Origin of the sequence: [Clostridium] clostridioforme AGR2157 (assembly GCF_000424325.1) — a bacterium.
Classification (GTDB): Bacteria; Bacillota; Clostridia; order Lachnospirales; family Lachnospiraceae; genus Enterocloster; species Enterocloster clostridioformis_A.
On sequence record NZ_AUJR01000035.1, the window covers coordinates 1 to 57,671 of the forward strand.

Sequence of the window (57,671 nt, forward strand, 5' to 3'; positions counted from 1 at the left end):
ATATAGTAGCAAGAGTAGTTGAGAACTATGGGCGCAACAGCCTGATTAAAAGGCTACAAGCGAACAAATGCGAGTGGTGCGGCGCAGAGAATGTACCGCTCGAAATACACCATGTACGAAAACTCAAAGATTTAAGTGGCAGAAAACAATGGGAAATCGCCATGATTGGGCGCAGGCGCAAGACAATGGCACTCTGTATTGACTGTCACGATAAGTTACACGCAGGGAAATTAGACTGACATCTGGAGAGCCGGATACATCGAGAGGTGTAAGTCCGGTTCGGAGGGGAGTTCTCGGAAACCTGCCATAGCGATATGGCAAGGCGCTGGGTTCTTACCCTACTTGTGACCTCGGTGGCCCCCATCCCTATGGCCACCATGATGGGCAAGGAATGGGGCGGCATGGGCCAGAACTATCTGCGCTCGTTGATTGCCCTGGGCTTCCAGGCATTTCTCATCATCGTCTGTGTGGCGATCTACGCCGTGCTGGTGCAGAGTATCGCCACCGAATCCGACATCATCATGGCCATCTGGAGCTGCGTGGGTTATACGGTCCTGTTGTGCTTTACCCTCTTTAAGACCGGCAGCCTCGCAAAGTCTGTGTTCAATGCACACTAAGGAGGGTCTGTATGGGGAAATATCAAATCATTTATGCAGATCCTCCCTGGAGCTACCGGAGCGGCAAAGTAAGCGGGGCAGCCCAAAACCATTACCCAACCATGCCGGATGAACAGCTGTACCAGCTTCCGGTATCTACGCTGGCAGCCGATACAAGTGTTTTGTTTCTGTGGTGTACCTTTCCCAAACTGCCCGAAGCGCTGAAACTCATTACGGCGTGGGGATTCACTTTCAAAACCGTTGCGTTTGTCTGGCTCAAGCAGAATAAATCCGGCAGCGGTTTCTTCTTGGGCCTTGGCTGGTGGACGCGAAGCAACGCTGAGATTTGTCTGCTGGCTGTGAAAGGAAAACCCAAGAGAAAGAGCGCCAGCGTCCGGCAGCTGGTTTTTGCACCTGTTGAGCAGCACAGCAAGAAACCCGACATTGTTAGGGATCGGATTGTGGAACTCATGGGTGATTTGCCGCGCATTGAGCTGTTTGCCCGTCAAACCGCACCAGGATGGGATGCGTGGGGCAACGAAGTAGACAGCTCGATTTCATTTCCATAAAGAAGGAGGTAATCCCAATGGCTTATGTACCCGTACCCAAGGATCTTACAAAAGTCAAAACCAAGGTCGCATTCAACTTGACCAAGAGGCAGCTGGTCTGCTTCGGCGGCGGGGCGCTCATCGGCGTACCGCTTTTCTTTTTGCTCCGGGGGCCTGTGGGAAACAGCGTGGCAGCCATGTGTATGATGCTGGTCATGCTACCCTTCTTCATGCTGGCGATGTATGAAAAGCACGGCCAGCCCCTGGAAAAGATCGTGGGCAACATCATCAAGGTGGCCGTTATCCGACCCAAGGAGCGCCCGTATAGGACCAACAACTTTTATGCCGTTCTGGAACGGCAGGCAAAACTCGACAAGGAGGTGTATGACATTGTTCACCGCAAAGAAAAACCGGCAGGCCGATAAGGATGGCAAACAGCCGCCGGTTTCCAAAAAGAAACGATTGTCCCGTGCCGACAGAAGGCAGATCGAGGCCGCCATCGCCCGTGCCAACCGCACGGATCGGAAAGAAAAGTCGGCCCAGGACAGCATCCCTTATGAGCGGATGTGGCCGGACGGCATCTGCCGTGTGGCAGGCAGCCGCTACACAAAGACCATCCAATTCCAGGACATCAACTATCAGCTCTCGCAGAACGAGGACAAGACGGCGATCTTCGAGGGCTGGTGCGATTTCCTCAACTACTTCGACAGCTCCATTCAGTTCCAGCTGTCCTTTTTGAACCTCGCAGCCTCCGAGGAAACTTTTGCCCGCGCCATCAACATTCCTCTCCAGGGGGATGATTTTGACAGCATCCGGGTGGAGTACACCACCATGCTGCAAAACCAGTTGGCAAGAGGCAACAACGGTCTTATCAAGACCAAGTACCTGACCTTCGGCATCGACGCCGACAGCCTCAAGGCCGCCAAGCCTCGCCTGGAGCGCATTGAGACCGACATTCTCAATAACTTCAAGCGTCTGGGCGTGGCCGCCGAGACCCTGGACGGCAAGGCGCGACTGGCACAGCTCCACGGTATCTTCCACATGGATGAACAGGTGCCGTTCCGCTTTGAATGGGATTGGCTGGCTCCGTCTGGTCTGTCCACCAAGGACTTCATCGCCCCGTCCGGCTTCGAGTTCCGTACCGGCAAGCAGTTCCGTATGGGTAAGAAATACGGGGCTGTTTCTTTTTTGCAGATTCTCGCGCCGGAGCTGAATGACCGAATGCTGGCGGATTTCCTGGACATGGAATCCAGCCTGATTGTCAGCCTGCATATCCAGTCCGTGGACCAGATCAAGGCCATCAAGACGGTCAAGCGGAAAATCACCGACCTGGACCGTAGCAAGATTGAGGAACAGAAAAAGGCTGTCCGTGCCGGGTATGACATGGACATCATTCCCTCCGACCTTGCCACCTACGGTGCCGAGGCCAAGAAGCTCTTGCAGGACTTGCAGAGCCGGAACGAGCGAATGTTCCTTGTCACCTTCCTGGTGCTGAACACGGCGGACAATCCCCGGCAGCTGGACAACAATGTATTCCAGGCCAGCTCCATCGCACAGAAGTACAACTGCCAGCTGACAAGGCTTGACTTCCAGCAGGAAGAAGGGCTGATGTCCGCGCTGCCCCTGGGTCTCAATCAGATCGAGATTCAGCGAGGGCTGACCACCAGTTCCACAGCTATCTTTGTTCCGTTCACCACCCAGGAGCTTTTCCAGAACGGCAAAGAGGCGCTGTACTACGGGATCAACGCCCTGTCCAACAACCTCATCATGGTGGACCGCAAGCTGCTGAAAAATCCCAACGGACTGATTCTCGGTACGCCGGGTTCCGGCAAGTCCTTCAGCGCCAAGCGCGAGATCGCGAACTGTTTCCTGCTCACCAATGATGACATCATCATCTGTGACCCGGAGGCCGAGTACGCGCCCTTGGTGGAGCGCCTGCATGGGCAGGTCATTAAGATTTCGCCCACCTCCACCAACTACATCAACCCGATGGACCTGAACCTGGACTATTCGGACGATGAAAGTCCGTTGTCCCTCAAGTCTGACTTCATCCTGTCTTTGTGTGAGCTGATCGTGGGCGGCAAGGAGGGCTTGCAGCCGGTACAGAAAACCATCATTGACCGCTGTGTGCGGCTGGTCTATCAGACCTATCTCAATGACCCCCGCCCGGAGAATATGCCCATCTTGGAGGACCTTTACAACCTGCTGCGGACGCAGGAGGAAAAAGAGGCACAGTACATTGCCACGGCGCTGGAAATCTATGTAACCGGCTCCCTCAATGTGTTCAACCACCAGAGTAATGTGGACATCAACAACCGCATTGTCTGCTATGACATCAAGGAGCTGGGCAAGCAGCTGAAAAAGATCGGTATGCTGGTGGTCCAGGACCAGGTGTGGAACCGCGTCACCATCAACCGTGCCGCCCACAAGTCCACCCGTTACTACATCGACGAGATGCATCTGCTGCTGAAAGAAGAACAGACCGCCGCCTACACGGTGGAGATTTGGAAGCGATTCAGAAAGTGGGGCGGCATCCCCACCGGCATCACGCAGAATGTCAAGGACCTGCTTTCTTCCCGCGAGGTGGAGAACATCTTTGAGAACTCCGACTTCGTGTATATGCTCAACCAGGCGGGTGGAGACCGGCAGATTCTCGCCAAGCAGCTGGGCATTTCCCCGCACCAGCTTTCCTATGTGACCCACTCCAGCGAGGGCGAGGGCCTGCTGTTCTATGGCTCCACGATCTTGCCTTTCGTGGATCACTTCCCGAAGAATACCGAGCTGTACCGCATTATGACCACCAAACCCCAGGAACTGAAAAAGGAGGATGAATGACCATGAAACCCAATACTGAACTGAACACCATGATGTTTTTTGACGATGCCCTAGAGAGTGAGCGCACCTGTCTGCTCACCGAGCTGGCCGATGCCGTCAGCGAGACCCGCACGGCGGCGGATCAGGCGGCGGAGCTGAACGAGGATGGCGAGGCGGGTCTGCTGCGCCTGACGGAAATCTGGTGCGCCATGAACGGTGTTCCCGCCATCGTCATCTTCGAGGGCAGCCAGTCTGAGCTGCTGGCCAATGTGGTGGCGCAGATCTACGCCCATCTGCTTCAGCACCCCTTCCATGACCCTGTGGGGCTGGCCGTCTGTGTGGAGCTGCGCTACATGATGGACGCCCTCATGCTGGGTGAATGGGTTGAATAAGGAACCGCGCCTGCGCTTTACAGACGAGGAACGCTCTGACCCGGCGCTGGAGAAGCCCATTCGTAAGGCGGACAAGGCCGCCGCCAAAGCGGATAAGGCGCAGGCTAAAATTCCCAAAAAGCAGGTCCGGCAAAAGACGGTAGACCCGGAGACCGGTAAAGTGACCACCAAGCTGGTGCTGGAGGACAAGAAGAAGCCGCCCTCCAAGCTGTCCCATGCGGTGCGGGATACCCCCGCCAATGCCGCCCTGGGGAAAGTTCACAAGGAAATCCGGGAGACCGAACAGGACAATGTGGGCGTGGAGAGCGCCCACAAGTCCGAGGAGGCTGCTGAGACCGGCGCACGGTTGGTTCGGGAGGGCTACCGCAGCCACAAGTTGAAGCCCTACCGCAAGGCAGCCCAGGCCGAGCAGAAGCTGGAGAAGGCCAATGTGAACGCCCTGTATCAGAAGTCCCTGCGGGAAAATCCTCAGTTTGCCAGCAACCCCATTTCCCGCTGGCAGCAGAAACAGGCCATCAAAAAGGAATACGCTGCCGCCAAGCGCGCCGGTCAAACTGCCGGGAATACCGCAAGCGCAGCCCAAAAGACCGGCAAGGCCGCCAAGACGGTCAAGGAAAAGGCACAGGAGGCCGGGGCATTCGTCATGCGCCACAAAAAGGGCTTTCTGATTGCTGGCGCGATCTTCCTGCTGGTCTGTATGCTGCTCAACACCATGTCCTCTTGCTCCATGATGGCGCAGAGCATCGGTTCTGTGGTGTCCGGCACCACCTACCCGTCGGATGACCCGGAGCTGGTGGCGGTGGAGGCGGACTACGCTGCCAAGGAAGCGGCGCTGCAAGTCGAGATCGACAACATCGAAAGCAGCCATCCGGGGTATGACGAGTACCGCTACGACCTCGACATGATCGGGCATGACCCCCATGAGCTGGCGGCCTACCTGTCCGCTGTCTTGCAGGGCTACACCCGGCAGAGCGCCCAGGCAGAGCTGGAGCGTGTATTTGATGCCCAGTATCAGCTGACGCTCACCGAGGAAGTTGAAGTACGCTATCGGACGGAAACCCGGACTGACAGCGAGGGCAATAGCTACACCGTTCAGGTTCCTTACAACTACTACATTCTGAATGTGAAGCTCACCAGCAAGCCCATTTCGTCTGTTGCCTCGGAGCTGTTGACCCCGGAACAGCTGGAGATGTACCAGGTGTACCGGCAGACGCTGGGCAACAAGCCGCTGATTTTCGGCGGTGGTTCCTCCGACACCAGCGATTCCGAGAGTTTAGCTGGTGTTGAGTTCGTCAACGGCACCCGCCCCGGCAATCAGGCCGTGGTGGATATAGCCAAAAGCCAGGTGGGCAATGTGGGCGGTCAGCCCTACTGGAGCTGGTACGGCTTTAACAGTCGCGTGGAGTGGTGCGCCTGCTTTGTATCCTGGTGCTACGGCCAGATGGGGCTGTCCGAGCCGCGCTTTGCCGCCTGCCAGTCCCAGGGCATCCCGTGGTTCCAGTCTCACGGACAATGGGGCGGGCGTGATTACGCCAATATTGCCCCCGGCGACGCCATCTTCTTCGATTGGGACCTGGATGGCAGCGCCGACCATGTGGGCCTTGTGGTCGGCACGGACGGCAGCCGGGTCTACACCGTGGAGGGCAATTCCGGCGACGCCTGCAAGATCAAGAGTTATTCCCTGACCTACGAGTGCATCAAGGGTTACGGCCTGATGAACTGGTAAGGCCGATTTATGAGAAAAGGAGTGATTGAAATGGCTAAGAACAAAATCCAGCGCATTGACCAGGAGATTGCCAAGGTCCGCGAGAAGATCGCGGAGTACCAGGATAAGCTGAAAGCCCTGGAGGCGCAGAAAACCGAGGCGGAGAACCTGGAGATCGTCCAGATGGTGCGCGCTCTGCGGCTGACCCCGGAGCAGCTGAACGCCATGCTCTCCGGCGGTACGGTCCCTGGCATGGCCGCTGCCTCCGCCAACTACAACGAACAGGAGGACACCGACCATGAAGAATAAGAGAATTTTCAAAACCCTTTCGGCTCTCTGCGCCGCCCTGGTGCTGATGATGGGCCTTTCCGTGACCGCCTTTGCCCAGGGGACGGACCAGCCCCCGGCGGAGGACGCCACAAACGACGCCAATGTGGTGGTGGAGGAAACCGAGGACAGTCCGGCTCTGACCCCGGATGGCAACGCCGCCCTGGTGGATGATTTCGGCGGCAACAAGCAGCTCATCACCGTCACCACCAAGGCGGGCAACTATTTCTACATCCTCATTGACCGGGCCAACGAGGACAAGGAAACCGCTGTCCACTTCTTGAACCAGGTGGACGAGGCGGACCTGATGGCGCTGATGGAGGACGGTCAGACCACCCAGGAGCAGCCCGCCACCTGTACCTGTACGGAGAAATGTGTAGCCGGTGCGGTCAATACCGCCTGCCCGGTGTGTGCCACCAATATGAGCAGCTGCACGGGCAAGGAGCCGGAACCGGAGACCCCGGAAGAAACCCCGGAGCTGGAAGAACCGGCGCAGAAACCCGCAGGACTGAATCCGGCCATTCTTTTGGCGGTGCTGGCTCTGATGGGTGGCGGCGGTGCTTTTGCCTACTTTAAGCTGGTGAAAAACAAACCCAAGACCAAGGGAAACGACAATTTGGACGATTATGACTACGGCGAGGATGATACCGACCAGGAGGACGAGGACTCCTGGGAGACCGAGGAATCTGACGAGCTGGACGCTGACGGGGGCGGCGACGAGGAAAGCGAGGACAAGACGGTTTGACCCGCTTCACCGACAGCCCCTATGAACGCATGATGACACGCAGGCCGGAGGGCGGGATGGAAACTTCCCGTCCTCCTTCTTTATCTCCCGGCCACCCCTGTTATGGCTGCGGAAATTACCGTGACGGTCAGCCCTGCGTGGGATTCTGCCACCGGCAGCTGACCGCATGGCTGCGGGAAAGGAGGAAGAAAAACAATGAAGCTGGTGATCGCTGAGAAACCGTCCGTTGCCCAAAGTCTGGCCGCCGTGATCGGGGCCACCGCCCGCAAGGACGGCTATCTGGAGGGCAGCGGCTGGCGAGTGAGCTGGTGTGTGGGCCATCTGGCTGGTCTGGCCGACGCCGACGCTTATAACCCGGACTACGCCAAGTGGCGCTATGACGATCTGCCCATTCTGCCGGAACCCTGGCAGATGGTGGTGAGCAAGGACAAGAAGAAACAGTTTGATGTGCTGAAACAGCTGATGAACGCCCCGGATGTGACCGAGGTGGTGAACGCCTGCGATGCCGGACGCGAGGGGGAGCTGATTTTCCGCGCCGTCTACGAGCTGGCGGGCTGCCAGAAGCCCATGAAGCGGCTCTGGATTTCCTCGATGGAGGATTCCGCCATCCGGGAGGGCTTTGCGAACCTGCGCCCCGGCGCGGACTATGACGGCCTGCGGGATGCGGCACTCTGCCGCGCCAAGGCGGATTGGCTGGTGGGTATCAATGCCACCCGGCTGTTTTCCGTGCTGTACCACCGGACCCTCAACATCGGGCGCGTCATGTCCCCAACACTGGCCCTCATTGTCCAGAGGGAGGCCGAGATCGACACCTTTAAGCCGGTGCCGTTTTACACGGTGACGCTGGAGCTGCCCGGTTTCTCTGTTTCAGGGGAACGCATGGCGGACAAGGTCGCCGCCCAGCAGCTGAAAACGGCCTGCCAGGGTGCGGCTGCTACGGTGAAAAAGGTGGAGCGCAAGGACAAATCCGAGAAGCCGCCCGCCCTCTATGACCTGACCACCCTCCAGCGGGACGCCAACCGGTTGCTGGGGTTCACAGCCCAGCAAACCCTGGACTATTTGCAGAACCTCTATGAAAAGAAGCTCTGTACCTACCCCCGGACGGACAGCCGTTACCTGACTTCGGATATGGCAGCGAGTCTGCCGGAGCTGGTACGGCTCACTGCTGGGGCGCTGCCCTTTGCCGCTGGTATGGAGCTTGCCTGCAATGCGGCCCAGGTCATCAACGACAAGAAAGTGACCGACCACCATGCGGTGATCCCTACACGCAACCTCCAGGGCGCGGACCTGACCGGCCTGCCGATGGGTGAAAAGGCGGTACTGGAGCTGGTAGCCCTGCGGCTGCTGTGCGCTGTGGCCCAGCCCTATACCTTTGCGGAAACCGCCGTTGTTGTCGAGTGCGCCGGAGCGGAGTTTACTGCCAAGGGCCGCACAGTGAAAAATCACGGCTGGCGGGCGCTGGACGCTGCCTATCGCGCAGAGCTGAAGAATGTGGAGCAGGACAAAGAAACCGAGGACAAGGCGTTGCCGGAGCTGTCTGAAGGTCAGACGCTGCCCCTTTCTGGTGCTGCCGTCAAGGAGGGCAAGACCACCCCGCCCAAGCACTTCACCGAAGATACGCTGCTTTCCGCGATGGAGACTGCCGGGAAGGACGATATGCCGGAGGATGCCGAGCGCAAGGGCCTGGGGACCCCGGCCACCCGCGCCGGGATTCTGGAAAAGCTGGTTTCCACCGGCTTTCTGGAGCGCAAAAAGAGCAAGAAAACCGTTCAGCTCATGCCCTCCCATGATGCGGTATCCCTTATCACCGTGTTGCCGGAGCAGCTGCAATCGCCCCTTCTGACTGCTGAGTGGGAGTACCGGCTGGGTGAAATCGAGCGTGGCGAGCTGGCCCCGGAGGATTTCATGGCTGGGATTAGTGCCATGCTCAAAGAGCTGGTGGGAACCTATCGGATGATTAAAGGCACCGAGTATCTGTTCACTCCGCCCCGCGAAGTGGTGGGCAAATGCCCCCGCTGCGGCGGCGATGTGGCGGAGCTGCAAAAAGGCTTCTTCTGCCAGAACGAGGGCTGTAAATTTGCCATTTGGAAAAACAACAAGTGGTGGGAGCTGAAGCACAAGCAACCTACCAAAGCCATCGTAACGGCACTGCTCAAAGATGGCCGCGCTCATGTGAGGGGCCTGTACTCCGAGAAAACCGGCAAGACCTACGATGCCACTGTGGTGCTGGAGGACGATGGGCAGTACGCCAATTTCAAGCTGGAGTTTGACCAGCAGAAAGGCGGCAAACGATGAAACTCTCCCTTTATGAACAGGAAACCATTATCCTCTACAACCAGGCCGAGGCTACCGCCGAAGTCTATACCCATGATTCCCGGCTGCTGGAGAAATTGCGACGGCTGGCGGAGAAATACCCGGACCAGATCGTGAAAAAGGACCGCCAAACCTTTCTCGTTCCCAAACGCTGCGTGTCTGTCCGGGAACCGTACAGCGCCGAGCGTCGTAAGGCTGCCAGTGAACGGGCCAAGGCTGCCGGGTACAGGCCGCCCACCCCCAAGAAAGGCAATGAGTAAGCATGGCTGAAAGTGTCTTTGAGACCGTCAAGCAGTCCATCACCGTCCGGGAAGCGGCGCAGATGTATGGGATCGAGGTCAATCGGAGCGGTATGGCCTGTTGCCCGTTCCACGATGACAAAAATCCCAGCATGAAGCTGAATGAGGAATATTTCTACTGCTTTGGCTGCGGAGCCACCGGCGATGTGATTGACTTCACCGCGAGGCTCTACAATCTGTCCCCCAAAGAGGCCGCCGAGAAGCTGGCCCAGGATTTTGGCCTGGCTTATGACAGTCAGGCTCCTCCCCGGAGGCGCTATGTCCGGCAGAAATCCGAGGCCCAGAAATTCAAGGAGGACCGGGACCATACCTTTCGGGTTCTGGCCGACTACTTTCACTTGCTCCGCAAGTGGGAAACGGACTATACACCCAAAACACCGGAGGAAAATCCCCACCCCCGGTTTATGGAAGCAATCCAACGAAAGGACTATGTGGGCTATCTGCTGGATTTTTTTCTGGAGGATACTCCCGATGAACAAAGACTGTGGATTGCCGAACATCATTCAGAAATCGCCAATTTGGAAAGGAGAGTGAAATTCATGGCTGATAAGCCCACCAACCGGGAACGGTTGCAGGAGATCACGGCGGGCATTGAACAGGGTATCAAGGAGCTGTTTGAGAGCGAGAAGTATATGCGCTATCTGTCCGTCATGTCCAAGTTCCACCGATATTCGGTCAACAACACCATGCTTATCTATATGCAGCGCCCGGACGCTACCCTGGTGGCCGGGTTCAACAAGTGGAAAAACCAGTTTGAGCGCCATGTGAAAAAGGGTGAGCATGGTATCACCATCATTGCCCCCACGCCCTACAAAAAGAAGATCGAGGAAATGAAGCGCGACCCGGATACTCATGCACCCATCCTGGACGCGGATGGCAAGGCGGTCATGGAGGAAAAAGAAATTGAAATCCCCATGTTCCGTCCGGTGAAGGTGTTCGATGTGAGCCAGACGGACGGAAAGCCCCTGCCAGAGCTGGCCTCCAGCCTGTCCGGGACGGTGCCGCACTATGAGGCTTTCATGGAAGCTCTGCGCCGCTCCGCCCCGGTCCCCATCGAGTTTGAGCCGATGGCCGAGAACATGGACGGCTATTTCTCCTCTGACCAGCAGCGGATCGCAATCCGGGAAGGCATGAGCGAGGTGCAGACCGTTTCCGCCGCTGTCCATGAGACCGCGCACAGCAAGCTCCACGACCCCAAAAAGTATGAAGCGGAGCCGACCTGGAAGATCGTGATGGTGAGCGAGGGCGGCACCAAGCATGACTTCCGTCTGGACTTCGCCACCGAGGCAGAGGCGGAACAGGCCGCCGCCGAGGAAGGCTGGCGCTTTGTGGACGAGAATCGGTTTGAGTGGCGGCTGGAGGTGGAGGAAGATCTGACGGCGGTGAAACAGGCCGCCAAGAACCGCAACACCGAGGAAGTAGAGGCCGAGAGCATTTCCTATGCGGTCTGTCAGTATTTCGGCATCCAGACCGGCGAGAACAGTTTTGGCTACATCGCTTCCTGGTCGAAGGACAAGGAGCTGAAGGAGCTGCGGGCCAGTCTGGAGACCATCAACAAGACTTCCTGTGAGCTGATTAACGACATCGAGCGCAACTACAAGGAAATCTGCAAGGAGCGCGGCATTGACCTGACTGCCGCCCCGGACCCGGAGCAGACACCCCCGCAGGCTGCGGAAGAAGTATCTCAGCCCAGCGCCGAGTACCAGGAGGCCCTGCTGGTGTTGGATGATGCCACATATCTTCATGTTCAGCCCTGCGATACCGGCTGGGACTACACGCTCTACGATGTGGCAACCATGAAGCAGATGGACGGCGGCCAGCTGGATGGACCGGACATGGGCCGTTCCGCAGCGGTCAGCCACATCTGCAAGGACCTGGGGCTGGGTGACAAATCCATCAAGTATGCGCCGCTGTCCATGATCGAGACTTTGTATGAACAGGCCAGCCAGCAGACCGCAGAAGCCGCAGCCGCCCTGCTGCCGGATGCTCAGGAACAGGCGCTGGACGAATATCCCATGCCGGACCCGGTTCTGACCCAGGACGATCTGGAGAAATGCGGCTGCCTGGACAGCGACCTTTTGCCCCTCTCCAAAGAGAGAGCCTATGAGCTGATGGAGCGTGACCTGACCGTTTACATTATCCAGGAGGGCGAAAATCCGGTGATGGCCTTTGACACCGCTGATCTGGATGCCCATGACGGTATCTTTGCCCTGCCCCGCGAGGAATGGGAGGAAAGCCCGGAGTTTGATAAGCTGGTCAAGGATCGCATGGCCCACCAGGAGGAACGGGAGCAGGCGTTTCTCTCCCACAAGGGGGACTGCTTCGCTATTTATCAGGTGAAGCACACCGACGAGCTGCGGGACATCCGCTATGAGGGCCTGGAATGGCTCCAGTCCATCGGGCAGACGGTGCAGCGGGACAACTATGAGTTGGTCTACACCGCTCCGCTGCTGCCCTCCGATCTGAAAGGCGATACCGCCGAACAGCTCTTTTACCGCTTCAACAATGAACATCCCGCCGATTACCGCCATCCGTCCATGAGCGTAAGCGACATCGTTGCCATTAAGCGGGATGGCAAGGTATCCTGTCATTACTGCGACAGCTTCGGCTTTGAGCAGGTTCCCGGATTCCTGCCGGACAATCCGCTGAAAAATGCGGAAATGGTCGTGGAGGATGACTACGGTATGATCGACGGCATCATCAACAACGGACCCAAGGAGCCGACAGTGGCCCAGCTGGAACAGCAGGCCCGCAGCGGCCAGCCGATTTCTCTCATGGATTTGGCTGCCGCCGCCCACCGGGAGGACCGGGAAAAGAAAAAGTCCGTCATGGAGCAGCTGAAAAACCAGCCCAAGGCGGAACACAAAAAGACAGCGCCCAAAAAGAGCGCGGAAAGTCTAATGGTATGAAGTCAAGAGGGTGATGGCAGGAAAAATCGAGAATAAATGCAGGAAAACAGTTGCGTAAGCAGAAAAAAGGCAACACCAACCTAAGCCCTGCCCCCTAAGATTTTTTGAAACAGGGCGGGAGCGCCAGAGCTGCGAGTGGTGTACTCAGCTCTCCGGCGGGATATACAGGCGGTTGTCCTTCAGCAGCCGAAAGACCAACCGAACCAGTTTTCTGGCAGTTAAAGCGAGTGCGCGTTTATGCTGGTACTTGTTGACCTCTTTGAATTTGAGGTCGTAGTAGCGCCGGAACTCGGAGTCGCATCTTCTCACAGAGTTGGCGGCTTCCAGCAGATAGTAGCGGAGATAGCGGTTGCCGGATTTAATCATTCGGGAATGCTCCGCTTCAAATTCACCGGACTGATTTTTGTGCCAGACAAGGCCGGCAAACTTGGCAACGGAGGCTTGAGAATCAAACCGGTGAATGTCGCCGATTTCAGCGATGATGCCGGCGGAGTAAACCTTGCCAATGCCAGGAATGGAAGTCAGGGTATTGGGGATGATTTCAAACTGCTGCTCAATGGCCTTGTCCAAAACCTTGACTTGCTCTTTCAAGGCCCGCATAGAGGCAATGGAGACAGACATGGCCTGATTCACGGTGTCATTTACCGTTTTGGGCAGACGATAGGAGCCCTTGGCAGCAGCTCGCACCGCTTTGGCTGTGGCAGCTGGATCTGCAAATCTTCCACGTCCTGTTTCTGTAACGAAGGCGGTCAGTTCTTCCAGATCAGAGTTTGCCAGATCATCCACTGTTTCAAAGCGCTCCATGAGAGCAATCGTGGTGGAGCTGGAATTAGCAATATCCTTATCTTGGGCCATGCCGGAGCATTTGAGAAACAGGTAGTTGGCAAACCGCTGTTTTTCACGAGTCAGATTTTGAATGACCTCAAATCTGGCCCGCGTCAGGGTTTGGAGTGCTTTGTAACGGTAATCATCCATGTAGACCTCCCTGGCGATTCTGCCAAAACGCAGATGGTCGGCAATCACAAAGGCGTCCACCCAGTCGTTCTTAGGCAGGTCAGGATAGGCTTCCTTGAATTTCCGCACCTGCTTGGGGTTAAGAACATGAATCTTTCGCTGGAACTGCCCCAGTCTGCCATCTTCTCGGAGAGCGTAGACAAGGCTGTCCCCGTAGATAGAGGTGGCCTCCAGACCGATCACAACATCACTGAGCTGCATGGAGCCGAGTGCCGATACGATTCTTTCTGACAACAGTTTAGCCCCGCCAAGGTTGTTCTGCACAGAAAAACTGGAGTACTTGCTGCCGTCTGGTTTCATCAGGTAGGCCACATTGTTCCTGCTGCTCACATCAATACCAACGAATAATGGGTTCATAATTTTCACCTCCCCGCATGGAGATTTCAGGCCAGCAGGCTTTGAGATACCCATGATAACCGGAGCATCCGCAACCTCGCCTATCAGAATCATTCCAGAGCAGGCCGATGCGATATCCCTCACTGCTGAAAGGGCGGCCTACACCCGGGCAAACAGCCAATGAGTTTGCAGCTAACTTCCGGCTCAGGGGAACGGACTTTCCGTGAAGCAACCTTTCGGTTCAACGGGAGATTTCAGAACTTAACCCTGCTGTCCTACAGCTATTGTATCATGGGCATCTCTAAGCCTGCTGATATCTAATCTAACAAGTGCACTAAGCAGACACACTTACAAAACGGTCTGCAAATCATATTATACGAGGGAGATTTGATATGGGAAACTTCACTTTTGAGGAAACGAACCTGCTTTGTATCTACAACACCGGCAGCCGCACCGGGCTGATCGAGGCTCTGACCGAGATGCGCGGCGAGCTTTCCCCGGAGGAAGCCGAGCTGCGGGAGCTGACGGACAGCGCCCTCTCCAAGCTCCGGGCTATGAGCGACGCCGAGTTTGCCGAGCTGGAGCTGTACCCGGATTTCGACGAGTAAAAACCACACCAAGACCCAGCGGGGCGGCCTGATGTGCCGCCCCATTTCTATTTAACATGAAGGGAGGACAGAAAACCATGCCATCCAAAGCTGAATTTTACCGGCAGATGGCCGAGCAGGTATCGACCCGGCTTGTGGGAAGCTGGAAAGAATGGACAGCCTTTCTCACTACTGCCGCCCGCCTCTACAAATACCCATTCCATGAACAGATGATGATTTACGCCCAGCGCCCGGACGCCACCGCCTGCGCCGAGTACGACCTGTGGAATGAAAAAATGGGACGGTATGTGCGCCGTGGCTCCAAGGGTATCGCCCTGGTGGACGATTCCGGCGACAGGCCCCGCCTGCGCTATGTGTTCGATATTTCCGACACCGGGACCCGTGAACATTCCCGCACCCCCTGGCTGTGGCAGCTGGAGGAACAGCACATCGGGCCTGTGTCGGCCATGCTGGAGCGCAACTACGGTGTTGCCGGTGACGATCTTGCCCAGCAGCTCACCGATGTGGCCGGAAAGCTGGCGAGTGAGTATTGGGACGAGCATCAGCAGGACTTCCGCTACATCGTTGACGGTTCGTTCCTGGAGGAGTACGATGAACTCAACATCGAAGTCCAATTTAAGTCCGCCGCCACCGTCAGCATTGCCTACGCCCTGATGTCCCGCTGCGGACTGGATACGGAACAATATTTCCAGCATGAGGACTTCATGCCGATTTTCGATTTCAATACCCCGGCCACGGTTGGGGCGTTGGGAGCGGCGGTCAGCCAGATGAACCAGCAGGTGCTGCGGCAGATCGGCGTCACCATCCAGAACTATGAGCGCGAACAACTCGCGGAAAGGAGCGTTACACATGGAGAACAACCTGACTTACACGAGGAACGGCGATTACCTGATTCCCGACCTGAGCCTGAGCGAACAGCCGGAGAAGCCCCTGGGCAAGTACGGCAGGATGCGGAAAGCGTACCTGAAGGAACACCGGCCCCTGATCTACAACCAGCTGCTGCTGACCGAGAAGCTGTACCCGCACCTCATCGAGATCGACGAGACGGCGAACAGCCGTCTGGAGCAGATGATGCCCCAGCTGGCGGAGTCGGCGGGCGCGACGGAGGAGCTGAAAGCCCGCGATCCGATGCGCTGGGTGGGTCTGATGAACACCTGCAAGGCCCAAGTGGAGGAGATTTTGATGGCGGAGCTTATCAACAGCTAACCCTAAACCTGTTCCTCTCCGAAGCGGAACAAATCCAAAGAATAGATGAAGCAGAGAATGTGAAAACATCCTCTGCTTTTTCTTTTGCCCAAGAACAGCCGCAGCCGGACCCGGCTGTGTGGGAATACAACGGTGTCAAGGAGCGACACCCGGATGATATGGTCCTGTATCAGATGGGCGATTTCTTCGAGATTTATGGCGAGGACGCCAAAGAAGCCGCGCCGGAGCTGGGGTTGCAACTGGTCTCCCGTGCTATCCCTGGCGGTGGCCGTGTGGAAATGTGCGGGTTCCCGGCAAACCGGCTGGAGCAGTACCTGGAACAGCTCAGGGCCAAGCATGATGTGACGGTCTCCGCCACCCTGGAGGGCAGCACCCAGCGCCGGGAGTATTCCGTCCTCTCTATCGACCATGAGGCCGAACAGGACATCAACGCCCATGAAGCGGAGTATGGTGCTGACGGGTTCCGGGCGTTCCGGGACGAAGAAGCCATCCAAGCCGCCACCCTCCGGGAGCTGCATGAGCAATACAAGCCCATCGTGCTGGAGGCTGTTACCCAGGACACCAGATACCGGAACGCCTGCGGACACAGTGATTACGAGAACGCCGTGATTGAGGGCAACGCCGCTATTCGTCGTGCTGTCCTGGGGTCCAGCAATATGGGCCTGCTTCGTCTCTATTCTGACACCCCGGAGTTCCGGCAGCGCCTGCACCGGGAGGTAATCGACGAGACCTATCCCAAACTCCATGAGCTGCTGCGCCCTCTTTCGGACAATGACATTGACCGGGCTATCCAGGAGTGGAACGGCAAGATCGAGAGCAAACACGCCGTTGTTCGCTACATGAGGGACCATGCACGGGAGAAAGACACCGCTGCGTGGCTGGCCCATGAGTTTGACGGCGGCGACGGCAAAACTCCGTTTGCGGTCCGACCGGAAAGCCCCGAAGGAACGGTGCTGCCCTGGCCCAAGGTACAGCGCCGGATCGCCCAGCTCATCAAGGAGGATCGGTTCTACACCGAAGCGGAACAGGACCGATTTGACAACATCGACCCCATCGCCATCCGGGATGCGCTGGCCGAGCGCGGCATTGTGAATGGCGAGCTGGTGGACGAGGAAAAGCTGGATAATGACCCGTTCATCCAGCGTGTTATGGCAGATGTGGAGCAGATTGCCGCTGAAGAACAGGAGCAGTCGAACCAACCGCTCTCCGATGCCGAGTATGCCCGAAAGAACCTCATTCCGGGCAAAACCACCTTTGCGTTGGATGGACGTACTTTCCAGATCAGCAAGCTGGAACCGGATATTGGCCGGGTAGAGCTGCAAGATGTGACCTTTGCAAATGCGGTGGGATTCCCCATCTTCCGGGTGGAGCCGATTTCAGTGATCCGTCAGCATTTGGAGCAGGAACTGGAACCGCCTACACCTGCCGCCCAGCCGGAGAAAACCCTGGATGAGGTGCTGGACGAACACCCCGTTTCCATCCAGGTAAACGGCGAGTGGCAGACTTTCCCTAATGTCAAAGCTGCCGAGAAAGCCTCCTATGAGGAATACAAGGCCAATCTGCGTCGCACCGCCGAGAATTTCCGTATCACTGACGATCACCTGGGCGAAGGCGGCCCCAAGGCCAAGTTCCAGGCCAATGTCGAGGCAATCAAGCTGCTGAAATACCTGGAGGAAACCACCGGGCAGGCAACGCCGGAACAGCAGAAAATCCTTTCCCGGTATGTGGGCTGGGGCGGCCTTGCCGATGCTTTTGACCCCGACAAGGAAAGCTGGAGCAAGGAATATGCCCAGCTGAAGGAGCTGCTGACCCCGGAGGAATACGCTGCTGCCAGAGGTTCCACCCTCAACGCGCACTACACCAGCCCTACGGTCATCAAAGCGATTTACGAGGCTGTGGGCCGCATGGGATTTGAGACCGGCAACATCCTGGAGCCGTCCTGTGGTGTAGGCAATTTCTTCGGTATGTTTCCGGAGGAAATGCGAAACAGCCGTCTTTATGGCGTGGAGCTGGATTCCATCAGCGGGCGGATTGCCCAGCAGCTCTACCCCAAGGCCGACATCACCGTGGCAGGGTTTGAGACCACCGACAGGCGGGATTTCTATGATCTGGCGGTGGGTAATGTTCCGTTTGGCCAGTATCAGGTTCGGGATAAAGCCTATGACAAGCTGAATTTCAGCATTCATAACTACTTTTTTGCCAAGGCGTTGGACCAGGTGCGTCCCGGTGGCGTGGTGGCCTTTGTCACCAGCCGCTATACGATGGACGCCAAAGATTCCACCGTGCGCCGGTATCTGGCCCAGCGCGCCGAGCTGCTGGGGGCTATCCGTCTGCCCAACAATGCGTTCAAGGCCAATGCCGGGACCGAGGTTGTATCGGACATCATCTTCCTCCAAAAGCGAGATCGCCCGCTGGACATCGTGCCGGAGTGGACGCAGACCGGACAGACCGAGGACGGCTTTGCCATCAACCGCTATTTCCTGGACCACCCGGAAATGGTGCTGGGCCGACAGGAGCCGGAAAGCACCGCACACGGCATGGACTACACCGTGAACCCCATCGAGGGCCTGGAGCTGGCCGATCAGCTGCATGATGCCGTGAAGTACATTCGCGGCACCTACCAGGAGGCCGAGCTGCCGGAGCTGGGCGAAGGCGAAGCCATCGACACCTCTATCCCCGCTGACCCCAATGTGAAGAACTACTCCTATACCGTGGTGGACGGAGCTGTGTATTTCCGGGAGAACAGCCGCATGGTGCGCCCCGATCTCAACGCCACCGCCGAGGCCCGCATTAAAGGCATGGTGAGGCTGCGGGATTGTGTCCAGGAACTGATCGACCTGCAAATGGACGCAGCTACACCGGACAGCGACATTCGTGAGAAACAGGTGGAGCTGAACCAGCTCTATGACGATTTTTCCACCAAGCACGGCCTTATCAATGACCGGGCAAACCGGCTGGCCTTTGCTGATGATTCCAGCTACTATCTGCTCTGCGCGCTGGAAGTCATTGACGAGAATGGCCAACTGAAGCACAAAGCAGATATGTTCACAAAGCGCACCATCAAGCCCCATGAGGCGGTGACTTCCGTGGACACCGCAAGCGAAGCTCTGGCCGTATCCATCGCGGAAAAGGCCCGTGTGGACATGGAGTATATGGAACAACTCACCGGCAAGACCATTGACGAGCTGGCCGCCGAGCTGCAAGGCGTGATCTTCCGTCTGCCTGGGCCTGTGCCGGAGGGAGAACGGCCCACCTATGTGACCGCCGACGAATACCTTTCCGGCAATGTTCGGCGCAAGCTCCGTCAGGCACAGCGAGCCGCACAGCAGGACCCGGCCTTTGCCATCAATGTGGAGGCCCTGACCGCCGCCCAGCCCAAAGACCTGGACGCTTCGGAGATCGAGGTGCGCCTGGGCGCTACCTGGATTGACAAGAAGTACATCCAGCAGTTCATGTATGAGACTTTCAACACCCCGAACTACCTTCAACGCGCCATCCAGGTCAACTATACCTCCTATACCGCCGAGTGGCAGATCACGGGCAAAAGCTCTGTCTCCGAAAACAATGTGGCGGCCTACACCACTTACGGAACCAGCCGTGCCAACGCCTACAAGATTCTGGAGGACAGCCTGAATCTGCGGGATGTCCGCATTTACGACACCGTGGAGGACGCAGACGGCAAGGAACGCCGGGTGCTGAACGCCAAGGAGACCACTCTGGCCGCCCAAAAGCAGCAGGCCATCCGGGACGCTTTCCGTGATTGGATTTGGAGGGACCCGGAGCGCCGCCAGACCCTGGTGCGCCAGTACAACGAGGAAATGAACTCCACCCGGCCCCGTGAATACGACGGGTCCCACATCACCTTTGGCGGCATGAACCCGTCCATTACCCTGCGGGATCACCAGCTGGGTGCTATTGCTCATGTGCTGTATGGCGGCAATACACTATTGGCACACGAGGTAGGCGCTGGCAAAACCTTTGAGATGGTGGCCGCTGCGATGGAATCCAAGCGCCTGGGGCTATGCCAGAAGTCCCTCTTTGTGGTGCCGAACCACCTGACAGAACAGTGGGCATCGGAGTTTCTGCGGCTTTATCCCTCTGCAAAAATCCTGGTCACGACCCGCAAGGATTTTGAGACCCACAACCGCAAAAAATTCTGTGCCAGAATTGCCACCGGAGACTACGATGCCGTTATCATCGGACATTCGCAGTTTGAAAAAATCCCCATCAGCCGGGAGCGCCAGGAACGGCTCCTCTACGAGCAGATCGACGAGATCACCGAGGGTATTGCTGAGGTGCAGGCCAGCGGCGGTGAGCGTTTCACGGTCAAACAGCTGGAACGGACCCGCAAATCCCTGGAGGCCAGACTGGAAAAGCTCCAGGCTGAGAGCCGCAAGGACGATGTGGTGACTTTTGAGCAGCTTGGCGTGGACAGGTTATTTGTCGATGAAGCTCATAACTACAAAAATTTGTTCCTTTACACAAAAATGAGGAATGTGGCGGGCCTCTCCACCAGCGATGCCCAAAAGTCCAGCGATATGTTCGCCAAGTGTCGCTACATGGACGAGATCACCGGCAGCCGAGGGGTTATCTTTGCCACCGGCACCCCGGTCAGCAACTCCATGACCGAGCTTTACACCATGCAGCGGTATCTCCAGTATGACCGCTTGCAGGAACTGAGTATGACCCACTTTGACTGCTGGGCGTCGCGCTTTGGTGAAACGACGACGGCGCTGGAGCTGGCACCGGAAGGCACCGGCTACCGGGCGCGCACCCGCTTCTCCAAGTTTTTCAATCTCCCGGAGCTGATGAACCTGTTCAAAGAGGTGGCGGACATTAAAACCGCCGATCAGCTTCATCTGCCCACCCCGGAGGTAGAATACCACAACATCGTGGCCCAGCCCACCGAGCAGCAGCAGGAAATGGTGAAGGCGCTATCCGAGCGTGCTTCCCTGGTACACAGCGGCACGGTGGACCCCTCCCAGGACAATATGCTCAAGATCACCAGCGATGGCCGCAAGCTGGGCCTGGACCAGCGCATTATCAATCAGGCGCTGCCGGACGAACCCGGCACCAAGGTCAACCAATGTGTCGCAAACATCATGCAGATCTGGCGAGACGGCGAGGCTGACAAGCTGACCCAGCTGGTGTTCTGCGATATTTCCACGCCCCAGGCGGCCCCTTCCAAAAAGGCAGCCAAGGCGCTGGACAACCCCACGCTCCATGCGCTGGAACAGGCTGTGCCGCTGGAAGAGCCGGAGCCGGTCTTTACCATCTACGAGGACATCCGGCAAAAGCTCATCGCCCAGGGGATGCCCGCCGATCAAATTGCCTTTATCCATGAGGCCAACACCGAAGTGAGGAAAAAGGAACTGTTCGCCAAGGTCCGCACCGGCCAGGTGCGTGTCCTGCTGGGCAGCACCGCCAAGATGGGCGCTGGCACCAATGTGCAGGACCGGCTTGTGGCGCTCCATGACCTGGACTGCTCGTGGCGGCCGGGAGACCTTGCCCAGCGCAAGGGCCGTATCGAGCGCCAGGGCAACCAAAATCCCCTGGTCCATGTGTACCGCTATGTGACTGAGGGAACCTTTGACGCCTATTTGTGGCAGACAGTGGAGAACAAACAGAAATTCATCAGCCAGATTATGACTTCCAAATCGCCGGTGAGAAGCTGCGACGATGTGGACGAAACGGCATTGTCCTTTGCCGAGATCAAGGCCCTGTGCGCCGGAGACCCCCGTATCAAGGAGCGCATGGACCTGGATGTGGAGGTCTCCAAGCTGAAGCTGATGAAAGCCGACCACCAGAGCAAGCAGTATCGTCTGGAGGACCAGCTGCTGAAATACTTCCCGGAGGAAATCGAAAAGCACAAGGGCTTTATCCAGGGGTTTGAGGCAGACCTGGAGACCCTGGCCGCCCATCCTCACCCGGAGGATGGCTTTGCCGGGATGGAGATCCGGGGCGATGTGCTGACCGACAAAGAAAACGCCGGTGCAGCCCTGCTGGACGCCTGTAAGGAGGTCAAAGGCTCCGAACCGGTGCAGATCGGCAGTTACCGGGGCTTTACTATGTCCGTGGAGTTTTCCGCTTGGAAACAGGAATATACGCTCCTGTTGAAAGGCCAGATGACCCACCGGGCAAGCCTCGGCACAGACCCACGCGGCAACCTGACCCGCATTGACAATGCGCTCTCTCAAATGCCCCAGCGCCTGGAGGCGACCAAGGCCCAGCTGGACAATCTGTACCAGCAGCAGGCCGCCGCCAAGGAGGAAGTTGGCAAGCCTTTCTCTTATGAGGATGATCTGCGGGTAAAGTCCGCCCGTCTGGTGGAGCTGGACACGCTTCTGAATCTGGACGGCAAGGGCCGCTCTCAGCCGGAGTCCGTGATTGCCAAGAGCGCACGGCCCTCGGTGCTGGACAGCTTGAAGCGTCCGGTGCCGCCCCGCAGCCCCGAAAAGAAACCGAAACAGCATGAGGAGGTGCGATAACATGAATACCAACGATCTGAATACGGCCCTCTATGAGAAGATGGCCGCTGAACAGGACAAATACCGGGACTGGCTGAAAAGCCAGCCCCCGGCAGAGGTCCTGAACCATGCCTATGAGTACACTGTTCGGGAGGACATCGTGATGGCGATGGAGCAGCTGGAGCTGACCGACGCCCAGGCCCAGGCCCTCTTGGATTCGCCCACACCGCTGGCCGATGTGTACCGTCACTTTGAGAAGCTGGAGACCGGCTACATGGATGTGATCCGGGACAGCATTGAGAACCGGGCCGATGATGCTTGCAAGGCCCAGGCGGAGCTGCGGAAAGCCGCCATTTACCCTCACTCTGCTGTGTATGCGAAAGAGCATGGGGAGCTGGAACAGTACCGGGCTTCCAATAACGCCAATCTCCAATGCAAGGAGGCCATTGAAGCAGCGGTGCGGGAACACTTCGACGGGATGTATCTCAGTCACGATGCCGCCAAGGGTGTAATTGAGACCTACGGCATGGACCGGGTCATGCTGGTCCTTGCCAACACCGTCCAGCTCCAGGACTGGGATGGGCGCTACTCGCCCCGCAACAAGGAATGGGCAAAGACCATCCCCAACTACAACTCCGATACCGTCCGGTGTGGGTATGCCCTGAACAGCCACCCTGCTGTTTTGAACGGGTTTATTGATCTGGTGCGCGAGGAACATCTGCGCCGCCAACCCTTGACGGCAGGGGACATCCAGGCAGAGGCAGAACGGATTTTGCGGGAGCTGCGCGCACCGGATATGCCGAACAGCCCCCACGGGACCCATTACATGGCCCGCATTTCCCCGGAGTTTCTGAATCGTGCCGGGAGCAAAGACCATGATCGGCTGATGAATCTCCTGCCGTTTCGCAGTCTGGCGTTTACCGGTATGAAGGGACTTCCTGGGACCTATGCCACCATCCTGGCCAGCGAGGACCGCTCCAAGGAGCTGCGCCAGCCCCGGCCTTCTGTCCGGGAGCATTTGAAGCAGGAACCGAAACAGGCAGCCCCCAAAGCTCCGGGCCATAAGAAACGGGAGCCGGAACGGTGAGCGCCCCAAAGCGCAAACGGGAGGTCCAGGTGAATTTTCGGGTCTCCCCGGAGGAGCTGGCGCTGATCGAGCAGAAAATGTCCCAACTTGGGACGAAGAACCGAGAAGCCTATCTGCGGAAGATGGCCCTGGACGGTTATGTGGTGCAGCTGGACTTGCCGGAGCTGAAGGAGCTGGTGTCTCTGCTGCGCCGGAGCAGCAACAACCTGAACCAGCTCACCCGCCGAGTGCATGAGACCGGGCGTGTCTACGACGCTGACCTGGAGGATATAGCCCAGCGTCAGGAACAGCTATGGGAGGGCGTGAAGGAAATCCTGACCCAGCTCTCCAATCTATCGTGACCGGGGTATATATCCCATCTGCGGAGGGAGGAACGGCGTTCTTTTCGCCGCGCCTCCCTCCGCTTTTTCTTTTTGTCCGCATCCTTGCCTTTTGACAGGGCTTGCCGGATAATAAAGGCAGATAGCAAAATGTTCTCACATCTCACAAAGGAGTTGAGATACCGATGTTGACCTTTGAAAAGGTTTTAGAGATTTTCGAGGACTATCTGGCGCAGGATATGGAGCTGGAAGTCTACAAGAGCCGGTACGGATATGTCTGCGTGTCCTTCAACGGCTCGCCCCCGGACCCGCCCTATTGCGAGGGTGATGTGTGCCGGACCCCGGAGGAACTGTTTAACCATCTGCTGGTTGAGTACGAATCCTTTGCCTCCATTCAGCTGACAAAGGGACGCCGGGAAGAAAACGAGGCCGACGAGGAACAGGTCCGCCGTCTGTGCCAGAAGTATTTGGATCGTCGAGAGGAGGCCATGAAATGACCGTATTGAAGCTGATTATGAAGATTGTGATTGCGCCGGTGATCCTGCTGCTCACCCTGGCCATCTGGATTTGCGTGGGGCTGGTCTATGTATCTGGCCTGGTGCTGGGGCTGCTCAGTACGGTGATCGCCCTGCTGGGCGTGGCCGTCCTGATGACATACTCCCCGCAGAACGGCCTTATTCTGTTGGTAATCGCGTTTCTCATAAGCCCCTTTGGGCTGCCGAAGCTGGCCTTTTGGCTGCTGGGCAAGGTGCAGGATTTGAAATATGCAATACAGGATTTGGTTTACGGTTAAAAAGACACCCTCTCCCGTTGGTGGAGAGGGTGTTCGGCTTATGATAAGACCTCCGGCGAAGCTCGTCGGAGGTCTTATGGTTCCAGATTATCTTCTTTGAAAAGTGGCGAAGCAAAAAAGGTGTCTATTCCAATTCCCAGCCCCTGGCACATCTCATGGATGATCCGCAGCTTCACGGAATCGTAAGAACAGTTGATGATATTGCCGATGGTGGACTTGGGAACACCGCTTTTCATATACAGCTGATACTGCGTCATCTTACGCTCCTCCAGCAATTCTGAAAGGCGTCTGCTGACCGCCTGATTTAGCTTCAATCGCACTCACCGTCCCTGTCCCTGTACTAAAGTTATTATATGGGCAGGCGTGTGAAAATTAGTCCCTGTACCTGTACTAATGGCGCTATTTGCGCTATGATGGAATCAGGGGTGTTTTTATGACTGTGACCTTTTGCGGTCATGCACAGATTTCGCAGAGCAAGAAAATTGAGCAATGGTTATGCGATGTTACGCAGAAACTGATTGAGCAAGGCGCGATTACCTTTTACCTGGGTGGCTATGGAGCTTTTGACAGCTTGGCAGCGTCTGTTCTGAGATCGCAGAAAAAGCGGTATCCACAGATTGAGCTGATTCTTGTCTTGGCCTATCTTAACACCGGGAGAGACACTTCCGGTTACGATAGCACGGTGTACCCACCGCTGGAGACTGTGCCGCGCCGTTTCGCAATTTCGCATAGGAACCGCTGGATGGTAGAATCCGCTGATGTGGTAGTAGCGTATGTCCTCCATGATTGGGGTGGAGCTGCCACAACGCTGCGGTGCGCCAAACAGAAAAAGAAACAGATTATTTCATACCGTGACGAGATGGGCAGCTGAGGCTGCCCATTTTTTTGAAGGGAGGGAAACTTCATGGCAACCACACGCATCATACCGCTGCATATCGGCAAGGGCCGGACCGAGAGCCGAGCCATCAGCGCGATTATCGACTATGTGGCCAACCCGCAAAAGACAGACCACGGCAGGCTCATCACCGGCTATGAGTGCGACAGCCGCGTGGCCGATGCCGAGTTCATGCTGGCCAAGCGCCAGTATATTGCCGCCACCGGACGGGTCCGTGGCGCGGACGATGTGATCGCCTACCATGTTCGCCAGTCCTTCTGTCCTGGGGAGATCACCCCGGAGGACGCCAACCGGCTGGGCGTGGAATTTGCCAAACGGTTCACCAAGGGCAAACACGCCTTTATCGTCTGCACTCACATTGACAAGGCCCATGTCCATAATCATATCATTTGGAGTTCGGTCAACCTGGACTGTGACCGGAAGTTCCGCAACTTTTGGGGCAGCACAAAAGCCGTCTGTCGATTGAGCGACACCATCTGCATTGAGAACGGACTGTCCATTGTTGAGAACCCAAAGCCCCACGGTAAAAGTTACGACCAATGGCTGGGCGATCAGGCGAAGCCCTCCCATCGGGAATTGCTCCGTGCTGCCATTGACAACGCCCTGGCACAAAAGCCTGCTGACCTGGACGAGCTGCTGAAGCTGCTCCGGGAATCCGGCTGTGAAGTGTCCAAGCGCGGAAAATCCTACCGTTTGAAGCTCCCTGGCTGGGGTAAAGTGTCCCGCTTGGACAGTTTGGGCGACGGCTACACCCTGGAGGACCTGCTGGCTGTCCTCGCCGGACAAAAGGAGCATACACCCCGTCGGAAGCTGGTCAAGCAAGCAGATCCGCCGAAGGTCAATCTGCTGGTTGACATCCAGGCAAAGCTCCAGGCTGGAAAAGGTGCCGGATATGCGAGATGGGCCAAGGTCTTTAATCTGAAACAGATGGCACAGACCGTAAACTATCTCACGGAGCATAACCTGTTGGAGTATGCGGTTCTGGAGGAAAAGGCTGCGGCAGCCACGGCCCACCATAATGAGCTATCCGCAAAAATCAAGGCAGCGGAGAAACGCATGGCGGAGATCGCCGTCCTGCGGACCCATATCATCAACTATGCCAAAACTCGTGACACCTATGTGGCCTACCGGAAGTCCGGTTACTCCAAGAAATTCCGAGAGGAACATGAGGAGGAAATCCTGCTCCATCAGGCTGCTAAAAATGCCTTTGATGATATGGGGGTCAAGAAGCTCCCCAAAGTTAAGGAGCTGCAAGCTGAGTACGCCCGGCTCCTGGATGAAAAGAAAAAGACCTATGCCGAGTACCGGCGCTCCCGTGAGGAAATGCGGGAGCTGCTGGCGGCAAAGGCCAATGTGGATCGGCTTATGAGTATGGAGAAAGAAAGGCAAGTAGAACAAGAGAACGAACGCTAAGAATACTAATATTTTAATAATAAGAACAATAAAGAAGCGCCTGTAACCTTGTAAGTTACAGGCGCTTCTCCATTTTGCCAATAGTTTAACCAATATTCAAAGAGGAAATCCAGGTTTGAATTGCTTCCACCAGTACATACTGCTGACGCAAGACGGCCATACCTGTCGTTGGAATACTGGGGTCATTTCCTTTTTCCCGTAAATTATCTTCCAGATAGGATTTTAGGAGACTAACATTTTCCTGAATCTCTGCTATGCACGATTTTTGTTTTTCGGGCGGCAAGGAATCTAAATTCACAATAACAGCGTTAAAGTCCAGAAAAATGTTAATCGGCTTTGCGGAAATCTCAAACATAAGGCGTTCAAATTCTGCTTCTCCGGCTTCCGTTAGGGAGTAAATTGCTTTTTCTGGCATCTTTCCTTCCTTTACGATTTCGCCTCGTATTAGTCCTTTTTCTTCCAGCTGGATAGCCTTTTTATAAATTGAGGGGGTGCTGATTTTTACCCATTTTGATATATTTCTATATTCTACCAACTTTTGAATATCGTAGGCACTCATTGGCTCCTTTTTCAAAATTCCCAACACGATTAAATCTATGGTAGCCATGTGGATCACGCCCTTTCGCTTTGTTCTCTGCATAAAAGAATACTGTCAAATTCACTATAAAATATAGTATTAGATTTTATAGTATTTGTCAAGGCAAATCGCTTTGCCTCTCTTGACATATACTATAAATTATAGTAGTATGATTTATACGGTGGTGTGCTATAATTTATACTACTGTAAATTACACTCGCAAGGAGCGAAAGGAGTATTAACAATGAGTGAACGTAACAGCAAACTTGAGCTTTTGGGAAGTGCGCCCATACCAAAAGCTCTGATGGCGCTCGGCGTACCGATTATGATTGGGATGTTAATCAACGCCCTATATAATCTGGTGGATGCCTATTTTGTGGGCGGACTGGGCAGAAGTCAAATGGGAGCTATTTCCATCGTTTTTCCGTTGGGGCAAGTCGTGGTTGGTTTGGGCCTTATGTTTGGCAACGGAGCCGCATCCTATCTGTCAAGACTTCTGGGACGTGGCGATAAGGATACTGCCAACAAAGTGGCAAGTACAGCCCTGTATAGCAGCCTTCTGATTGGTGCTATTATCATCCTTTTTTCTACGATCTTCCTCAAACCAATTTTGACCATGTTAGGCGCGACAGAAACTATCATGCCGTATGCCCTGACGTACTCAAGAATTTATATACTGTCCTGTGTTTTCAACGTGTTTAACGTAACCATGAACAACATTGTGAGCAGCGAAGGTGCAGCAAAGACAACTATGTGTGCGTTACTGCTGGGAGCTGTCTTGAATATCGGATTAGACCCTCTTTTTATTTACACTTTTAACATGGGGGTTGCCGGTGCAGCAATCGCCACCGCGATTTCGCAGATGGTATCTACACTTGTTTATCTTACATACGTTCTGCGGAAAAGAAGCGCATTTTCTTTCAGCGTAAAAGCATTTTCTCCAACTGGGCAAATGATGGTGGAAATCTTGAAAATCGGTATCCCTACTTTGGTGTTCCAGTTGCTTACAAGTCTTTCGATTACACTGATTAACCGTGCAGCCAGCGATTATGGTGATTCCGTCATTGCAGGCATGGGGGCGGTTACACGAATTACTTCTATGGGAACACTGGTTGTCTTTGGCTTTCTGAAAGGATTCCAGCCTATTGCCGGATTCAGCTATGGGGCAAAGAAGTTTGACCGTCTGCGCGAAGCAATCAAAACCTCGATCATTTGGTCTACAAGTTTCTGCTTGGTTGTGGGCTTGGCAATGGCCATTTTCTCCACACAGATTATCTCTCAATTTACTGATGGAGATACCCAAATGATTTTAGCTGGTCAAAAATCACTGTTTGCAAATGGGATCACATTCATTCTTTTTGGTTTCTACACGGTATATTCCTCTCTATTCCTTGCATTGGGAAAAGGTGCAGCAGGCTTCTTTTTGGGAGCGTGCCGACAAGGCATCTGTTTTGTTCCTGTCATTCTGTTGCTGCCTATGGTATGGGACATGAATGGTATTTTGTATGCTCAACCTATCGCTGATGTGCTTTCCGTAGTGATTACTGTATTTATGGCGGTACATCTTCACAAAGAACTATCTATTGCTGAAAAAAAGGCGACGGCTAACTCCGAAAAGTGAGGGAAAGCCTCTTGACTTTTACTATCGTCAATAGTACTATTGATAATAGTGAAAGTTGGAGGTGTCATTATGTCGTCAATCGATTTGGTCATACTTGGTATTGTATTGGAGAAACCGCAAAGCGCCTATGACATTCAAAAGGATGTGGAGTACCACCATTTTTCGCGCTGGACAAAAATAAGCGTACCTTCTATTTATCGTAAGGTACTCCAGTTGAGCGAGAAGGGGTATCTGCAAAGCGACATTGTTAAAGGTGATAAGTTTGCGGATAAGGCCATCTATTCTATTACCGATCAGGGCAGAGCGTATTTCAAGGAGCTGATGGCCTCTTGCGCCGCTGGCCCCGTACCCTTGTTATTCGATTTCAATGTGGTAATTACCAATTTGAACAAGATGGACAAAGCTGAAGCGTTGGAGCTGGTTTCGGCTTTGCGCCGGAGCATACAGTCCTCGGCTGAATCGAATGAGGGCTATGCGCAGGAATTTGCAGACATTCCTTTGGTTGGGAGAACGATTTTTGAGCAACAGCAGCTTCTCTATCGCGCCCTACTGGAATGGCTGGATCACTTTGAAGGGCAGTTCTTAAAAGAATGAGTACGGCTCCCCAAAGCAGTTTGACCATCCTGTTTGAAGCTCCGTTTTGGATAGGTCTATACGAAAGAACGGATAACGGTAGGTACGAGGTATGCAAAATAACTTTTGGCTCAGAGCCTAAAGACTATGAGGTCTATGAGTTTCTGCTTAAAAATTGGCACAAGTTGAAATTCAGTCCCCCGATCCAGGCCGAAGTAGCCATAGAGAGAAAAGTCAATCCCAAACGTATGCAGCGTGAAATTCAAAGCCAGCTGCAAGATAAAGGCATTGGAACAAAGGCGCAGCAGGCGTTGAAACTCCAGCATGAGCAATGTAAGCTGGAACGGAAAACCAAGAGCCGTGAGCAGAAAGAGGCGGAGAAAGACCGCCAGTTTGCCATACGGCAGGAAAAGAAGAAAGCCAAGCACAGAGGAAGATAACATGAAGATAGAATGGATTTTATGCCCTTTTTGTGGCAGCAAAACGCGATTGAAAATCCGCGATGATACGGTGCTGGAAAACTTTCCGCTATATTGTCCCAAGTGTAAGCACGAAACCTTGATTGCGGTGAGACAACTTAATCTATCCATCATCCAAGAGCCAGACGCTAAGACGCAGAGCCGATAACCCAGAGGAAAAACCTCGCAGGGTATCGGCTCCATTTTTATATTCTCTATAATCTGCCCGGCGGCAGAAAAGAAAAAAACCGTTGCCGGGCAGGGTGGTTTCGTGCGCTTACTCCAAATATCCCAGCGGCGGTTTTGAGAAATCAAGGCCGCCGCTTTCTTTATACCTGAAGGAGTGTGATACCAGAATCGGCGGCCAGCTGAGGGAGCCGCCATGAAAATAATAGTATGTAGTTTATCAAAAAAAGCCTTGCTCATGCCTCGACTCCTTACGCACCGGTATCGGCATTATCCTACTGGTTGATCGGCAATCAGAAGGTATGGAATAAGTATGACGCCAGTTTCCTGCTTTGGGATGCTGGCGTTTTTGCTTGTCCTTTTTTGTGGAAGGGACCCGTATTATGCCGGTGTCGTTCTCCGCCCCATTTCGGCTCACTCGCCAACTGGACCTGTGAACCGAAATGGAGGTACATAATGCAGAAAATCAATCTCCGGGAACTGTATCCCGATATTTATAAAACGGACACTTTTTTGGAAGTGACCGATGAAGTTCAGGCGGTGTTCCTGGCCGACAAACGAGCTGAAGCACGCTACCTGCGCCAGATGTATAACTACAAAGCGCACTACTCTCTGGACTGCGACAATGGCATTGAGAAGGCACTGGTGCAGCACCCGCCGACCCCGGAAGAAATCCTGGAGGACAAGCAGCTGCGCGATCAGCTCTATGCTGCGGTGATGGAGCTGCCGGACAAACAAGCCAAGTGGATCTATGCCCGGTTTTACCTGGGCATGACCGTCAAGGAAATTGCCCAGGCTGAAAGTGTTGATCTCAGCTGGGTATATAAGAGCATAAAGCGCGGTTTGAAGCGCCTGACCAAGAGCTTTTCTGAATAAAACTCTCAGCTTAAATAGGCTGTTTCTGCTAACAGCAATCAGCCTATAATTTGCAGAATGCGGTCCCGTTTTGCGGGCCGCATTCTTTTTCTGTTTTGCGTGATTTCAAAATCCGCACAAATAGAAAAAGACCACGGCCAGCGGTGCGCTGGTCATGGTCGAAAGCGTCCATCGGACGCGCAGCCGCAGAATAAAATTCTGCGTTCATGGGGGCTTGGGGGATACCCTCAACAAGCAGCGCCGGGAGCCGAATGGCTATCCAGGGGCATTGCTTGCCAGTTTTGTCCTTTCGTGCTTCGAATAGACAATAAACTGTTTACGCATTCTCGTTACTCTTGCAACAGTTTATTATCCCCATAAGGATTTACATAATCCGGCGGGCAGAGATTTGTTTCACTCCACAACATCATCTGATTTAAGATTGGAACAAAGCTCTGCCCCATTTCTGTCAAAGAATACTCTACTTTTGGCGGTATCTCTTTATAAATTTCACGGTGTAAAAAGCCGTCCTGTTCCAATTCACGAAGCTGCTTTGTCAGCGAAGATTGAGTAATACCATCCAAACGACGCATTAACTCGTTGAATCTTTGGACTTTATAAAAAGCAATGTACCACAAAATCAATATTTTCCATTTTCCACCTAACACAGCTTGAAGGCTACTCATTGGTACACATCTGGTCATCATATCAGGATTCATAAATTTGTTTTCTGCCATATCGCTATACACCTCCACTAACAGTATATCATATACAGCGCAGAATTTCAATGTACACAACATTTTCACTATTAGTATGAAAAATAATACTACTACTAAAAAAGTTGCGTACTTGAAAAAATTGTTGCATAACAGTACCATTGAAGCAAGCAAAAAGAAAAGGAGTTGATTGCTTATGGAAAACAGACTTTTTACTTCGGAATCGGTTACAGAGGGACATCCTGATAAAGTATGCGACCAAGTTTCAGATGCTGTTCTTGATGCGATTTTAGCGATAGAACCCGAAGCACATGTGGCTTGTGAAGTATCTGCTACAACTGGAGTGATTGTCCTGATGGGCGAGATTTCTGCGAATGCTCTGAATCATGTTGATGTGGAGCAGGTTGTCCGGGATACCGTCAGAAATATTGGTTATTTCGGTAATGATTTCGGTTTTAATGCCGATGGAATCGCAGTAATTTCTGCGCTACATGCTCAATCGCCAGATATTGCACAGGGCGTAAATAATGCGTTGGAAACACGCTCTGGCAAAGATGCTGATATTGGCGCAGGTGATCAGGGTATGGTCTTCGGTTATGCGACGGATGAAACAGAAACATTCATGCCAACCCCTATTTATCTGGCGCATCGGCTTACCCGAAAACTGGCAGAAGTTCGCAAAACTGGCACAATCCCTTATTTGGGGCCGGATGGAAAGGCTCAAGTTTCCGTCGAATATGCAGGACGTAAAGCTGTGAGGGTAGATAGCGTGGTTTTGTCTACGCAGCATTTACCAAATGTGTCCCACGAAATGATTGAGAAAGATATTATTAACAAAGTAATCGTTCCTGTCATTCCGAAAGAATTATTAGACAAGAATACTCGTTACCTTATCAACCCTACCGGGCGTTTTGTTGTAGGTGGCCCACAGGGAGATACTGGACTGACTGGACGAAAAATAATTGTAGATACTTATGGAGGCTTTGCCCGCCACGGCGGTGGTGCTTTTTCAGGAAAAGACCCGACCAAAGTTGACCGCAGTGCTGCTTATGCGGCTCGCTATGTTGCAAAAAATCTGGTGGCCGCCGGTATCGCACACCAATGTGAGATTCAGATTGCCTATGCGATTGGGGTAGCAAAGCCTGTCTCTGTTTTCGTTGATACCTTTGGTACTGGCATTATACCAGACGAACAAATATTAAAGTTGGTTATGGAGCATTTTGATCTTCGTCCATCTGCCATTATGAAAGAACTCAATCTTCGCAGACCGATTTACAAACCAACTGCTGCCTATGGTCACTTCGGCAGAGACGATTTATCTCTCCCGTGGGAACAGATAAATAAAGCCGACATTTTACGGCAGGAATTACTTAAAAACGCATGATTTTGAAAGGAGAAATGATTTATGCACTACGATGGAACGATTTGGCGGCCGCCATATGAAGCCTATTCTTTATTGATTCAGGTCACAGCAGGATGTACGCACCATTCCTGCAAATTCTGTACCTTGTACGAGGACTTGCCTTTCAAATTCCGAATGTCCCCACTGTCGGAAGTGAAAGAAGATCTCGCAGAAGCAAGCCATTATGTAAGGAACACTCCCCGAATTTTCTTTACTGGCGCAAACCCGTTTGTTCTTAGCACAGACAAGCTGAAAACACTGGCAAAGATGGTAAAGGAATATTATCCGAATTACAAGTCGATTGGGTGCTTTGGACGCATAACTGATGTGAAAAATAAAACGGTGGAAGAATTGAAAGAGCTCCGTGCTCTTGGCTATGATGGAATTACCTTTGGTGTGGAAACTGGAGATGATGAAGCCCTTGCTTTTATGAATAAAGGGTATCGGCGGGAAGATATTATTGAACAATGTAAGAAAATGGAAGAATCGGGTATTAGCTACAATTTCTTCTATCTGACCGGAATTTCTGGTGCGGGCCGTGGAGAAATTGGAGCTAAAGCAACCGCAGAGGTCTTTAACCAGTGTCATCCCAAAATCATTGACGCTTCTATGATGACAATTTACAAGACTTCTGAATTGTATAAAGAAATTCAGAAAGGGAATTGGAAAGAAGAAAGCGAGATTGAAAAACTTGCCGAGCTGAAAACCCTGATTGAAAATCTTACTGTAGAAGCCAGATTTGCTACTGATGGCGCCTCCAATCTAATTCAGGTTCGCGGCAACCTCCCTGAAGATCAGAAAAAGCTGGTCAAATATCTGGAACGATTGATTGCAACTGCTGATGAAGCAGCTTTGCGGGAATACAGAGTCAACTTGAAGCACTTATAAGGGACATAAGTATGATACAGGATATTTTCCCTAATATTTATGACAGAACATATTCTAATGAAATCCCGTCTCCTGATGATATGATAATTGCTTTTCGTAACGGCATGGTATTACTTGTTAATACCATGCCCGGAAAGCTCCGTATTCCGCAATTTTCGGATTTTAAGACTGGCTGTAAAACAAAATACCTATTCCGTATCAATACCAGAAAACTCTTTTTGGCAGAGGGATATAAGGAATCAGATTTAGACTGTAAAACAATAGACTGGTATAGTTTAGAAATGGTCTTTACACAATTTCCTGAATGGACACAATTCGCAGTAGTGACGGCCAGACATCTATCAGATTGGTATTACAGAAACCGTTATTGCGGCTGTTGTGGTTCCCTTATGCGGGCTCATTATTCCGAAAGAGCTATGGTATGTTCTGAATGTGGAGATATCGTCTATCCAGTTATTTCTCCGGTTATCATTGTAGGCGTAACTGACCATGACAAACTGCTTCTTACCAAATATGCCAATAATGAATTTAAGATGCACGGATTGATTGCCGGGTATGTAGAAATCGGAGAAACTTTAGAGGCCGCTGTGATACGTGAAGTACGCGAAGAAGTAGGACTTGCAATCAAAAATCTCCGCTATTTTGGAAGTCAGCCTTGGGGTTTAACACATATACTGATTGCTGGATTCTTTGCTGAAGTAGATGGAAACAGCCAGATTCATTTGGATGAAAAGGAATTATCTAAGGGCATTTGGGTTTCAAGGGATGAACTGCCACATGAATTAAATGATATAAGTATCACATACGAGATGATAGAAGCATTTCGTAATAATCAAATATAGAAAGGGGATGCTTATGCACTTTACAGGTCGTACATGGCGCCCACCATATGAAGCGAGCTCATTTATTGTTCAGGTCACCTCCGGCTGTACCCATAATAAATGTCATTTTTGCAGTCTTTACAAAAACGAATGTTTTCGGATGTCGCCTATTCAAGAATTTGAAGAAGATTTGGCTGAACTTCAAAAATATCAGCCAACAGCCCGACGCATTTTCCTGACAGGAGCTAACCCGTTTGTAATGAGCTATGAGAATTTAGTGAAGAGGGCACTTCTGGTGCATGACTATCTTGTGGAATGCCAAAACATAGCGATGTTCTCAAGCATCCGGGATATAAAAAGCAAAAAGGTGTGGCAGTTAAGACGATTGCGGGCGTTGGGTATTAACGGACTTAGCATCGGTACAGAATCCGGCGATGATGCGACCTTGCTACTTGCAAATAAAGGTTACACAGCAAAAGAATTAATTGAACAATGCCGAAAACTGGACGATGCAAGAATGGAATATTACTTTGTCTACATGACAGGACTTGCCGGGAAAGGGAATAGCTATCGAAATGCCGTCAACAGTGCAAAAGTATTCAGTAAAGTAAATCCCCGATTCATTTCCGTTGATTCACTGACCCTATTTCCTGATACTGAACTATACCAAATGGCACAGCGAGGCGAGTTTATTCCCGCTGGAGAAAAAGAACGAATTGAAGAATTACAGGTTTTTATCAGTAATCTTCAAATTCGTACACACCTGTTTGCAAATTCCAAATCTAATTATTATCCAGTGACCGCATACTTGCCCAATGAGCGCGAAAAAGTGATTGGACAATTACAATATATCCTGGATACTGTGGATGAATCAGAGATGGTTGAATATAGAAACAACCTAAAATCATTATAATAAAAAACATCTGCCGCAATGCCCAGAATTTTACTTTTGGTTTTGGCTACAAAGGAGCTGGACATCCAGACCGTCCAGATAGCGGTTTCCCCATTGGCACATTGCATCCAGAATGGGAACAATGCTCTGTCCAAATTGGGTAAGGGAATATACCGTCTTGGGCGGCTTTTCTGGAATCACTTCTCGATGAATCATGCCGCTGTTTTCCAGGTCGTGAAGCTGCTGCGAAAGCATCTTCGGCGTGGCGTTTGGAATCAACCGCTGCAACTCCATATAGTGTAATGGATGGTCAATCAGATGCCAGAGGATTAACGGCTTATACTTGCCGCCGATCAAAGACAAGGTTGCCTCCACCGGGCAGTTGAATTGATTTTTTTCACATTTCATAAAATGAATCTCCTTTCCCGCAAGGTGCTATCTTTTTGGGAAGTATCTTCCGAAAAGGTGCATTCTTGCGGATTTGTTTTCAAGTGCTACAATTAGGTCAATGGTTGATTTGATATGTTCAAAATAAAAATAATGAAAGGACTTTATACTATGGATTTTGTTACGATTGCAAAGCAGCGTATGTCGGTACGCGATTACAAGGAAACGAAGGTGGAGCCTGAGAAGCTGGAGAAGATTCTGGAGGCTGCTCATGTGGCCCCGACCGCCGCCAACCTTCAGCCGGTTCGTCTGATCGCTGTTCAGAGCGAGGAAGGTCTTGCGAAGATCAGCAAAGCGGCCAACATCTATGGTGCGCCCCTGGCCATCATTGTTTGCGCCGATCACGACAAGGCGTGGGTACGGCCTTTCGATCAGAAGCAGACCGGCGACATTGACGCCTCCATCCTGACCGACCACATGATGCTCCAGGCCACGGAGCTGGGCCTTGGAACGGTGTGGGTGTGCTACTTCAAACCCGATGTTCTGCGTAAGGAATTTGACCTTCCGGCCAACCTGGAGCCGGTCAACATTCTGGTTGTCGGCTATTCCGATGAAGGAACCGGCGACCCCAATCGTTTCGATAAGCAGCGCATCCCGATGAGCCAGTTGGTTTCCTACGAAACTCTGTAATTGAATAACCGGCGCAGCCCCTGCAAAACAGCACAGGGGCTGCGTTTTTATCTTTCTGAAATATGGGCGTAGGTTTCTTCAAGAATCCACCGGATATGTTCGTCCTGCAAGGAATAGATCACATTTTTCCCGGCTTTACGCGATTGCACTAATCGGACGATCCGAAGCGCACGAAGCTGGTGGGATATGGCCGATTCTGTAACCTCCATCTTTTGTGCCAGCTCACTGACACAGGAATCTTTCTGCATCAGATACCAAAGTATCCGCATCCGTGTGTAGTCTCCCATAGCTTTGTGAAGTTCGGTTAGTTGTTCCAATTCTCTGGGGCTTGGAACGGAAAAGGTTGTTTTCTCTGTTTCGTTCATGTATTTTCTCCAATCTACAATGAAGCTGTTTGACAGGCAAGAGTTATGTCGGTATCATAGTCAAAGGAAGGAGCTGATCTTTATGCCGCATTATAATCTACCCCACAACCACGGACAGAATATTGAAAAGGTATTAAATAAAATGCCCTCTGCGGAAGGCTTTAAGGATATAGCGTTTCTATTTCAGCAGCTTGGCGATCCGACCCGGCTGCGGATTCTATGGCTGCTGTGCCATTGCGAGGAATGTGTATGTAATCTTGCGGTGGCTGTGGATATGAGCGCCCCTGCTGTGTCGCATCATTTGCGAATACTAAAAAAGAGCGGGATCATTTCAAGCCGGAGGGACGGAAAAGAAGTCTATTATTCTTTGTCGGATACGCCGCAGGCAAAGCTCCTGCACCGCTCCATAGATGCACTGTTTGAAATATCATGTCCGACTGAAATATAATAAAGAAATGCGCCGCAGCGTTTGAAAGTTGCGGCGCATTTCTATTGCGCTTAACCCTGATCCCGGCTGCCCGCTGGCATATCCGGCAGCTTAACCCGCATAGCGCGGATCGCATTGAGAATAGCAATAATAGAAACGCCTACATCAGCGAACACAGCCGCCCACATATTCGCATAACCCAGCGCACCCAAAATCAGAACCAGGAACTTAACGCCCAGGGCAAAGACGATGTTCTGATTTGCAATGCGGATTGTTTTGCGGGCAATCTTCATAACTGCGGCAATTTTGGACGGTTCATCCGTCATAAGAACAACGTCGGCAGCTTCAATGGCCGCATCGGAACCCAAGTCGCCCATAGCAATACCTACATCGGCCCTCGCCAGTACGGGAGCGTCATTGATACCATCCCCGACAAAGGCCAGCGTACCTTTTTCGCTTTTCTGATTCAGCAGGCTTTCCACACGGTCAACCTTATCAGCCGGAAGTAGCTCTGTATAAGCCTGATCCAGCCCCAGCCGCCCCGCGACTTTCTTACCAACGGCATCTGCATCACCGGTCAACATGACCGTTTTGCGGATACCGGCAGATTTCAGAAGCTTGATTGCCGCCGGAGCGTCGCTCTTGATCTCGTCCTCAATGACGATACATCCAGCGTATTTCCCGTCACAGGCCAGATAGACCACGGTGCCGACAGCGGAGGATGGCGTGTACTTAATATGTTCTTTCTCCATCAGCTTGGTGTTTCCGGCCAGAATCGTTTTCCCGTCAATCACGGCCTGTACGCCGTGACCGGCAATTTCCTGGACATCGGAAACCCGGCTGTTGTCGATTTTCTCTCCATAGGCGTTCTTGATAGAAAGAGAAATCGGGTGGTTGGAGTAATCCTCTGCGTATGCGGCCAGCTCCAAAAGCTGCGCTTCCTCCATGCCGACAGGGTGGATCTCGCTGACCGCAAAGGAGCCTTTTGTCAGTGTGCCGGTCTTATCAAAGACCACGACCTCGGTATTTGCCAGCGCCTCCAGATAGTTGCTGCCCTTTACCAGAACGCCGATCTTGGATGCGCCGCCGATGCCTCCGAAGAAACTAAGCGGAATGGAAATGACCAGCGCACAGGGGCAGGAAATCACCAGGAAGGTCAAGGCCCGGTAAATCCAGGTGCTGAATGGCTGCTGGGTAATCAATGGCGGCAGGATCGCCAGCGCCAGAGCAGCGAATACCACTACCGGGGTGTAGTACCTGGCAAAGCGCGTGATGAAATTCTCAATACGGCCCTTCTTATCGCTTGCGTTTTCCACAAGGTCAAGGATTTTGGCTACGGTGGATTCTCCAAATTCCTTTGTGGTCTGGATGTTCAGGATGCCGGTCTGGTTGATACAGCCACTGATGACCTCCATTCCCGGCTCCACCTCGCGGGACATGGATTCTCCGGTCAGGGCCGAAGTGTCCAGGGTGGAAAAGCCTTTGAGAATCGTACCGTCCAGCGGGATGCGCTCTCCAGGTTTCACAACAATGGTTTCTCCGATCTGAACCTCGTCCGGGTCAACCTGAACCAGCTTTCCGTCCCTTTCGATGTTGGCATAGTCCGGGCGAATGTCCATCAGGCTTGCGATAGATTTTCTGGACTTGGACACCGCATAGGACTGGAACCATTCGCCCACCTGATAAAACAGCATAACGGCAACGCCTTCGGAATGTTCTCCTAAAATCAGTGCGCCGATGGTGGCAATCGTCATAAGGAAATTTTCGTCAAACACCTGTCCATGCAGGATGTTTGTGATCGCTTTCCACACAATATCCCATCCGACAACTGCATAGCAGACGAGAAAGACGATCATCTCCGCCAATTCGGGAAGATGGAGCAAACTGCCAGCAAGAAACAGCACTGCCGCCACGATAATGCGGGCGAGTAAGTGCTTTTGTTTTCGTGTCATAGTATGTTCTCCTTTCGTCGCAGCAAAAGCGTGTCACGCTTCTGCTGTGTATTGATGAAAAAACACCGGCTACCAGGTTGGCAGCCGGTGTCCAGCTTTTCATTACGCCTTAACAGTTACATCCGGCTCGATCTTCTTAATCAGCGCCTTTGCTTCGGCCAGAACAGCGTCAAACTGATCGTCCGGCGCTTCCAGAATCATCTTCTGGCCCAGGAAGTTGACGGATACGCTGGTCACGCCATCGATCTTCTTTACGGCGTTCTGGATTTTGTCAGCACAATGACCGCAGTCCAGGTCAATCAGTTTAATGGTCTTTTTCATGGAGAAAGCCCCCTTTCATTTTGATATTTGGTTGGTTTGATATGGTTGAACAATTAAAAGATTGTTTAATCGTTCATGCTGCCAGTATATTCACGAAAGCCCTCAAAGTCAATGGATTCGGGAGCGGTTCTGCCCTTTGGATTGGAAAACCTGCTGATTGGATTTTCTGCAAAAAAATCCGTTTCTCTTTGGATGAAAAAAGATCCATTTGGATGAAAAAAGATCCATTATGGAGCGGACTGGAACAAAAGTTATCTTGTATAATGAAATTTAACCATATAGTTAGGAGATACAAGACTTGAAATTATTTGTAGCTGTTCTGCTTGGCTTGATAAGTGCCGCTGTCGGTATCTGGTTCTCGTTTTTTAATCCCGGTATGGGGCCGGTAATGTCGATCAGTATTATTGGGGCCGGAATTATATACGTTCTATCGCAGAAGAAGGATAGTTGATAAAATTTGAGAATGGGGAGAGATAAAGCATGGATAGTAACACAAAAGTTCTTTTTGGCATCTTTTGCTTGATGCTCACGCTTATATTTCTATACGCTTTAACGGCGGTGGGTTTGACGGCAACGATTCGGCTTTCATAGTTCTTATTTTAGCGGTAATATCCTTGATAGTCGGTTTGATTTCCGGCATTTCGGGTTTTATTTCAAGTCGGAAAAAATAATAATGCTCTGTCACACGGGGGAGTTTGCTGTTGAAGCAAGCTCCCCTTGTTCTTTTCAGAAAACAGCTAAATGGAGTTGAAAGCCTGCCCATCAGAGCGGACAAAAAGCCATGCTGGCCGCTATAATGAAAATCGTTCAAAGACCTTGTGCGTAGACTTTATGATCGGGGCTGTGGCATCTTTCCCCCAAGGTGTCAAACGCCCCTTTTCATAACAGTATTTAGTTCCCTACGGGGGAGGGGTACTCGCACAAATCTTCATAAGAAAGAAGGGATGATTTTGCAAAAGGAGCAATTTGACATTACGGGTATGACTTGCTCGGCCTGCTCTACCAGAGTGGAAAAGAACGTGGCAAAGCTACCTGGCATCAAAGAAGTGTCCGTCAACCTGTTAAAAAACAGCATGGTTGCTTCTTATGATGAATCCGTTTTGGATACGGCGGGAATCGTCCAGGCCGTTGAAAAGGCCGGTTATGGTGCTATTCCCAAAGCCTCCACACAAAACAAGAGCCGCACGACTACACCGGCAGCAAAACCGGAGGTCAGTACGGCGCAGGCAGAATACAAGCAGATGAAACAGCGGCTGCTGCTTTCTGCCCTGTTCACAATTCCGCTGTTCTATATATCTATGGGTCACATGATGGGATGGCCGCTCCCCGGCTTCCTGCTGGGGATGGAAAATGCAATCAGCTTTGCATTTACCCAATTCCTGCTGCTGATCCCGGTAGTGTTTATCAACTTCAAATACTACCGGATGGGCTTCAAGACCCTGTTCCACGGTTCGCCTAACATGGATTCGCTGATTGCGATAGGTTCCAGCGCCGCAATCGTTTATGGCGTTTACGCCATTTACAAAATCGGCATTGGATTCGGTCATAGTGATATGGCTACGGTTCACAGCTTTATGATGGATTTGTATTTTGAATCCGCAGGCATGATCCTGACCCTCATTACCCTGGGCAAAACCTTGGAGGCCCGCGCAAAGGGTAAGACTTCGGATGCAATCACAAAGCTGATGAATCTGGCTCCCAAAACGGCTACCGTGGAGCGGGACGGGAAAGAGCTTCAAGTGCCTGTGGAAGAAGTGCAGTTGGGCGAAACCCTGATTGTCAAGGCCGGTGAGTCTGTGGCGGTGGATGGTATTGTCATAGAGGGCTTTTCTTCCGTTGATGAATCTGCTCTGACCGGCGAGAGCATTCCGGTGGAGAAGCATATCGGGGACAAAGTGATCGGCGCAACCACAAGTAAGTCCGGCTATTTCAAGATGCAGGCTACCAAGGTGGGTGACGATACCACGCTGGCACAGATCGTCCGGCTGGTGGATGAAGCGACCAGTTCCAAGGCCCCTATTGCGAAACTGGCCGATAAGGTCAGCGGCATGTTTGTGCCGGTAGTCATCAGCATTGCGCTGATCGCGGTTGTTGTTTGGCTGCTGTTGGGATACGGATTTGAATTTGCCCTGTCAATCGGTATTTCCGTCCTGGTTATTTCCTGCCCCTGTGCGCTGGGACTTGCAACGCCTACGGCCATTATGGTCGGGACCGGAAAGGGTGCAAATAACGGTATCCTGATTAAGTCGGCGGAGGCCCTGGAAACGGCTCATAGTATTGATACGGTTGTTCTGGATAAGACCGGAACAATCACCCAGGGAACGCCCATCGTGACAAGTATGCTCTGCAAGGAGGGCATCCGGCAAAAAGAGCTGCTGCGGATCGCCGCCTCGCTGGAGAAGCTGTCCGAGCATCCTTTGGCGGACGCGATTGTGGCGGAGGCTGAAAAAGCAGAGCTTTCTTTCCTCCCGGTGGATGATTTCAAGCAGATTCCCGGCCAGGGCCTTGTCGGTCAGATTAAAAATGAAACCTGTCTTGCCGGAAACCGCCGACTGATGGCGGCAAATGGTATCAACGGCGGCTCACTCCTTCCATTAGGTGAGGAAATGGCTGTTGACGGGAAAACACCGCTGTTCTTTGCCCGTGGCGGGCAGCTCATTGGTGTCATTGCCGTGGCAGATGTAGTCAAGCCTACCAGCAAGCAGGCCATAGCGGAATTGACCGGCATGGGCATTGAGGTGATCATGCTGACCGGCGATAATGCGAAAACCGCAGAAGCAATTCGCCGTCAGGTCGGCGTGGATCGTGTCGTGGCAGAGGTATTTCCCCAGGACAAGGAAAAGGAGATCCGCCGTTTACAGAACGCCGGTAAGAAAGTGGCGATGGTCGGTGACGGTATCAACGATGCTCCGGCTCTTGCCAGAGCTGATGTTGGCATTGCCATCGGAGCCGGTACAGATGTGGCGATTGAATCAGCGGATATTGTTTTGATGAAAAGCGATCTGCTGGATGTGTCTACGGCGATCCAGCTTAGTAAGGCGGTTATCCGCAACATCAAGCAAAATCTGTTTTGGGCTTTTATCTACAACATCATCGGGATTCCGGTGGCGGCAGGCGTGTTCTATCTGCCCTTTGCATTGAAGCTGAACCCCATGATCGGCGCTTTTGCCATGAGCTTCAGCTCGGTATTTGTGGTGTCCAATGCCCTGCGGCTGCGGTGGTTCAAGGCAAAACACATCTCTCACATAGAGCCGAATATGGTTCAGATGGGTCAATCGACAGTTATCAAAAAAGAACGAAAAGGAGCAATTCAAATGGAAAAAGTATTGAACATCGAAGGTATGGTTTGCGGAAACTGTGTAAAGCACGTTGATAAGGCGCTGCGGGGCATCCAGGGGGTCAAGGATGTAGCGGTTCACCTGGAGAGCAAGTCGGCCCAGGTGCAGCTTAACCAAGATGTGCCGGATGATGTGCTGAAAACTGCCATCGAGGATGCTGGCTATCAGCTCGTCAGTATCCAGTGACGGGCCGTTTATGAAGGCAAAAAAAGGCGATATTACGCATAAGCTAAAGATCGCCAGAGGACAATTAGACGGTATCCTGCAAATGGTCGAGGAAGATCGTTATTGCGTGGATATTTCCAATCAGCTTCTTGCTACGCAGGCGTTATTAAAAAGCGCCAATCAGCAGATTTTGCAGGCCCATATACGAAGCTGCGTCCGAGAGGCCCTGCAAACGGACGCTGTAAATCCAAAACTGGAAGAAGCCCTGAAACTGCTGGAAAAAATGATACAGTAACACTGGGAGCGGAAAGGGATTGTGTGCCTTTCCGCTCCTGATTTTGTTTCAGATTGGATTGCAAATTCTGCGATTAGGAGCGTACAAAGAAGCCCGGATTTTATATACTTTATATGGTTGGTTAGACATGGCTAATAAATATAGACCAGGAGGAATAGAGTGATGAAACAGGCACTTGACACAAGAACAAAACTTTTAACAAAAAGTCCCTGGCCCCTTATGATTGAACTTAGCATCCCTGCGGTTCTCGGTATGGTGGTTGTTGGGCTTTATAACATGATGGATTCCATCTTTGTCGGCCAAATGGTCGGTGATGTGCAGATGGGAGCCATATCGGTATCTTATCCATTGACGCTGATAAATGCCGGATCAGCGGCCATGCTGGGCGTGGGTTCTGCATCGGTGCTGTCCCGCGCTATCGGCAAGAAGGACGAAAACACGATTAAGAAGATCATGGGCAATCTGGTTGCGATGGTTCTTCTGCTGTCCGTTATTTACACCGTTGTGGGTATGGTGTTCACCCGCCAGCTCCTGTCCCTGACCGGAGCCAGCGACAACATTCTGAATTACGCTGAGAAATATCTGCGGATCGTGTTCGCCGGTTCTCTGTTCGTAAACTTCTTCCAGAGCGCCAACATGGTAATCCGTGGAGAAGGTCAGCTCAAAAAGGCAATGACGATTATTGCCAGCGGCGCTATTTTGAACATCATCCTTGACCCCATTTTTATCAGCATCCTGAATCCTTATGGTATGGGAATTGAAGCCGCTGCTTATGCAACGATTTTCTCCCAATTTGTCCAGGCCGCGATTACTCTGTGGTATTTCAAGAAGAAAAGCCCTCATGTGAAGATCGGACGCGTCCGCATTGACGGAGAGCTGCTTCCCCAGGTTCTTTCTGTTGGCGTATCTGCCCTGTTAATGCAGATTTTGACCCTGGTACAGCAGACGGTGATCTATCGTGTGGCCGCGGGTTATGGCGGTGAAACTTCACAGCTCCTGTTGAGCGCGGCTCTCCGCTTCTGGAATTTCTCTTTTGTCCCGCTGTGGGGTATCAGTCAGGGCTTCCAGCCTGCCGCCGGTACAAACTACGGTGCAAAGGACTATGACCGGGTAAAGACCCTGACCAGAGTTTTCATTACCGCTGCAACGCTGCTATCTCTGGTATTCTATATCCCCGCCGAGCTGTTCCCGGAAAAGATTTTGTCCATGTTCCTGACAACGCCGGGTATCGCCGCATCGGGTGCTACAAACTTCCGTATCATGTTCAGCACCTATGTCCTGCAAGGCAGCTTTATGATTGCCGTAACCCTGTTCCAGTCTTTGGGTAAGGCGAAAAAGGCAACCTGGCTGGTGCTGTTCCGTCAGATCATCCTGTTTATCCCGCTCTGTGTGGTTCTGCCGATGATCGGCGGCATGGGTATCCGTGGTGTCTGGCTGGCGATTGCTCTGACCGATGCAATCCTAGTTGTCATTACCGTTTCCATGATGCTTTTTGAGTTCCGTAAGCTGCCAGCGACTTCTTCCGTGAACCGGTAAGGAGGGAACGCTTATGTACCTTTGCGATGGAAAAATAGGAAACGAATATAAAGTTGAGGATATTGAGCTGCCTACCAATATAGAAAAGCGCCTGGAGGCCCTGGGGATGACCCGTGGAACCTCTGTCGCTGTTCTGAACAGTAAAAATCACGGTGTCTTGATTGTGAAAGTAAGGGGGACACGTTTTGCACTTGGGCGCAATATCACAAAGAATATTTTAGTGGGGTAAAATTCCGATGAGAGAAAATTTGACTATCGGCTTCATCGGAAATCCGAACTGCGGAAAGACAACGCTTTTCAACGCTTACACCGGCGCAAACCTGAAAGTGGCAAACTGGCCCGGTGTAACCGTTGAGAAAGTGGAGGGTGCTATCAAAGACCACGACATGAACATTCGTCTGGTTGATCTTCCCGGTACTTATAGCCTGACTTCTTACACGATGGAGGAGCAGGTTTCCCGGCAGTTTATACTTAGTGATGAAGTCGATGTAATTATTGATGTTGCAGATGCCTCCGCTCTGGAGCGTAATCTGTATTTGACCTTGCAACTCTTGGAGTTGGGCAAGCCGGTTGTGCTGGCTCTGAACATGATGGACATTGTAGAAAAACGCGGTATGGAGATCGACACGCACAGGCTCCCGGAAATGCTGGGGATTCCAGTTATCCCGGTTTCAGCCAGAAAGCGGACGGGCCTGGATGTGCTGCTACATGCGGCGGCGCACCATAAGGACTGCAAAGACCCGGACTGCCTGATCCATCATCACAATTATACTTCAAAGCACCGGCACGACCACCATTCCGAGTATGCGATGGTTTACAGCGATGCTATTGAGGACAAAATCGACCTTATCATGGTGGAGCTGAAAAAGAAATACCCTGGTCTGACAAACTATCGCTGGTATGCAATCAAGCTGTTGGAACAGGATAAGGAAATTACAGCCAATTACCCAGTGAGTCTGCCCGATGTGCTGGATCGCAATTATGAATCGGACATCATCAACCAGAAATATGATTTTATTCAGGAGATCATTCGGGAAGTGCTGGTGAATAAAGACCGGCAGGATGCCCTGACGGAAAAAGTGGATCGCGTACTGACGCATAAAGTGTGGAGCATCCCTATTTTCCTTGTTATTATGGCCGCGGTATTTTTCTTGACTTTTACGATTGGGGACTGGCTGAAAGGGTACTTTGAGATGGGGATTGAAAGCCTGTCTGCCTTAATCGATGACGGGTTGGCCGCTGCCGGTGTCAATGAGATGCTATGCTCCCTGCTGGTAGATGGCATTATCGCTGGTGTAGGTGGTATCCTGACCTTTTTGCCAAACATTTTTATCCTGTTCCTTGCTTTGGCATTTCTTGAGGACAGCGGCTATATGGCTCGTGTTGCCTATGTTATGGAGGGAATTATGAGCAAGCTGGGATTATCCGGCAGGGCTTTTATTCCTATGATCTTAGGGTTTGGCTGTACGGTTCCGGCAATTATGGCATCACGGACGCTGGAAAACCGGCGTGACCGATTTAAGGTCATGCTGGTTACTCCCTTTATGAGTTGTAGCGCCCGTCTGCCAATTTACATACTGTTTGCGGAAATGTTTTTTGCCGAACAAGCTATGCTGGTAGCGTACTCCATGTACCTGATTGGTTTGATGGTTGCGATCCTTGTAGCTGCGGTAATTCATCTGATTGACCGGAAAACTTCGGAAAACTATTTGCTGATCGAGCTGCCGGAATACAAAGCGCCAAGTGGCCGAACCGTTGCCATTTATGTATGGGAAAAAGTAAAGGATTATCTTACCAAGGCCGGAACCACAATTTTTATGGCTTCTATCCTCATGTGGGTCATTCTGAACTTTGGTCCTCATGGTTACACCACGGAAATGACAGAGAGTTTCGGAGCCATTCTGGGGCACTGGCTGGTGCCGTTCTTTGCGCCGGTGGGATTAGGCTTCTGGCAGATCGCCGTTGCTTTGATTGCCGGTATCTCTGCAAAAGAGGTTGTAGTATCCAGTTGCGCCGTCTTGTTTGGAGTACCGAATATCAACTCTGAGGCAGGTATGAATACGCTGGTAGGTATTTTGGGGACTGCTGGTTTTGGACAGCTCAATGCCTTCTGCCTGATGATTTTCTGCCTGCTCTACGTTCCCTGCGCGGCGGCATTGGCCACGATCCGTAAGGAGTCTGGCAGTACAAAGTGGATGCTGTTCTCGGCCCTGTTCCAGTTGGTTGTGGCCTGGGGTGTTACCTTTGTTGTTTATCGTGTTGGACTTTTATTGTGAAGTAAGAATATGACATTTGGAAAAGTTTTTCTTTCAGCGGCCATTTTATCAGTGGTTGGCGTTGGACTTTACATTTTGAAGAATCTTCTTTGCGAGGATTAGACATAAAATATAGGAGAAAGCTAGCAGGCAAAGGGATTCCGGTCAGAAAGGAGTTTAAGATGATCGTTACAGGTATAATCGTCGTTGGGGTTGTTATTTACGCAATATGGGCTGTTCGGAAAATCCATCGGGATCGCAAAAATGGCTCCTGTTGCGGTGATAGCTGCTCTGGTTGTGCAGGAAAAGAGTATTGCAGCAAATAAAATCTACATAAAGCCGATGCTTTTCCGGTTGGAGGGCATCGACTTTTTTCTCCGTTTGCACAGTTAGCGAGGATGTAATATAATCTAATTTGGTTTCAAATTGGATTGTAAATCCTGCTGATTGGAGCGGAGTAAAATGCAAAAAAACTATATAATAAAAGATACTAGGAGAATCCTGGCAGAACAAATACGAGATACCGGAAGGAATACTATGAACGAAAACCCTATTACCAACGCTACGGGGTTGTCTGCGGTTATTCCAAAAGATAATGACGGATATTGTACCGTCTATAAAATGGACTGTGCAGATGGCCTGGGGCTTATGACGGTCTATCAGGTTTATCCCGGTATTCAGCTCATTTATAATGATTTTGAGGCAACAAGCTGTTATTGGGATGGAAACCTTGGTAAAAACACACTGGAGATCAATCACTGCCGGGAAGGACGGGAAGGGAGTAAATTACAAAGAGGCTCCTGCCTGTATCTTGGCGAAGGTGATCTTTCCATTCACACAATGGATAACTGTGCCTCTGAAATGTCCTTCCCTTTGAAGCATTACCGTGGAATCTCTGTGGTGCTTGATCTGGAGACTGTTTCACAAAATCCGCCTGGAATCCTTGCGGAGAGCGGTGTTGACATTACAGACTTCAAAGAGAAATTCTGTGCAGACGGAGCCTGCTTTGTCATGCGGGCAAAGGACGAGATTGAGCATATCTTTTCTGAGCTTTATTCTGTACCGGATTGTCTGCAAAAACCGTATTTCATGCTGAAAGTTCAGGAGTTGATCTTATTCCTGTGCATGGTGGATGTGAAGAAAGAAAAACAGCGGGAATTATACACTTCTCCGCAGGTGGAGATTGTACGGGAGATTCATAAACGGTTGACTACCAACTTGCAGGAGCGTCCAACGATTGATGAGCTTTCCAAAGAATACCTTATCAATACTGCGACGTTAAAAGATACGTTCAAAGGGGTCTATGGACAGCCCATTGGAACCTATATGAAAACGTATCGCATTAAGCAGGCCGCTGTACTTCTCCGTCAGACACAGGCAACCATAGCAGAAATTGCGAACCAGGTCGGATATGAGAATCAGAGTAAGTTTGCAACGGCATTTCGAGATGTCTTGAAGATTGCACCGGCTGAATACCGGAAACAGAACGTCAGTGATTGATAAGTAGTGCTGAAATTTGCTTGTTGTATATTTCGATATATTCCCTTGCAATCGTGCAGGAGTAGAAAAAATGAAGCCAGTGGGCAAGGGTATTTCCTCACCTGCTGGCTTCATTTGTTAGATTCATGTTCTAGGTTTGTGTCCATCAGCTCATTGGCTAAGGCCCGTGTAGTGGCTGCAATCAACCGCTTTCCATTAGGAGGACAAGCCTTATACAGACTTACGATTTCCTGAAGCTCTGCGCCCTCCTTATCCGTTGCCGGATTGTAGAAAGCATCGAAAGAGATTCCGAGAGCTGTTATCAGTTTCTCCAGTATATCAAAAGACGGATTGATAACACCCTTTTCAATTTTAGCTATATGACGGACAGAAACGCCAGACGCATCAGACAACCGCTCCTGAGTGAAGCCACGGCTTTTCCGGGCATTTCTCATAGCGTTGCCAAGTTTTGAAAAATCACCTTCCGGCATAATCGTTCACCTCAATAGTATTATATCGTTCTGGAAGGTGAAATTTAATCACCTTATCAAACTGGTAAACCGGTATTATTGTTCAGGTTTTGGAGGATGATATTCTAAAAATCATCCCAGGCAGCCGTTAAAAAAAACGGCAGCTATCTGGGACGTTTTTGTACGCTCAAATTTAAGTAGCCGCCATTGGAGGCGGCTATGATCTTTTTACCCCATTTCTTCATCGTTCTCGCAGCTCACCTTTCTGGTGAACTGCAAAAAAAATCCCAGGTTATTCCCCGCCCCTTTATACCCATGAACCAGAACGATTAACGTATGTAAATCAGAATAATCCGTCTAGCAGGAGTTTTTACGCCGGATGCTCTATAAGAGTATCCGGCGCTTTTTGTCGAAAACGGGGGATTCATGTTGGCTCCTATGGGTGCCGCTCTCCGCCGCTTCCGTTTCAGTTACCCTTTGTCCCCAACAACTGAAATGGAGGAAAATTATGACCAAGATCAATCTGCGGGAGCAGTATCCCGATTATTATAAGACCGATTACATTATCGAGGTTCCTGACGAAGTAGCCGCTGTTATGAAGGAGCATGACCGCCTGGAAGCTGCATACCGTCGCCGTACATATTACAACAAGGCCCATTATTCCCTGGATCGGGGAGACAGAATTGAGTATGATGCTCTTTTCGTTTCCATGACCCCTTATGAGCTGTATGAGCGCAAGGTGACGATGGAGCAGCTTCACGCGGCGATTGCCGCTTTGCCGTACAAGCAGGCCAAGCGCATCTACGCTCATTACTTCCTGGGGCTGACGGAATCAGCAATTGCCAAGAGTGAAGGAGTCAGCGTTGCATCGATCAGCGAATCCATTCAGCGTGGCCTTCGGAACTTGGAGGTTTTTCTGAAAAATCGTCTATAATGCCCCTGAATTAAGGCTCCAAAGTCTCACGGTTATTAGAAGGACACGCTATCCGCGTGACCTCACGATCTTTGAAAACTGAATATTACGGTATTACAGGTACGAAACCCGCGTGAGTAGCGGCATAAGACCCGGCGCGATGACGGCAGCTTGCAAGGAGGTGAAGCAGACAAGCTCCAGAGCGATGAACGGAAGTCTTAGACCCGGATTGGCAATCCGGGCGCGATGACAGCGTGGGGGCTAACGATACTTTCTCACGACCTCCCACAGACTTGAGGGGGAACCCTGCGGCGCACGAGTGAAACGACGCTGTGGAGTTATGACAGCCCTGCCAAGGGCGGCCTGTAATATTCCCATCGTCAGGGGCGCGTGGCAAATGTGACGAATGCAACGGATGAAATCTGAGAGTGCTGCGTCCATTTGCTGTTAGCAACAACAGGCCATGATTTGGGTGCAGTCCTTTCTTTTCAAAGTCAGATACCATGCGCTGGCAGCTCTGGTTGCCAGCGCATTCATGTGATTTTGAAAGCCACAACAAGGAAAGGAGAATCCTTATGAGCAAATTGACACAAACCAGTACACAAGTGGCAGCCGATGAATTGGTTGATATCCGCGAAGTCACAGTGGACAAAGACCTCCCCAAAGAGGAGCGGATCACGGCCTTTCTTCGCCAGATCAAAAACCCATATCGCTTTCGCTGCGGCGATTTTGTGGTAAACGCCGCATTTGCCAGCAACGGGGTCACATTGGAGGAGTGCCTGCAAGGGATTTTAAGGTAATCGACATCCTCGCTCTTTTTCCAAAAGCGTGCTACGATGTGTATGGAAAAGGATGAAAACTGAAAACCTCGAAATCCACTCTTTTCTTGCGGGAGCTTCCGGGAGGAAAGGAGTGCTTTTTCATGCCAAAATATCAGGCGACAGCTTACATTCGGCTCTCTTACACAGATGATCGCTCCAGCGAAAGCGACAGCGTTACCAACCAGCGGAAGCTGATTGAGAACTTCATTGAACGAAACCCGGACATCCAAATCGTATCCGAAAAAATCGACGATGGTTACAGCGGTATCATTTTTGACCGTCCGGCGTTTAAGGAAATGATGCAGGACATCACCGATGGCAAGATCAACTGCGTCATTGTAAAGGACCTCTCCCGCCTGGGACGAGAGTACATCGAAACCGGCCGCTACCTGCGCCGGGTATTCCCCGCTTACGGGGTGCGCTTTATTGCCATCACGGATAACATCGACACCGCCCAGGAAGGCAGCGGTGACGATCTGACGGTATCTGTCAAAAACATTATGAATGAAGCCTACTGCCGGGATATTTCCATCAAGACCCGTACCTCTTTGGATATAAAGCGACGTAACGGAGATTTTGTTGGAGCCTTTCCCGTTTACGGCTATATGAAGTCCGAAGAAAATAAAAACCTACTTGTACCTGACCCATATGCTTCCCGCGTTGTCCGGGACATCTTCCGTATGCGTCTGGATGGAACAAGCGCCCTGCGGATTGCCACCGTGCTGAACAATATGAGCATCCTCTCCCCGCTGGCCTATAAGAAAAACAATGGTTTTCCTTATGCCAAGCACGGCTATGCCGACAAAGAGGATTGCAAGTGGTCCGCCACAACAATCATCCGCATTTTACAGGATGAGACCTATATCGGCACCCTGGTACAGGGTAAGCAAGGCACACCGCACTACAAGATCAAGCAGATGGAGCAGCGGCCATCCTCTGAATGGATTCGCGTCCCCGACGCTCATGAGCCGCTGGTTCCCAAGCAGGATTTTGAACTGGTCCAGCGTATCCGCAGACTGGATACCCGGACTTCTCCCAAGCAAGATACGGTGTATCTGTTCTCTGGCGTCCTGATCTGCGGCTGCTGCGGGAACCGCATGACACGAAAGACAAACCGGGTCAAAGGCAAGGAATACCACTACTATTACTGCCCAACCGGAAAAAAGCATGGCTGTGACAACCCGGTGATGCTCAAGGAAAGCGATCTGGTGGAGTGCGTCAAGGACAGTCTGAAGGGCTACATTGACAATGTGAGCTGCCTGCAAGCCATTCTGGACGGTATCGACCAGAGTAGCATCAATCAGGCGCTCGCTAACGAATATGCCTCCCACATCGCCGCGAATGAGCAGCAGGTGGAACAGGCGCTGGAATTTAAGGCGCGTCTGTACGAAAGCCTGATTACCGGCACAATCAGCAAAGAGGAATATACCGATTATAAGGCCAGATACGCGAGAATTGCAGAAAATGCAAAAGAAAGTATCCGGGTCTTAAAGGAAAAGCTGGCTGATGTCCTGGAGAACCGGAGCGAACGGAACCGCTGGATTTCCCACTTCACACAGTTTTCCACGATGGAAACCCTGGACCGCAAGGCTGTGGTTCACATGATACAGAGCATCCGGGTGATCGGAAAAAAGGAATTGGAGATCACTTTCACATACCAGGATGAATACCAGAAAGCGATCCAGCTGATTCAGCTGGCAGAGCAAACAAGCCAAAGAAAGGTGGGATGATTTGTGGCAAGAAAAAGCAGAAAAGAAACAGCGGTGCTTCCTGCACCGGAGATAGATACCACTTGCCGCGCCGGGATTTATGTGCGGCTTTCCGTTGAGGATAAGCATACCCACACTGCGTCTATCGAGACCCAGCAGTTGATTGTCTCCCGGTATCTGGAGCAGAACCCGGAAATTATTGTGGTCCAGACCTACATTGACAATGGTGCAACGGGTACGAACTTCCATCGTCCCGGTTTCCAACAGATGCTTTCCGATATTGAATCGGGCCTTATCAACTGCGTCATTGTAAAAGACTTATCCCGCCTGGGGCGAAATGTCATCGACACCGGCTATTATATCGAGCGTTACTTCCCCATGCAGAAGGTCCGGTTTATTGCCGTGAATGACCGTTATGATTCCGCTTCGCCGGACAACGCCCATGACGGTATCGTCATCCCGCTGCGGAACATGATAAACGAAGCCTATGCGCTGGATATTGCCAGAAAAATCAAAGCCCAGCAGCGGCAGGCTATGAAAGACGGTAAGTATGTTGGTGCACGTACACCCTATGGATATTTGAAATCCCCCGATGACTGCCATCAGCTGATTGTTGATCCGGTGGCTGCCGAGGTAGTCAAAACCATGTTTCAATGGGCCGCCGAGGGCGCAGGATTAAACACCATCGCGGTACGCCTGAACGAGGCCGGGTATCTCGCTCCCAGCCACTACAAGAGAACCTTGGGAGAGATCACCCACGAGAATCTGGTGGGCAATGGGCATTGGCAAACCCGCACCGTTTCCAAAATCCTCCGGGCAGAAGTTTATACCGGCGATCTTGTGCAAGGAGTATCTAAAATCATTGATCACAAGCAGGTCAGAGCCAGCGCCGATGAATGGACGACTGTACGTGGCACACATGAAGCTATTGTCAGCCGGGAACTATTTGATGCCGTTCAAAAAGCATTGGACCAGGCCGCACAGCAGGCCAAAGACAGGGACATACATTCCTGGTCCCCAAATCTTCTGAAAGGAAAAATCTTCTGTGCCCACTGCGGACACAGCCTTCACCGGCAAAAATGCGTTCGTAAAAAGACGCCGGAGGTGTATGTCTACCACTGTATCAGCAATAACCGCATCAAAAAGGGCATCTGTCCCGGTGTCTTTATCTTTGAAAAAGAACTGCTGGATGCTCTGGCCGATATGATACAGGAACAGCTTGATACCACATTAGGGCAATACTCTCTCGGTTTGGAAAACCTTTCACAAGAAGCCGAGGAGCAGAAAAACATACAGGATAAAATCTCCAGCCGGAAACAGGAAATTCAACAGCTGCGTACCTACCAGCGCGGATTGTATGAGGGCCTGATCCAGAACCATCTGTCAAAAGACGAGTATTTTACTTTGAAAGAGAAATACGAAGCCAAAATCGAAACAAACAGTAAGGAAATCGAACAGCTGAAAGCAGGACTTACAATCATCGCCAAGCAGCTGGAGCAGTATAAAATGCTGTCTCAGGATGCACAGCACATCAAGGAAGATCGCCAGCTAACGGCAGCTCTGATTGACCGCCTGATTGACCGTGTAGAGGTTTCAAGAGAAAAAAGGATCACTGTTCATTTCCGTTTCCAGAGTGAATTTGAGCATTGCAAGGAGGTGTTGAGCCAGTGCAGAAATATGTGATTGCCCTTTATATCCGCCTTTCCCTGGAGGATTACAAATACGACAGCATGAGCATTGAGAACCAGCACCTTGCGCTGAATGAGTTTGTTTCTTCCATGCCGGAGTCCGTCAATGCGGAGGTCCTGGAGTTTATCGACAACGGGTATAGCGGGACAAACTTCGAGCGTCCCAAAGTTCAGGAATTGATCGAGCTGGTGCGGGCAAATAAGATTGACTGCATCATCGTAAAAGACTTTTCCCGGTTTGGACGAAACAGCATTGAGACTGGATACTTCATTGAGCGTGTGTTCCCACTGTTTCACACGCGGTTCATCTCGATCAATGATGATTTTGACAGCGACAAGCATAAGGGCGATACCGGGGGCATGGATGTGGCTTTCAAGTATCTTATCAGCGAGTATTACAGCCGGGATATGTCCATCAAGACGAAAAGCGCCAAGTACGCCAAAATGCAGCGTGGTGAATACCAGAGCAAGGTTTGCCCTTATGGGTATCGCAAAAGCACCGATGGCAGAATGGAGCCGAACCCGGAAACCGCTGCGGTGGTGCAACTCATTTTCCAACTTGCCGCAACAGGCATTGGCGCGGCGGCAATCACCAGAGAATTGTTCAAGCGAGACATTCCAACCCCCGGTGAATATAAAGCAGCCCACGGTCAACAGTACCATGATGTTTCCCGTACCCGTGGACGCTGGAGTGGTTCTACGGTTCTCCGCATTCTGGAGGATGAACGCTATATCGGCTCCTATGTCATCGGGCGGCGCGCCGTTATTGAAGTGGGGGGCACACGGAGCCGCTTGAAAGACCGTGACAAGTGGTTCATTATTCCCGACCATCACCCGGCAATCATTGACAAAGAGCTGTTTGAGCAGGTTCAAGCTGTACAGCGACGGTTTTCCTTGCCTACCAGGAAAACCAGGGATTACCCATTGAAAGGTAAAGTCTATTGTGGCTGCTGCGATCACACGCTCTCCCGCATCACACAAAAGAAACCGTTTTATATGTGCCGCCACTCTACTGCCGATGTGAACAGCAGTTGCCGTGATGTGCGGGCAGATGCTGCCGCTCTTGAAGAAGCGGTTCTCCTCACTTTGAAAAAGCAGCTGGAAATCCTGCTGCCCGTGCATGAGGACGGCACCATTCACCTGGAAGCCACCGCTGCCAAATGCTCCGAGTATGAGAAGCAGCTGGAAGCTCTGAAGGATCAGAAGCAAGCCCTCTTTGAACAGTATCTCTTGGGTCGGATTGAGTTGAATACCTACAAATCCGAGAAAGCTGTTTATGACGCAGAAATTCTAAAGGTCAAAAACGCTTATGCAACTGTCACCGCCCAGGCAAAGCTGAAGCGTGAAGAACAGTCCCGCCAAAGCAGCCGACAAGAGATTGCACACTCAATTGCTGAAGCCGATGTGCTGACTTCGGAGCTGACTGAGCTTCTGATTGAAAAGGTGTATGTATTCCCCGATAATCGCATTGAGATTGTTTACAAGGTTCATGACCTCTTTGAATAATTGAAAATGCAAAAACAGAAAACCCAGGCTATCAAATTCATCTTGGTGGCTTGGGTTTTCTGCTTTTCGGCGCTTTTATAGATAAGTAATAAGTGGTACAATATGTAAAGGGGGTGAAGCAATGTACATATCTAAGATAACAATTAGAAATTTTAGAATATTCGATGAAATAGGCATAACAGCTTTTTTTAAAAGGGGCGTTAATGCTATTATTAGCGAAAATAATTGTGGTAAAACAGCGATAATTGATGCAATGCGAATCGCATTTTCCACAGTACCATATAAAAAAGACATATATTTCAACTTATCGGACTTTCATGTCCGTAATGATGGCGTTCGTTCTGATGAAGCGTTTATTAGTGTTTATTTTGATGAAATATCACCGGATTTTTTTGAGATTTGGGACCCTGAGAATCCATCCAAAGGAGAATTTCATATTCGGTATTATACGATAAAAACTCCTGAGGGAAAGGAAAAAATTCGCTATAATATTTGGGGAGGCCCTGTTGAAGGTAATCCCGTTTCTGCTGATATTTTTGAAGCAATTCAGTTAGTGTTTCTTGGCGCATTAAGAGATGCCGAAACTGAGATGCGTCCTTCTCGGTCAAGTAAGTTAGCCTCGCTATTTAGTACTGCCACAAATACAGACGAAGCGAAGGAAGAAATCATAAATGTTTTGCGCATGGCAAACAGTGAAATTTTAAAAAGGGATTCTTTAATTCGAGTGGGGCACATAGTCAACGATAACCTTTCAACGATTGAACAGGATGTTTTAAAGCAAAGTATAGAACTTGGCTTAGTAGAGCCGCGTTTTGAGGCCATTGCAGGAGCCTTAAGAGCATGGATCAAGCCCCGTTGGGTGTACTTACGAAAAGATCATTCGGAATTTCAGATGCTCAAGGATTCATATTCTGAAGAAGAATGGACGAAAAACACTTCAGAAGACGAGACGGGAGCATATCTTGACATCTTGGCACTAAGACAACTGAAAAAGGATCTCCCAGCTGCTGTTGTAATGCTATTAGACACATTATCATTAAATTCTTTTGAGCTTTTTCAAAACGGCTTAGGTTATAATAATATTTTGTTTATGTCCACTGTATTAGGAGACATGAAAACAAGCGCAGACACTGCATTATTCAACCTTTTATTGGTCGAAGAACCAGAAGCCCATCTGCACCCACAATTACAGGAATTAGTACATGGCTTTTTTGATAAAAACTCAAACCGTGAAAGTTTTCAGGTAATATATACATCGCACTCTCCCACATTGGTTTCGCGTATTGGGATAGATAAACTTGTGCTTCTTTATGAGCAAAAACATCGAGTAAATTGTCTTTCTCTGTCACAAAGTAATATTGATGAAGATGATAGAGATAATCTTGAACGGTATCTTGATGTTACAAAATCTCAAATGCTTTTTGCAAAAGGAATTTTGTTTGTAGAGGGAATTAGCGAGGCGCTATTACTCCCAATCTTTGCTGAATATTTAAATCGTCCCCTAGATAAATACGCAGTTGAGGTTATCAATGTAGATGGTGTTTCTTTTAAACCCTTTGCAAATCTGTTATGTTATGC

Annotated in this window: 55 protein-coding genes and 4 pseudogenes (1 of these 59 running past the window's edge); 49 read left to right on the top strand and 10 right to left on the bottom strand. The window is 51.5% G+C overall.

The genetic code is table 11. From position 1 onward, the window contains the following. The 13 genes and pseudogenes from G614_RS27620 to G614_RS0115205 form a co-directional block, all read left to right on the top strand. Positions 1 to 239: pseudogene (locus G614_RS27620) on the top strand (group II intron reverse transcriptase/maturase); the annotation flags it as partial. Positions 240 to 338: 99 nt separating this feature from the next. Continuing rightward, positions 339 to 617, top strand: a pseudogene (locus tag G614_RS0115150) (hypothetical protein); the annotation flags it as partial. Positions 618 to 628: 11 nt separating this feature from the next. After that, positions 629 to 1,165 (top strand): MT-A70 family methyltransferase, encoded by a 537-nt coding sequence (locus tag G614_RS0115155; protein ID WP_027642627.1) that lies wholly within the window; start codon positions 629 to 631, stop codon positions 1,163 to 1,165. A gap of 17 nt (positions 1,166 to 1,182) precedes the next feature. Continuing rightward, entirely contained in the window at positions 1,183 to 1,569 is a 387-nt protein-coding gene (locus G614_RS27625) for a PrgI family protein (protein WP_044917918.1), read from the top strand. Further along, positions 1,529 to 3,979: a VirB4-like conjugal transfer ATPase, CD1110 family gene (locus tag G614_RS0115165; protein WP_044917921.1), complete on the top strand. Its 2,451-nt coding sequence runs from the start codon at positions 1,529 to 1,531 to the stop codon at positions 3,977 to 3,979. Before G614_RS27625 ends, G614_RS0115165 begins: the two co-directional genes overlap by 41 nt. A gap of 2 nt (positions 3,980 to 3,981) precedes the next feature. Further along, positions 3,982 to 4,350, top strand: a complete 369-nt coding sequence (locus tag G614_RS0115170) for a DUF3851 family protein (protein ID WP_027642629.1) — start codon at positions 3,982 to 3,984, stop codon at positions 4,348 to 4,350. Next, a complete protein-coding gene (locus G614_RS0115175; protein WP_027642630.1) occupies positions 4,343 to 6,076 on the top strand; it encodes a CD1108 family mobile element protein in 1,734 nt (577 codons plus the stop codon). The genes G614_RS0115170 and G614_RS0115175 overlap by 8 nt, the downstream gene beginning before the upstream one ends. A 30-nt stretch (positions 6,077 to 6,106) precedes the next feature. Continuing rightward, positions 6,107 to 6,364 carry a DUF4315 family protein gene (locus G614_RS0115180; protein WP_027642631.1) on the top strand — a complete coding sequence of 86 codons (258 nt, stop codon included), beginning with the start codon at positions 6,107 to 6,109 and terminating at the stop codon, positions 6,362 to 6,364. After that, positions 6,354 to 7,127, top strand: a complete 774-nt coding sequence (locus tag G614_RS0115185) for a DUF4366 domain-containing protein (protein WP_027642632.1) — start codon at positions 6,354 to 6,356, stop codon at positions 7,125 to 7,127. Before G614_RS0115180 ends, G614_RS0115185 begins: the two co-directional genes overlap by 11 nt. Further along, a complete protein-coding gene (locus tag G614_RS32795) occupies positions 7,124 to 7,342 on the top strand; it encodes a hypothetical protein (protein ID WP_027642633.1) in 219 nt (72 codons plus the stop codon). Before G614_RS0115185 ends, G614_RS32795 begins: the two co-directional genes overlap by 4 nt. Further along, positions 7,323 to 9,422, top strand: a complete 2,100-nt coding sequence (locus tag G614_RS0115195) for a type IA DNA topoisomerase (protein WP_027642634.1) — start codon at positions 7,323 to 7,325, stop codon at positions 9,420 to 9,422. Before G614_RS32795 ends, G614_RS0115195 begins: the two co-directional genes overlap by 20 nt. Further along, positions 9,419 to 9,700, top strand: a complete 282-nt coding sequence (locus G614_RS0115200; protein WP_027642635.1) for a hypothetical protein — start codon at positions 9,419 to 9,421, stop codon at positions 9,698 to 9,700. Before G614_RS0115195 ends, G614_RS0115200 begins: the two co-directional genes overlap by 4 nt. Before the next feature lie 2 nt (positions 9,701 to 9,702). Beyond that, positions 9,703 to 12,648 (top strand): LPD16 domain-containing protein, encoded by a 2,946-nt coding sequence (locus G614_RS0115205; RefSeq protein ID WP_027642636.1) that lies wholly within the window; start codon positions 9,703 to 9,705, stop codon positions 12,646 to 12,648. A 144-nt stretch (positions 12,649 to 12,792) separates the two neighbouring features. Here G614_RS0115205 and G614_RS0115210 read toward each other — a convergent pair whose 3' ends face one another. Next, entirely contained in the window at positions 12,793 to 14,019 is a 1,227-nt protein-coding gene (locus G614_RS0115210) for an IS110 family transposase (protein ID WP_027642637.1), read from the bottom strand. 371 nt (positions 14,020 to 14,390) lie between these two features. Here G614_RS0115210 and G614_RS0115215 point away from each other — a divergent pair, with 371 nt between their 5' ends. Beyond that, positions 14,391 to 14,606: a transposon-transfer assisting family protein gene (locus G614_RS0115215; protein ID WP_027642638.1), complete on the top strand. Its 216-nt coding sequence runs from the start codon at positions 14,391 to 14,393 to the stop codon at positions 14,604 to 14,606. Positions 14,607 to 14,653: 47 nt separating this feature from the next. On the opposite strand, the gene G614_RS32800 is transcribed toward G614_RS0115215, so the two are convergent. Further along, positions 14,654 to 15,457, bottom strand: a complete 804-nt coding sequence (locus G614_RS32800; protein WP_044917926.1) for a hypothetical protein — start codon at positions 15,455 to 15,457, stop codon at positions 14,654 to 14,656. On the opposite strand from G614_RS32800, the gene G614_RS32805 reads away from it, so the two are divergent. The 7 genes and pseudogenes from G614_RS32805 (at position 15,456) to G614_RS0115250 (ending at position 24,479) form a co-directional block, all read left to right on the top strand. Further along, on the top strand, positions 15,456 to 15,812 hold the full coding sequence (locus G614_RS32805; RefSeq protein ID WP_027642640.1) for a TnpV protein: 357 nt from the start codon (positions 15,456 to 15,458) through the stop codon (positions 15,810 to 15,812). The two genes, G614_RS32800 and G614_RS32805, sit on opposite strands and share 2 nt — an antisense overlap. A 173-nt stretch (positions 15,813 to 15,985) precedes the next feature. Then, positions 15,986 to 16,105, top strand: a pseudogene (locus G614_RS34475) (hypothetical protein); the annotation flags it as partial. Positions 16,106 to 16,900: 795 nt separating this feature from the next. Continuing rightward, entirely contained in the window at positions 16,901 to 22,300 is a 5,400-nt protein-coding gene (locus tag G614_RS27630; protein WP_242828104.1) for an SNF2-related protein, read from the top strand. A 1-nt stretch (position 22,301) separates the two neighbouring features. After that, a pseudogene (locus G614_RS0115235) lies at positions 22,302 to 23,003 on the top strand (DUF3849 domain-containing protein); the annotation flags it as partial. A gap of 359 nt (positions 23,004 to 23,362) precedes the next feature. Beyond that, a complete protein-coding gene (locus G614_RS0115240; RefSeq protein ID WP_027642642.1) occupies positions 23,363 to 23,707 on the top strand; it encodes a plasmid mobilization protein in 345 nt (114 codons plus the stop codon). Between the two features lie 164 nt (positions 23,708 to 23,871). Then, positions 23,872 to 24,183 (top strand): hypothetical protein, encoded by a 312-nt coding sequence (locus G614_RS0115245; protein ID WP_027642643.1) that lies wholly within the window; start codon positions 23,872 to 23,874, stop codon positions 24,181 to 24,183. Beyond that, positions 24,180 to 24,479, top strand: a complete 300-nt coding sequence (locus G614_RS0115250) for a CD1845 family protein (RefSeq protein WP_027642644.1) — start codon at positions 24,180 to 24,182, stop codon at positions 24,477 to 24,479. The genes G614_RS0115245 and G614_RS0115250 overlap by 4 nt, the downstream gene beginning before the upstream one ends. Before the next feature lie 74 nt (positions 24,480 to 24,553). Here the strand turns inward: G614_RS0115250 and G614_RS0115255 are convergent, their stop codons facing one another. Further along, complete coding sequence (locus G614_RS0115255) at positions 24,554 to 24,793, bottom strand: helix-turn-helix domain-containing protein (RefSeq protein WP_027642645.1); 240 nt, start codon at positions 24,791 to 24,793, stop codon at positions 24,554 to 24,556. 119 nt (positions 24,794 to 24,912) lie between these two features. On the opposite strand from G614_RS0115255, the gene G614_RS0115260 reads away from it, so the two are divergent. Next, positions 24,913 to 25,350, top strand: coding sequence for a hypothetical protein (locus G614_RS0115260; RefSeq protein WP_027642646.1), 438 nt, complete (start codon positions 24,913 to 24,915; stop codon positions 25,348 to 25,350). Positions 25,351 to 25,383: 33 nt separating this feature from the next. Further along, positions 25,384 to 26,787, top strand: a complete 1,404-nt coding sequence (locus G614_RS0115265; RefSeq protein WP_027642647.1) for a relaxase/mobilization nuclease domain-containing protein — start codon at positions 25,384 to 25,386, stop codon at positions 26,785 to 26,787. Between the two features lie 85 nt (positions 26,788 to 26,872). On the opposite strand, the gene G614_RS0115270 is transcribed toward G614_RS0115265, so the two are convergent. Beyond that, positions 26,873 to 27,394 carry a PadR family transcriptional regulator gene (locus G614_RS0115270; protein WP_027642648.1) on the bottom strand — a complete coding sequence of 174 codons (522 nt, stop codon included), beginning with the start codon at positions 27,392 to 27,394 and terminating at the stop codon, positions 26,873 to 26,875. A gap of 214 nt (positions 27,395 to 27,608) precedes the next feature. Here G614_RS0115270 and G614_RS0115275 point away from each other — a divergent pair, with 214 nt between their 5' ends. From G614_RS0115275 to G614_RS0115300, 5 genes are all read left to right on the top strand, one after another. Next, positions 27,609 to 28,985, top strand: a complete 1,377-nt coding sequence (locus G614_RS0115275) for an MATE family efflux transporter (RefSeq protein ID WP_027642649.1) — start codon at positions 27,609 to 27,611, stop codon at positions 28,983 to 28,985. Between the two features lie 69 nt (positions 28,986 to 29,054). Next, complete coding sequence (locus G614_RS0115280; RefSeq protein ID WP_027642650.1) at positions 29,055 to 29,579, top strand: PadR family transcriptional regulator; 525 nt, start codon at positions 29,055 to 29,057, stop codon at positions 29,577 to 29,579. Further along, complete coding sequence (locus tag G614_RS0115285) at positions 29,576 to 29,998, top strand: YjdF family protein (RefSeq protein ID WP_027642651.1); 423 nt, start codon at positions 29,576 to 29,578, stop codon at positions 29,996 to 29,998. The genes G614_RS0115280 and G614_RS0115285 overlap by 4 nt, the downstream gene beginning before the upstream one ends. 1 nt (position 29,999) lies before the next feature. Next, complete coding sequence (locus tag G614_RS0115290; RefSeq protein WP_009260154.1) at positions 30,000 to 30,185, top strand: cysteine-rich KTR domain-containing protein; 186 nt, start codon at positions 30,000 to 30,002, stop codon at positions 30,183 to 30,185. A gap of 473 nt (positions 30,186 to 30,658) precedes the next feature. Beyond that, positions 30,659 to 31,078 (top strand): RNA polymerase sigma factor, encoded by a 420-nt coding sequence (locus G614_RS0115300; RefSeq protein ID WP_027642652.1) that lies wholly within the window; start codon positions 30,659 to 30,661, stop codon positions 31,076 to 31,078. A gap of 329 nt (positions 31,079 to 31,407) precedes the next feature. On the opposite strand, the gene G614_RS0115305 is transcribed toward G614_RS0115300, so the two are convergent. Then, positions 31,408 to 31,794, bottom strand: a complete 387-nt coding sequence (locus G614_RS0115305) for a winged helix-turn-helix transcriptional regulator (protein ID WP_027642653.1) — start codon at positions 31,792 to 31,794, stop codon at positions 31,408 to 31,410. A 175-nt stretch (positions 31,795 to 31,969) separates the two neighbouring features. Between G614_RS0115305 and metK the strand changes: the two genes are divergently transcribed. The 4 genes from metK to G614_RS0115325 are packed head-to-tail and all read left to right on the top strand — an operon-like array spanning position 31,970 to position 35,797. Beyond that, positions 31,970 to 33,157, top strand: coding sequence for a methionine adenosyltransferase (gene metK, locus G614_RS0115310; protein ID WP_027642654.1), 1,188 nt, complete (start codon positions 31,970 to 31,972; stop codon positions 33,155 to 33,157). 21 nt (positions 33,158 to 33,178) lie between these two features. Beyond that, complete coding sequence (locus G614_RS0115315; RefSeq protein ID WP_027642655.1) at positions 33,179 to 34,063, top strand: radical SAM protein; 885 nt, start codon at positions 33,179 to 33,181, stop codon at positions 34,061 to 34,063. Positions 34,064 to 34,074: 11 nt separating this feature from the next. Continuing rightward, a complete protein-coding gene (gene nudC, locus G614_RS0115320) occupies positions 34,075 to 34,905 on the top strand; it encodes an NAD(+) diphosphatase (protein WP_027642656.1) in 831 nt (276 codons plus the stop codon). Positions 34,906 to 34,918: 13 nt separating this feature from the next. Further along, positions 34,919 to 35,797 carry a radical SAM protein gene (locus G614_RS0115325; protein WP_027642657.1) on the top strand — a complete coding sequence of 293 codons (879 nt, stop codon included), beginning with the start codon at positions 34,919 to 34,921 and terminating at the stop codon, positions 35,795 to 35,797. Between the two features lie 30 nt (positions 35,798 to 35,827). Here G614_RS0115325 and G614_RS0115330 read toward each other — a convergent pair whose 3' ends face one another. After that, on the bottom strand, positions 35,828 to 36,184 hold the full coding sequence (locus G614_RS0115330) for a winged helix-turn-helix transcriptional regulator (RefSeq protein WP_027642658.1): 357 nt from the start codon (positions 36,182 to 36,184) through the stop codon (positions 35,828 to 35,830). A gap of 150 nt (positions 36,185 to 36,334) precedes the next feature. Here G614_RS0115330 and G614_RS0115335 point away from each other — a divergent pair, with 150 nt between their 5' ends. Continuing rightward, on the top strand, positions 36,335 to 36,853 hold the full coding sequence (locus G614_RS0115335; protein WP_027642659.1) for a nitroreductase family protein: 519 nt from the start codon (positions 36,335 to 36,337) through the stop codon (positions 36,851 to 36,853). A 47-nt stretch (positions 36,854 to 36,900) separates the two neighbouring features. Here G614_RS0115335 and G614_RS0115340 read toward each other — a convergent pair whose 3' ends face one another. Continuing rightward, entirely contained in the window at positions 36,901 to 37,218 is a 318-nt protein-coding gene (locus tag G614_RS0115340) for an ArsR/SmtB family transcription factor (protein ID WP_027642660.1), read from the bottom strand. Positions 37,219 to 37,300: 82 nt separating this feature from the next. On the opposite strand from G614_RS0115340, the gene G614_RS0115345 reads away from it, so the two are divergent. Beyond that, a complete protein-coding gene (locus tag G614_RS0115345) occupies positions 37,301 to 37,666 on the top strand; it encodes an ArsR/SmtB family transcription factor (RefSeq protein ID WP_027642661.1) in 366 nt (121 codons plus the stop codon). 50 nt (positions 37,667 to 37,716) lie between these two features. Here G614_RS0115345 and G614_RS0115350 read toward each other — a convergent pair whose 3' ends face one another. Both G614_RS0115350 and G614_RS0115355 read right to left on the bottom strand, forming a co-directional pair. Next, positions 37,717 to 39,597, bottom strand: coding sequence for a heavy metal translocating P-type ATPase (locus G614_RS0115350; protein WP_027642662.1), 1,881 nt, complete (start codon positions 39,595 to 39,597; stop codon positions 37,717 to 37,719). Between the two features lie 102 nt (positions 39,598 to 39,699). Continuing rightward, the gene (locus tag G614_RS0115355) at positions 39,700 to 39,918 is read right to left on the bottom strand and encodes a heavy-metal-associated domain-containing protein (protein WP_027642663.1); all 219 of its coding nucleotides are present in this window, start codon (positions 39,916 to 39,918) and stop codon (positions 39,700 to 39,702) included. Positions 39,919 to 39,959: 41 nt separating this feature from the next. On the opposite strand from G614_RS0115355, the gene G614_RS0115360 reads away from it, so the two are divergent. The 9 genes from G614_RS0115360 to G614_RS0115400 all read left to right on the top strand — a co-directional run bounded on the left by G614_RS0115360 (position 39,960) and on the right by G614_RS0115400 (position 49,007). Further along, on the top strand, positions 39,960 to 40,220 hold the full coding sequence (locus G614_RS0115360) for a hypothetical protein (RefSeq protein ID WP_155245057.1): 261 nt from the start codon (positions 39,960 to 39,962) through the stop codon (positions 40,218 to 40,220). Next, positions 40,217 to 40,369 (top strand): hypothetical protein, encoded by a 153-nt coding sequence (locus G614_RS31330; RefSeq protein ID WP_155245058.1) that lies wholly within the window; start codon positions 40,217 to 40,219, stop codon positions 40,367 to 40,369. The genes G614_RS0115360 and G614_RS31330 overlap by 4 nt, the downstream gene beginning before the upstream one ends. A 499-nt stretch (positions 40,370 to 40,868) precedes the next feature. Next, positions 40,869 to 43,442 carry a heavy metal translocating P-type ATPase gene (locus tag G614_RS0115370; protein ID WP_027642665.1) on the top strand — a complete coding sequence of 858 codons (2,574 nt, stop codon included), beginning with the start codon at positions 40,869 to 40,871 and terminating at the stop codon, positions 43,440 to 43,442. Between the two features lie 10 nt (positions 43,443 to 43,452). Further along, complete coding sequence (locus G614_RS0115375) at positions 43,453 to 43,716, top strand: metal-sensing transcriptional repressor (protein WP_027642666.1); 264 nt, start codon at positions 43,453 to 43,455, stop codon at positions 43,714 to 43,716. A 162-nt stretch (positions 43,717 to 43,878) separates the two neighbouring features. Next, the gene (locus G614_RS0115380; RefSeq protein ID WP_027642667.1) at positions 43,879 to 45,252 is read left to right on the top strand and encodes an MATE family efflux transporter; all 1,374 of its coding nucleotides are present in this window, start codon (positions 43,879 to 43,881) and stop codon (positions 45,250 to 45,252) included. A gap of 13 nt (positions 45,253 to 45,265) precedes the next feature. Beyond that, positions 45,266 to 45,481, top strand: coding sequence for a FeoA family protein (locus tag G614_RS0115385; RefSeq protein ID WP_027642668.1), 216 nt, complete (start codon positions 45,266 to 45,268; stop codon positions 45,479 to 45,481). 7 nt (positions 45,482 to 45,488) lie between these two features. Further along, positions 45,489 to 47,528, top strand: coding sequence for a ferrous iron transport protein B (gene feoB, locus G614_RS0115390; protein ID WP_027642669.1), 2,040 nt, complete (start codon positions 45,489 to 45,491; stop codon positions 47,526 to 47,528). Positions 47,529 to 47,689: 161 nt separating this feature from the next. Next, entirely contained in the window at positions 47,690 to 47,833 is a 144-nt protein-coding gene (locus tag G614_RS30115; protein ID WP_080664518.1) for a FeoB-associated Cys-rich membrane protein, read from the top strand. 136 nt (positions 47,834 to 47,969) lie between these two features. After that, on the top strand, positions 47,970 to 49,007 hold the full coding sequence (locus G614_RS0115400) for a helix-turn-helix domain-containing protein (RefSeq protein WP_027642671.1): 1,038 nt from the start codon (positions 47,970 to 47,972) through the stop codon (positions 49,005 to 49,007). A 110-nt stretch (positions 49,008 to 49,117) separates the two neighbouring features. On the opposite strand, the gene G614_RS0115405 is transcribed toward G614_RS0115400, so the two are convergent. Continuing rightward, positions 49,118 to 49,477 (bottom strand): helix-turn-helix domain-containing protein, encoded by a 360-nt coding sequence (locus G614_RS0115405; RefSeq protein WP_027642672.1) that lies wholly within the window; start codon positions 49,475 to 49,477, stop codon positions 49,118 to 49,120. Between the two features lie 487 nt (positions 49,478 to 49,964). On the opposite strand from G614_RS0115405, the gene G614_RS0115415 reads away from it, so the two are divergent. The 6 genes from G614_RS0115415 to G614_RS0115440 form a co-directional block, all read left to right on the top strand. Then, positions 49,965 to 50,390 (top strand): sigma factor-like helix-turn-helix DNA-binding protein, encoded by a 426-nt coding sequence (locus tag G614_RS0115415; RefSeq protein WP_027642673.1) that lies wholly within the window; start codon positions 49,965 to 49,967, stop codon positions 50,388 to 50,390. A 554-nt stretch (positions 50,391 to 50,944) separates the two neighbouring features. Further along, the gene (locus G614_RS0115420; RefSeq protein WP_044917932.1) at positions 50,945 to 51,169 is read left to right on the top strand and encodes a DUF6870 family protein; all 225 of its coding nucleotides are present in this window, start codon (positions 50,945 to 50,947) and stop codon (positions 51,167 to 51,169) included. A 122-nt stretch (positions 51,170 to 51,291) separates the two neighbouring features. Beyond that, positions 51,292 to 52,920 (top strand): recombinase family protein, encoded by a 1,629-nt coding sequence (locus G614_RS0115425; RefSeq protein WP_027642675.1) that lies wholly within the window; start codon positions 51,292 to 51,294, stop codon positions 52,918 to 52,920. Between the two features lie 3 nt (positions 52,921 to 52,923). Then, entirely contained in the window at positions 52,924 to 54,582 is a 1,659-nt protein-coding gene (locus G614_RS0115430) for a recombinase family protein (protein WP_027642676.1), read from the top strand. Continuing rightward, entirely contained in the window at positions 54,567 to 56,093 is a 1,527-nt protein-coding gene (locus tag G614_RS0115435) for a recombinase family protein (RefSeq protein WP_027642677.1), read from the top strand. The genes G614_RS0115430 and G614_RS0115435 overlap by 16 nt, the downstream gene beginning before the upstream one ends. 121 nt (positions 56,094 to 56,214) lie before the next feature. Beyond that, positions 56,215 to 57,671: the 5' portion of an ATP-dependent nuclease gene (locus tag G614_RS0115440; RefSeq protein ID WP_027642678.1), read on the top strand. The gene runs 562 nt beyond the window's last position; 1,457 of the gene's 2,019 nt are visible here — the first part of the coding sequence; it begins with the start codon at positions 56,215 to 56,217; its stop codon lies off the right edge, out of view.

Coding starts and splice junctions, on each gene's coding strand:
- G614_RS0115155 (WP_027642627.1), top strand. CDS start 629: ATGGGGAAATATCAAATCATTTATGCAGATCCTCCCTGGAGCTACCGG.
- G614_RS27625 (WP_044917918.1), top strand. CDS start 1,183: ATGGCTTATGTACCCGTACCCAAGGATCTTACAAAAGTCAAAACCAAG.
- G614_RS0115165 (WP_044917921.1), top strand. CDS start 1,529: ATGACATTGTTCACCGCAAAGAAAAACCGGCAGGCCGATAAGGATGGC.
- G614_RS0115170 (WP_027642629.1), top strand. CDS start 3,982: ATGAAACCCAATACTGAACTGAACACCATGATGTTTTTTGACGATGCC.
- G614_RS0115180 (WP_027642631.1), top strand. CDS start 6,107: ATGGCTAAGAACAAAATCCAGCGCATTGACCAGGAGATTGCCAAGGTC.
- G614_RS0115185 (WP_027642632.1), top strand. CDS start 6,354: ATGAAGAATAAGAGAATTTTCAAAACCCTTTCGGCTCTCTGCGCCGCC.
- G614_RS0115195 (WP_027642634.1), top strand. CDS start 7,323: ATGAAGCTGGTGATCGCTGAGAAACCGTCCGTTGCCCAAAGTCTGGCC.
- G614_RS0115200 (WP_027642635.1), top strand. CDS start 9,419: ATGAAACTCTCCCTTTATGAACAGGAAACCATTATCCTCTACAACCAG.
- G614_RS0115205 (WP_027642636.1), top strand. CDS start 9,703: ATGGCTGAAAGTGTCTTTGAGACCGTCAAGCAGTCCATCACCGTCCGG.
- G614_RS0115210 (WP_027642637.1), bottom strand. CDS start 14,019: ATGAACCCATTATTCGTTGGTATTGATGTGAGCAGCAGGAACAATGTG.
- G614_RS0115215 (WP_027642638.1), top strand. CDS start 14,391: ATGGGAAACTTCACTTTTGAGGAAACGAACCTGCTTTGTATCTACAAC.
- G614_RS32805 (WP_027642640.1), top strand. CDS start 15,456: ATGGAGAACAACCTGACTTACACGAGGAACGGCGATTACCTGATTCCC.
- G614_RS32800 (WP_044917926.1), bottom strand. CDS start 15,457: ATGTGTAACGCTCCTTTCCGCGAGTTGTTCGCGCTCATAGTTCTGGAT.
- G614_RS0115245 (WP_027642643.1), top strand. CDS start 23,872: ATGTTGACCTTTGAAAAGGTTTTAGAGATTTTCGAGGACTATCTGGCG.
- G614_RS0115250 (WP_027642644.1), top strand. CDS start 24,180: ATGACCGTATTGAAGCTGATTATGAAGATTGTGATTGCGCCGGTGATC.
- G614_RS0115260 (WP_027642646.1), top strand. CDS start 24,913: ATGACTGTGACCTTTTGCGGTCATGCACAGATTTCGCAGAGCAAGAAA.
- G614_RS0115265 (WP_027642647.1), top strand. CDS start 25,384: ATGGCAACCACACGCATCATACCGCTGCATATCGGCAAGGGCCGGACC.
- G614_RS0115270 (WP_027642648.1), bottom strand. CDS start 27,394: ATGGCTACCATAGATTTAATCGTGTTGGGAATTTTGAAAAAGGAGCCA.
- G614_RS0115275 (WP_027642649.1), top strand. CDS start 27,609: ATGAGTGAACGTAACAGCAAACTTGAGCTTTTGGGAAGTGCGCCCATA.
- G614_RS0115280 (WP_027642650.1), top strand. CDS start 29,055: ATGTCGTCAATCGATTTGGTCATACTTGGTATTGTATTGGAGAAACCG.
- G614_RS0115285 (WP_027642651.1), top strand. CDS start 29,576: ATGAGTACGGCTCCCCAAAGCAGTTTGACCATCCTGTTTGAAGCTCCG.
- G614_RS0115290 (WP_009260154.1), top strand. CDS start 30,000: ATGAAGATAGAATGGATTTTATGCCCTTTTTGTGGCAGCAAAACGCGA.
- G614_RS0115300 (WP_027642652.1), top strand. CDS start 30,659: ATGCAGAAAATCAATCTCCGGGAACTGTATCCCGATATTTATAAAACG.
- G614_RS0115305 (WP_027642653.1), bottom strand. CDS start 31,794: ATGGCAGAAAACAAATTTATGAATCCTGATATGATGACCAGATGTGTA.
- metK (WP_027642654.1), top strand. CDS start 31,970: ATGGAAAACAGACTTTTTACTTCGGAATCGGTTACAGAGGGACATCCT.
- G614_RS0115315 (WP_027642655.1), top strand. CDS start 33,179: ATGCACTACGATGGAACGATTTGGCGGCCGCCATATGAAGCCTATTCT.
- nudC (WP_027642656.1), top strand. CDS start 34,075: ATGATACAGGATATTTTCCCTAATATTTATGACAGAACATATTCTAAT.
- G614_RS0115325 (WP_027642657.1), top strand. CDS start 34,919: ATGCACTTTACAGGTCGTACATGGCGCCCACCATATGAAGCGAGCTCA.
- G614_RS0115330 (WP_027642658.1), bottom strand. CDS start 36,184: ATGAAATGTGAAAAAAATCAATTCAACTGCCCGGTGGAGGCAACCTTG.
- G614_RS0115335 (WP_027642659.1), top strand. CDS start 36,335: ATGGATTTTGTTACGATTGCAAAGCAGCGTATGTCGGTACGCGATTAC.
- G614_RS0115340 (WP_027642660.1), bottom strand. CDS start 37,218: ATGAACGAAACAGAGAAAACAACCTTTTCCGTTCCAAGCCCCAGAGAA.
- G614_RS0115345 (WP_027642661.1), top strand. CDS start 37,301: ATGCCGCATTATAATCTACCCCACAACCACGGACAGAATATTGAAAAG.
- G614_RS0115350 (WP_027642662.1), bottom strand. CDS start 39,597: ATGACACGAAAACAAAAGCACTTACTCGCCCGCATTATCGTGGCGGCA.
- G614_RS0115355 (WP_027642663.1), bottom strand. CDS start 39,918: ATGAAAAAGACCATTAAACTGATTGACCTGGACTGCGGTCATTGTGCT.
- G614_RS0115360 (WP_155245057.1), top strand. CDS start 39,960: ATGGTTGAACAATTAAAAGATTGTTTAATCGTTCATGCTGCCAGTATA.
- G614_RS0115375 (WP_027642666.1), top strand. CDS start 43,453: ATGAAGGCAAAAAAAGGCGATATTACGCATAAGCTAAAGATCGCCAGA.
- G614_RS0115380 (WP_027642667.1), top strand. CDS start 43,879: ATGAAACAGGCACTTGACACAAGAACAAAACTTTTAACAAAAAGTCCC.
- G614_RS0115385 (WP_027642668.1), top strand. CDS start 45,266: ATGTACCTTTGCGATGGAAAAATAGGAAACGAATATAAAGTTGAGGAT.
- feoB (WP_027642669.1), top strand. CDS start 45,489: ATGAGAGAAAATTTGACTATCGGCTTCATCGGAAATCCGAACTGCGGA.
- G614_RS30115 (WP_080664518.1), top strand. CDS start 47,690: ATGATCGTTACAGGTATAATCGTCGTTGGGGTTGTTATTTACGCAATA.
- G614_RS0115400 (WP_027642671.1), top strand. CDS start 47,970: ATGCAAAAAAACTATATAATAAAAGATACTAGGAGAATCCTGGCAGAA.
- G614_RS0115405 (WP_027642672.1), bottom strand. CDS start 49,477: ATGCCGGAAGGTGATTTTTCAAAACTTGGCAACGCTATGAGAAATGCC.
- G614_RS0115415 (WP_027642673.1), top strand. CDS start 49,965: ATGACCAAGATCAATCTGCGGGAGCAGTATCCCGATTATTATAAGACC.
- G614_RS0115420 (WP_044917932.1), top strand. CDS start 50,945: ATGAGCAAATTGACACAAACCAGTACACAAGTGGCAGCCGATGAATTG.
- G614_RS0115425 (WP_027642675.1), top strand. CDS start 51,292: ATGCCAAAATATCAGGCGACAGCTTACATTCGGCTCTCTTACACAGAT.